Genomic DNA, 57,481 nt, shown 5'->3' with positions numbered 1-57,481 from the left:
CGCCGCGCATGCCCGGGAACGCCACTTCTTCCACCCGGCCCCAATCCTTATTGATCAGGTTGCCGATGTTCATGATGTCCAGCGACAGCTCGGCCTTGTGGCCCTGCCAGAAGCCCGGCAGTTCCTGGGAGACGTGCAGGTCGAACTGGTTCACCCAACCGCCGCGGGCGGCGTTGCGCTGGGCGACCTGGCCCAGGTGGCTGCGCAGGTACTCGTTGCCGTTGACGTAGTTCCAGAACGCGGCTTCTTCGGCCGGGTTGCGGAAGATCACGTCGCCCACGCCCTTGGGGATGTACAGCAGGTCGTTGAAGCGGCCGTCGCCGTTGGCGTCGTTGTCGAACGCGTAGCTGTACGGACGGCCCGAGCGGCCTTCGTACACCAGCGAGACGATGGTGTTGTTGTCGCCGAAGAACGCGTGCTTCCACTGCACGTTCGCGGTGAAGCGGTCGCGGATCTCGTAGCTGGAACGCGCGGCGACTTCTTCGTTGGCCTGGAACACGCCGACGTTGCCCAGGTTGGAGCTGGAGGTCGAGCTGGTCAGCGGGCTGACTTCGGTGGCGTGGGTGAAGGTGTACGCAACGCCCCAGGCCCAGTCGCTGTTGTTGAACGGCTTGTTCAACGACACGGTCAGCTGCTCGCTGCCGCCCTTGCTGGTGTTGCGGGCGATGATCGCGTCGTTGTAGAAGCCCGAACGCAACGCGCGTGCGTTGGTGCCGCTGTTGGCGCAAGCCGCGCCGCCGGCCAGACCGGTTTCGCGCAAGCAGGCGTTGCCGTCGCGGTTCCAGCTGTTCGGGTTCAGGCCGTTGGGATCCCAATAGATGTTGCGGCCGTCCTGACCGACGCGGGTCACGCCGCCGAGGTTGAGCTGCTGGTAGTACAGGCCGTCGTTGACCTGGGTGACCACGCCCTCGACCGCCGCGACGATGCCGTACCACGGCAGTTCGGTATCGAACGCCAGGTTGGCCTTCCACACCGACGGCAGGCTCAGGTCCTTCTCGATGAAGTCGACCGACTGGGTCGCGCCGGCGCGAACGCCCGCGGCATTGACCAGGCCCAACTGAGCGGCCGGATCCGGGCTGAAGTTGGTGATGCCGTTGGTGTAGACGTAGTCGGTGTACGACACGCCGTTGTTGGAGTACGGGTTAGCCAGCCACACCGTCGGCGAGCCGCCCTTGAACAGGCCGATACCGCCGCGCAGCTGGGTCGGGCGCTCGGCGTCGAAGGTGTAGTTGAAGCCGAAGCGCGGCTGCCACAGATCGCTGCCGTCGATGGTGTTGCTGTTGTTGCTGCCGAACAGGTTCGACGCGGCCGCGTTGTAGATCGGACGGTCGTCGACCATCGCGCGGTCGTAGCGCACGCCGAAGGTCAGGCTCAGCTTGTCGGTCGCGGCCCAGGTGTCCTGCACGAACAGGCCCAGGTTCTTCTGGGTGAAGCCGGCGGCCATGTTGTCGACGTCGCCGCCCTGCGGCGCGAACAGCTGGTAACGGCTGGAACGGCCGGCGCGGTAGTCGGCGATCGAGTTGAAGGTGTACACGCCGTTGATGCGGCGGCCGAACAGGTTGTAGACCTCGTTGGACTCGTAGTCGGCGCCGAACTTGACGGTGTGGTCGCCCAGGAACAGGTTACCGGCGAAGAAACCGTTCCAGGTCTTGGTTTCCAGGATGTTGGCGTGGGTGTTCTCTTCGGTGCCGAAGTTCAGGGTGTTGTTGCCCACGCGCACGCCGATCTGCGGCAGATCGAACTGCGGGTTGCGCACCGCCGAGTAGTCGCGGTACGAGACCTTGGCTTCGGTGGAGAAGTTGTCGGTCCAGTCGCTGAACAGCTGCGCGGTGTAGGTCTTGAACTCGAAGTCCTGCACGTAGTGGTACGAGCTCAGCGCCAGGGTGTTGGTGCCGAAGCCCTGCAGGAACGCGGTGCTCTGCTTGCTCTGCGCGTAACGGAAGTTGGCGCGGTGCTTGTCGTTGATGTTCCAGTCGAACTTGATGCCGTATTCCTCGCTCTTGGTGTCGAGCGAAGGCAGCGCCAGACCACCCGGATCGAAGCCCCACTTGGACTTGGAGATGTCGATGATCTCGGCGATCTGTTCGTTGGTGATGTTGACGATGTTGTTGGCGCCCGAGCCCGGAGGACCGAAGCTGGAGTTGCCGGTGAACACTTCCTTGCCGGTGTACTTCTCGTAGTTGGCGAAGAAGAACAGCTTGTCCTTGACCAGCGGGCCGCCGAAGGTGCCGCCGTAGGTGCTTTCGCTGTCGAACAGCTTCGGACGCACGTCGTTCTGGTTCTTGCCCGACCAGTCGTTGTCGCGGTAGATGCCGTAGACCGAACCGTGGAATTCGTTGGTGCCCGACTTGGTGACGGCGTTGATCACGCCGCCGGTGCCGCCGGCGATGGTGACGTCGTAGTTGGCCACGTCGATGGAGACTTCGTCGATCACGTCCATCGAGAACGGCTGCTTCGGCGTCGGCAGGCCGTTGCCGCCCAGGCCGAAGGAGTCGTTGGTGCTGATGCCGTCGACGCGGATCACGTTGTAACGCGGGTTCTGGCCGCCGACCGAGATCTCATTGCGCGACTTGTCGGTCTGCACAACGCGCGGATCGAGGCGGACGAAGTCCTGCAGGTTGCGGTTGACGGTCGGCATCGACTCCAGCTGTTCGCGGGTGACGATCGAGCCGGCGCCCATCTTGTTGGAGGAGAACACTTCCGAACCCAGGCCGGCCACGGCCTGGACCGAGTCCAGGGTGGTGACCGAGTTGTTCAGGGCCACGTCGACTTCGTTGACCTTGTCCAGGTTCAGGTAAACGCCATCCTGACTCGCGGTGCCGGCGCCTTCCTTGTTGATGACGACGGTGTACGGGCCGCCCACGCGCAGACCGCGCGCGTTGTAACGGCCGTCGGCGCCGGTGGTGGCGCGGCTGACGGTGCCCGACTCGGTGTGGGTGATCGTCACTTCGGCGTTCGGCACCGGCTGGCCGTCGCTGCCGAGCACGCGGCCGGCGATGCCGGCGGAGGTGCTCTGCGCGAATACCGGAGCGGTGGCGAGTACTGCGAGCAAGCCAAGCGTGAGCTTGGACATGCGGACGCGGTTCGGATGAGTCATTACAGTGGCCTCAGGAGGTGGAATGCGTGGCGAGTTATCGGCAGGCGCGGCTTCGCGCCGCTGCCTTGCACGAGGTTTTTTGGAATGGCTAGCCCCTGACCCGCGCGACCTGTGGCCGGCCGGGTTAACAGCAGTTTAACAGGCTAGGCAGGCTGTGTGACAGAGACGTGACCGACATCAAGCCTTGTCACACGGTGATGGCGTCCACAGGTGAACCGGCACGCAGCGCAAAGTTGTATAAGCGGGCGCGCGGGAGGTGCCAGTTAGGTGCCGCCAGCGTATGGCGGCGATGCAGATTCAGGGTTTGCCGCCCTAAACGACGAGGCCCGCCGGATCGGCAGGCCTCAGTTCGCGCCTCAGCGATTACCAGCCGTCAGGGCGGTCCCGGCAAATAAGCCCCCAGGCCGTCCAGGATCATCTGCACCGAAATCGCCACCAGCAACATGCCCATCAGGCGCTCGATCGCGATCAAGGCGCGCCGGCCCAGCAGCTTGTACAGAACGGTGGCCGAGAACAGGATCGCCGCGGTGGCGCCCCAGGCGATCATCAGCGCCAGGCTCCAGTCGCCCAGGCGCGAGGGGTCGTTGCTGCCCATCAGCATGACCGCGGCCATGCCCGAGGGACCGGCGACCAAGGGGATCGCCATCGGCACGATGAACGGCTCGCCGTCGGGGATCTCGCCCATCAGCCCTTCCGGCGGCGGGAAGATCATCCGGATGCCGATCAGGAACAAGACGATGCCGCCGGCGATCGAGACCGATTCCTGGCGCAGATGCATCAGCTCCAGGGCGTATTTGCCGCCCCACAGGAACAGCATCAGCACGCCCAGCGCGATCAGCAGCTCGCGCGCCAGCACGATCCGCTGGCGCTTGGGCGGCAGCCCGCGCAACAGGCTCAGGAACACCGGGATGTTGCCCAGCGGGTCGAGGATGATGAACAACAGCAGCGCGGCCGAAGCGATGGTCATGGCGACGCGGCCTTACAGGCTCGGAGCCCAGACCTGGCCGCGGTGCGCCGCGCCCTCGGCCGAGAGCAGACTCACGCAGGCCGGGGCATAAGCGCCCGGTTCGCGCGCGGAGCGGTCGTTTTCTTCGACATAGGCGCGCGAACGCAGCGGCGTGCGCATCGGCCCGGGGCGCAGGCCGGCGACCCGGATCGAGGAATTGGCCAACTCGGCATGCAGCATGCCGACCAGCGCGGCCAGACCGTGCTGGGCAGCGCCGTACCCGCCCCAATAGGCCTGTCCGACCCGCTGCGGGTCGTCCAGGGCGAACACCAGGGCGGCGTCGGCGGACTTGGCCAGCAGCGGCAGGCAGGCCTGCGACAGCCACCACGGCGCGGTCAGATTGACGTGCACGGCGCGCGCGAACGCGGCCGGATCGGTCTGCGCCAGCGGGGTCAGGCCGGGGAAATCGGCGGCGCAATGCAGCACGCCGTCCAGACGGCCGAGCTCGCTTTCGATCCGCGCGGCCATCTCGGCGTAGTCGTCGGGCTGGGCGCCTTCCAGGTCCAGCGGATACAACAGCGGTTCCGGGCCCAGCGGCAGCAGCGCGTCGTAGACCCGGTTCAACTTGGGCACTTTGCGGCCCAGCAACACCACCGTGGCGCCGGCGCTGGCGCAGGCCTGGGCCGCGGCCGCGCCCAGGCCGCCGTTGGCGCCGGTGACCAGCACCACGCGCTCGGCCAACGCCCGCGGCGCGCCGTCGGATGCGGCATTCGGGCTGGCGGTAGCGGAACTCACTGCGATTGGGTCTCGCTGATCATGCGCGCCAGTTCACCGGACTCGAACAGCTCCAGGGTGATGTCGCAACCGCCGATCAACTCGCCGTGGATGAACAACTGCGGGAACGTCGGCCAGTTCGAATAACGCGGCAAATTGGCGCGGATTTCCGGATCTTCCAGCACGTTGACGGTGTGCAGCGCGGTCGCGCCGGCGGACTTGAGCGCCTGCACGGCGCGGCTGGAAAAGCCGCACATCGGAAACTGCGCGGTGCCCTTCATGAAAAGCACGATCGGATGGGCTTCGACTTCGGCCTGAATCCGTTCCATCACGGACATGGGTACTGCTCCTGCGAAGGTTTGTTGCCGACTTTGACGGTTCGGTAAGCAAACGTGGGGATAGAATATGAATTGTAAGCCTTCATGGCGCCGCCGACGCGTCCCGGCCCGGAACTCCATCGTCCCGGGGGCGGAACGCCGGCCGCGGCGTCCTCCGCTAGCCAGCCCCCCTTGAATCTTTAGGAGCCCGCCAATGGCCATCGAATTGCCTGCCCTGCCCTACGACCGCACCGCGCTGGAACCCACCATCTCCGGCGAGACCATCGACTTCCACTACGGCAAGCACCACAAGGCCTACGTCGACAATCTCAACAAGATGATCGAAGGCACCGAGTTCGCCTCGCTGTCGCTGGAAGAGATCATCAAGAAGTCGCAGGGCGGCATGTTCAACAACGCCGCGCAGATCTGGAACCACACCTTCTACTGGAACTGCCTGTCGCCCAAGGGCGGCGGCGAGCCGACCGGCAAGCTGGCCGAACTCATCAACAAGGCCTTCGGCGATTTCGCCAAGTTCAAGGAAGAGTTCACCAAGACCGCCATCGGCACCTTCGGCTCGGGCTGGGCTTGGCTGGTGCAGCGCCCGGACGGCTCGGTCGCCCTGGTCAGCACCCCCAACGCCGCCACCCCGCTGACCGGCGAAGACACCGCGCTGCTGACCTGCGACGTGTGGGAACACGCCTACTACATCGACTACCGCAACGCCCGTCCGAAGTACGTCGAGGCGTTCTGGAACCTGGTCAACTGGGACTTCGTGGCTTCGAACCTGAAGTAAGCCGCGGCCTCATCGCGATACCGAAACGGCCGGGGAAACCCGGCCGTTTTATTTTGGCCATGGCGCACGGCTCAGCGGCGATCGCAGCCGGCCGTCTGGCCGCAGCGCGACGGGCCGCCCGCCACCCCGCTGGCGCCGGAAAGCGCGGACGCGCGGAAGTCGCAACCGCGCGGGCCGCCGCGCTCCCAGCGGTACACCATGCCCCAGCGGCCCGTCAGCCATTCGCAACTGGCCGTATCGCCGATGCGGACCGCGTCGTACACCAGTCCGCCCACGCCGATTCTGATGTCCTGATCGCGAGCGACGTCGCGCACGACCACCTCGTAACTGGTCGATTTACCGCGATGAACCCTCTTGTCGATTACCGGCCCCTGGTAATGAGCTGGCCGCTGCGGGCCGGTGATGTTCGCCCATCCGATGACGTGCAGCGACACCAGCATCGCGCCCATCACCGAAAACACGAACGCATTGCCGATCAATTTCGGCCAGGTGGTCCTGCGCTCGCGGCGCAACCAGGCGCCATACCGCCGCAGATAAGCAGCGGCCAGGACGAAGGCCAGCGCCGTCAAGCCCAGCCAGACGCGCCCGGCGATCTTCCATTGCGCCGACGCGCCCGATCCTGCGCAGGAACAATCGCCGCCGATGCCGCACATCAAGTCGACCAGCAGCATCCAGACCAGCGCGCCCAGGAACAACAACAAGGCGATGATGTACAGGCCGTCCGGACGCAATAACCAGGCCGGTTTATGCCTCGCGCGGCGCCGGCGGCGTGTGGGGGCGATGATCATGGGACTGATGCATTCCTTGCATTCGACTGCACACGAAAACAAAAGGCAGCGCGGTACCACTCAGCGCTATCACGCCAAACGAAGCCTGCGCTGGTTTCGACGCCCGCCACGATCCGGCGGGCGACGAATTCAGTCCGCGCCGGTCACGCCAACCGCGCGATCACCGGCTCGACCTGCGCACGCCGATCGAGCGCATCGCCGACCCGGCCCAAGGCATCGGCCAATTCCTGCGGCGAATCCGCGCGCAATGTCGCATGCCCCACTTTGCGACCGTCGCGCGGCTGCTTGCCGTAGTCGTGCCAATGCCCGCCGGCTTCGCTCAACACCGCGCCTGCTTCGGGCATCGCGCCGATCCAGTTGAGCATGCAGGCGTGGCCGAGCATGCGGGTATCGCCCAGCGGCAGGCCGAGCACGGCGCGCAGGTGATTCTGGAATTGCGAGGTCTCGGCGCCTTCGATGGTCCAGTGGCCGGAGTTGTGCACGCGCGGGGCTAGTTCGTTGGCCAGCAGCACGCCGTCGCGGCAGAACAGTTCCAGCGCGAACACGCCGACGTAATCCAGGGCGTCGGCGAGTTTGCGCGCGTGCGCGATCGCGGTCGCGGCCAGCGCCTCATCGGCGCGCGCGGGCGCCAGGCTCGCCGACAGCACGCCGTCGACATGCCAGTTTTCGGTCAGCGGCCAGGCGCGGAATTCGCCGTCGCGGCCGCGCACGGCGACCACCGACAGTTCGCGCTCGAAGGCGACGAAGCCTTCCAGGATCAGGCCGACCTTCTCCGCCTGCGCGCCGAGCGCGGCCCAGGCCGCATCGGCGTCGGCCGGGGTCTTGATCCGGAACTGGCCCTTGCCGTCGTAACCCAGGCGGCGGGTCTTGAGGATGCAGGGCGTGCCGATCTTGGCCAATGCGGCGTCGAGCGACTCACGGGTGCTGATCGCGGCGAAATCCGGCACCGGGATGCCGAGGTCGACGAACAGGGTCTTCTCGGCCAGGCGGTCCTGCGCCACCGACAGCGCGCGCGGGCTCGGGAACACCGGACGGCGCTCGGCCAGCCAATGCGCCGATTCGGCCGGGACGTTTTCGAAATCGAAGGTGGCCACGTCGATGTTGGACGCGAATTCGTCGAGCGCGGCCTGATCGGTGTAGTCGCCGACCACCATCGGCGCGAACTGGCCGGCGCAGGCGTCTTCGGCGCTGTCCAGCACCAAAAAGCGCAAGCCCAGCGGCGCGCCGGACAATGCGAGCATGCGGGCCAGCTGCCCGCCTCCGAGAATGCCGACAGTGGTCATTGGCGCGGGTCGTCGTTGGCCAGCACGTCGTCGGTCTGGCGGGCGCGGAACGCGCTCAGCGCCGCGCCGATGGCGGGATGCTCGGGCGACAGCAAGGCCGCGGCGAACAGCGCGGCATTGGCCGCGCCGGCGTTGCCGATGGCGAAAGTGGCGACCGGGATGCCGGCCGGCATCTGCACGATCGACAGCAGCGAGTCCATGCCGTTGAGCGCCTTGGACTGCACCGGCACGCCGAGCACCGGCACCGCGGTCTTGGCCGCCAGCATGCCCGGCAAATGCGCCGCGCCGCCGGCGCCGGCGATGATCGCGCGCAGACCGCGCGAGGCGGCCGTGTCGGCGTATTCGAACAACACATCCGGGGTGCGATGCGCCGAGACCACCCGCACCTCATGCGGAACGCCCAGCGCTTCGAGCTTGGCGGCGGCGTGCTGCATGGTCTCCCAGTCCGAGCGCGAGCCCATGACGATGCCGACCAGCGGCTGCGGAGCGGAAGTGGAGGCGGAACTCTGGGCTGGGGACATGGGACGTGCCTTGGCGCAAAGACGTATTCTAACGCCCTGTCCCGTCGTACCGGCACCGCACCGTATGGATCGCAAATTGCTCGACCTGCTCGTCTGCCCCACCACCCGCCAACCGCTGCTGCCGCTGGACGGCCGCGGCCTGCAGGCGCTGAATGCCGCGATCGCCGCCGGCGGCGTGGTCCGCGGCAGCGGCGACGCCCAGTCCCAGCCGCTGCGCGAGGCGCTGATCACCCGCGACCGCAAGATCGTCTACATCGTCGACGACGGCATTGCGCTGCTGGATTCGGAAAACGCCCTGGCCACCGCCCAGATCGACGGTTTCCCGGGCGCATGAACACCGCCGACGCGCGCGAGCTGACCCCGCCGCCGCAGGCCGAGATCGAGGCCGACGTCGCCGACGCCCTGGCCGAGGATCTGGGCAGCGGCGACGTCACCGCCGAGTTGCTGCCGGACGCGGCCGATATCGCCTACCTGCTGTGCAAGGAAGACGCGGTGGTGTGCGGGCGGCCGTGGTTCGAGGCCTGCCATCGCGCGCTGGACCCGATGGTCCGGATCGACTGGCGGGTGGCCGAGGGCCAATCCGTCGCCAAGGGCACGGTCCTGGCCACCTTGCAGGGCCGCGCCCGCGCCCTGGTCAGCGCCGAGCGCGCCTCGTTGAACTTCATGCAGACCCTGTCGGCGGTGGCCACGGTCACCTCGCAGTACGTCGCCGCCGTCGCCGGCACCGGCGCCAAGATCCTCGACACCCGCAAGACCCTGCCCGGGCTGCGCCTGGCGCAGAAGTACGCGGTCCGGGTCGGCGGCGGGGTCAATCACCGCATCGGTTTGTACGACGCGGTGATGCTCAAGGAAAACCACATCCGCGCGGCCGGCTCGATCGCCGCGGCGATCGGCGCGGCGCGGGCCAAACATCCGGCGCTGCCGCTGATCGTCGAGGTCGAGACCCTCGACCAACTGCGCGAGGCGCTGAGCCACGGCTGCGACCGCATCCTGATCGACGACTTCTCCGCCGACGACCGCCGCGCCGCGGTGGCGATCGCGCACGCATCGCCGTTCGACGGGCGGATCCCGCTGGAGGTGTCGGGCGGCGTGGACTTCACCACCCTGCGCGGCATCGCCGAAGACGGCGTGGACTGCATCTCGATCGGCGCGCTGACCAAACATGTGCGCGCCATCGACCTTTCGCTGAAACTCGGCCCGCCGCCGGCCGCCGCGGCCGGTTGAGGCCTTGCGTTCGCCGCCGGCCGTCTCCAGAACCCTGCCATGCCTACTTTGGAGCCAGGAGTGAGCGCAGAGGAGTGAGGAGCGAGTAAAGGCAAAAATCCCCGGTCGGCGATGCTTTTACTCGCTCCTCACTCCTCTGCGCTCACTCCTCGTCTAAATGCCATGCCTACCTTGATCCTACTGATGATTTTCGGCGCCGCCGCGTTCTCGTTCTGGAGCGCGGGGCGCGCCGCCGCCGAACGCGCCGAGGTGGTCGGCCGCAATGCCTGCGCGAAAGCCGGGGTGCAGTGGCTGGATCAGAGCGTGCACGCGATCGGGTTGCGGGTGATTCGCCGGGAAAGCGGGTGGCTCGGGTTCGAGCGGACGTTTCGGTTCGATTATTCGATCGATGGCGAGGATCGGCACATTGGCCGGTTGATTTTGCGTGGGGATAAGTTGGTTGCGTTTAGCGGGCCGGTGTCGAGAGAGCCGACGCAGTTGCACTGAGCCGCTTTTGCTCTTGCTCCCTCTCCCGCTTGCGGCGCCCGAAGGGTGTGCAAGGCTGAGAGGGCTGGGGTGAGGGCATGCGTGGCCTGGCCTGCGAAGGAGCGTAACTGTCGCGCGCCCTCATCCGCCCTCCGGGCACCTTCTCCCGCTAGGCGGGAGAAGGGAGAGCAACGACTTACTTGACGATGCGCAAATGCCCGCCGCGACGCGGCGAGGGCGTCGGCGGCTGCGGGCCGTCGTCGTCGCCTTCCGACGCGGGGTCGCTGGGCACGGCGCTGAGCATCGGCGGCGACACCGACTCGGCGTCGTCCAGATCCTCATCCAACCCGTCTTCGCCCAGGTTCACGTCTTCCGGCAAGGCCATGCCCTGCCCGGTTTCGCGCGCGTAGATCGCCAGCACCGCGCCGACCGGCACCGACACCGGATGGCTGACGCCGCCGAAGCGGGCGCTGAAACGGATGAAGTCGTTGCCCATTTCCAGATGCGAGACCGCGCGCGCGGCGACGTTGAGCACGATCTTGCCGTCCTTGACCGCGTGCGCCGGCACCTGCACCGCCGGACGGGTGGCATCGACCAGCAGGTGCGGGGTCATGCCGTTGTCGGCGATCCACTCGTACAGCGCCCGCAACAGGTAGGGGCGGTGGCTGGTCATCGGTGCGCTGCTTTCGGTCATGCGCGCATTTTAACGCTAAAGCGCCGGCCGGCAGGCGGTCGGAAACCGCTTCGTTGCACGTCCCGCCCGCGGCGAAGGCTCGGTTCGCCGACGCTCGGCGCGCCCGTCGCGGCGACCGCGCGGCCGGCTCGCCGCGCGCATGCGAGCCGAGGGGATTTCGGCGGAATCGGGCTGCCGAATCGGCGCCTTAAGCCGGCATCTCGCGCAGCTTGCGCTCTTGGTCGGTCAGGCTGCGGGTGAAGCCGGGGTTGCGGAAGATCCGGTTGCCGTAATCCTCGATCGCCTTGCCGTCCTTCGGCAGCGGCACGTCCAGCGACGGCAGGCGCCAGATGATCGGCGCCATGGCGCAGTCGGCCAGGCTCATTTCCGGGTTGAGGAAGAACTTGCTGGCCTTGAACAGCGGCACCGACGCGGTCAGCAGTTCCTTGAGCCGCTTGCGTGCGGCCTCGGCCTGGACCTTGTTGCCCATCTGGATGGCCTGCACCTGCGGCACCCAGTCGTGCTCCAGGCGCAGCATCGCCAAGCGCAGGCGGGCGCGCGAGAGCGGATCGACCGGCATCAGCGGCGGATGCGGGTAGCGCTCGTCCAGGTATTCGCTGACCACGCTGGCGGCGTACAGCACCAGGTCGCGTTCGACCAGGGTCGGCACCGAGTGGTAGGGGTTGAGATCGACGAGGTCTTCGGGCGGATTCTGCGGGTCGACCGGGATCAGATCGTAGGTGACGCCCTTGGCCGCCAGAACCAGCCTGACGCGGTGGCACAGCACGCAATCGGTGGACGAAAACAGAGTCAGGGCATTACGCATACGGGGGCTCGCCGCCATCATCGACCTCTCCAGCGACCGGAATCCGCCAGTCGCAAGACGCCCTCCACCCTCTGTGGAAGGTCGTCACGGCCCCGAGCCTGTACCCGTCCAGCTTTGCTGAAGCTGTCGGCTCGCTAGACCGACAACCCTAGCGGAAAACCCGCGCCGATGGCGCGGGTTTTCCAGTCGGACGACATCAATGCTCCACGTCGCGCCAGTACTCGGTCTTCAACAGATACGCGATGAAGGTGAACAACGCCAGGAACAGGATCACCCAAACGCCGAGACTCTGACGCTTGAGGGCGGCCGGCTCGCCGGCGTACTCGAGGAAGGTGGTGATATCGCGGGTCGCGGTCTTGAAGCCTTCGGCGTCGAGCTTGCCGGGCTGGGTCACGCTGAGCCCGTGCACCGGACGCTCGCCGGTGGCCTTGTCCGGCTCGCCGAACTCGGCGTGCTGCAGGCCCTGCAGCTCCCACAGCGGGTTGGGCATGGAGGCGTTCGGGAACAGCTTGTTGTTCCAGCCCAGCGGACGCGACTCATCCAGGTAGAACTGGTTGAGGTAGGTGTAGACCCAGTCGCTGCCGCGCACGCGGGTGATCAGGCTCAGGTCCGGCGGCATCTTGCCGAACCACTGATTGGCGTGTTCCGGGGTCAGGTTGACCTGGATCTGCTCGCCGAACTTGGCGCCGGTGAAGTTGAGGTTGTTCATCACCTCGTCTTCGGTCAGGCCCAGGTCCTCGGCCATGCGCGAGTAGCGCAGGTACTTGAGCGAGTGGCAGCCCGAGCAGTAGTTCATGTACAGCTGGGCGCCGCGCTGCAGCGAGGCGCGATCGTTCAGATCGGTGCCCGACTGCAACAGCGCGCCGCCGCCGGAAGCGTAGGCGGTGACCGACACGAGCAGGCCGGCGGCGAAAGTGGCGAGCTTCTTCACGATGCGGGTTTTCCCGAGAGGCTGGCTGTTCTTAGTCATGCATCGTCACCCGGGCAGGCACCGGCTTGGTCTTGTCGATCTTGGTCCACAGCGGCATGGTGATGAAGAAGGCGAAGTACAGGAAGGTCAGCACACGGCCGATGATGGTTTCGACCGGGTCGGTACCCGGGCCGGCGCCGATCTTGCCCAGCCAGATGAAGCACACCGCCAGCATCATCAGCATGAACTTGCTGATCACGCCGCGGTACCGCACCGACTTGACCTTGCAGCGGTCCAGCCACGGCACCAGGAACAGGATCGCGATCGCCGCGAACATCACCAGCACGCCCGACAGCTTGTGCGGGATCACCCGCAACATCGCGTAGTACGGGGTGTAGTACCAGACCGGCTTGATGTGCTCAGGCGTCACCAGGCGGTTGGCCTCGGTGAAGTTGTCGTGTTCCAGGAACCAGCCGCCCATCGCCGGAGCGAAGAAGATGATGAAGGCGGCCAGGATCAGGAAGAAACCGACGCCGACCAGGTCCTTGACCGTGTAGTACGGGTGGAACGGAATGCCGTCGGCGGGCTTGTTCGGATCCCAGCGGTTGCCCTTCGGGCCGTACTTGATGTCCACGCCGTCGGGGTTGTTGGAACCGACTTCGTGCAGCGCGCCCAGGTGCAGCACCACCAGCAGCAACAGCACCAGCGGCAGCGCGATCACGTGCAGGGCGAAGAAGCGGTTGAGGGTGGCGTCGCCAGGCAGGTAGTCGCCCATGATCCACTCGGTCAGGCCGTTGCCGATCACCGGGATGGCGCCGAACAGCGAGATGATGACCTTGGCGCCCCAGAACGACATCTGGCCCCACGGCAGCACGTAGCCCATGAAGGCTTCGGCCATCAGCACCAGATAGATCAGCATGCCCAGGATCCACACCAGCTCGCGCGGCTTCTGGTACGAGCCGTACAGCAGGCCGCGGAACATGTGCAGGTAGACGACGATGAAGAACAGCGATGCGCCGGTGGAGTGCATGTAGCGGATCAGCCAGCCCCACTCCACGTCGCGCATGATGTATTCGACCGACGAGAACGCTTCGGCCGCGGACGGCTTGAAGTGCATCGTCAGGAAGATGCCGGTGACGATCTGGTTGACCAGCACCAGCAGCGCGAGCGAGCCGAAGTAGTACCAGAGGTTGAAGTTCTTCGGCGCGTAGTACTCGGTCATGTGCTTGCGATAGACCGGCATCATGCCGGGCGCGCGAGCGGTGACCCAATCGAAGACGTTGTTGGCGGTACGAGTCAGGATGTTGGCCATGGCTTATGCCCCCTTCGCCGGATCGACGCCGATCACGATCGTGTTGTCGTTCTCGTAGTGGTGCGGAGGCACCAGCAGGTTGGTCGGCGCGGGCACGCCCTGGAACACGCGGCCGGCCATGTCGAAGCGCGACTTGTGGCAGGGGCAGAAGTAGCCGCCCTTCCATTCCGGATCGAACGGTTCGGGGCGGATTTCCGCCTTCATTTCCGGCGAGCAGCCCAGGTGGGTGCACAGGCCGACCAGCACCGAGATGTTCGGCTTGATCGAACGCAGCTCGCCGTGGATGTAGGCGGGCTGCTGGTCCTTGTTTTCGGACTTGGGATCGCGCAGGTGGCCGTCCAGGGTCGGCAACGCCTTGAGGATGGCCTCCGAGCGCTTGACGATCCAGATCGGCTGACCGCGCCACTCCAGAACCAGACGCTGGCCTTCGGCCAGGGCGCTGATGTCGGCGGTCACCGGAGCGCCGGCGAGCTTGGCGCGCGCGCTGGGATTCCAGGACTTGATGAAGGGCACCGCTGCAAAGCCGGCTCCGACCGCGCCGACCACTGCCGTGGTCGCGGTCAGGAACCGACGTCGGCCCGTGTTAATAGGATCGTGGACCCCTTGGTTGGCCATCCGGCACTCCGCGAAAGCTGCAATTCGAAGTTAACGCCGCACTACCCGGAACCATTGGCTAACCAAACACAACCACTGGCGAAAGGCTGGCGGCTCAAAAGACGGGGAAGTGTAGCGGAACCGTTAAGGGCGCGACAATCCGCGCTATTGCAAATTGCCGACACGGTGCGCCCGGGGCGCGGCCCTCGCCCACCGCAAGCCTTGTTTTGCCGGCTTCGGCGCGGCCGCAGCGGCGGCTTAGGGCTTGGGAGGTGGGAAAGAAGGACGCTGTGAGCCCGTCGACCGCCGGCCCGACCTTCGGGATTGCGCCGATTCCCCGCCCCCGGCAAGACAACGCTGTCGCCAGCGCGAACCGCTGCAGATCAGGCCAAGGCCCGACCGCCGGCGTTCAACGCGCCACCACCGCCGAGCGGTAGCGCTGCGCCAACACCGCCACGCGCTGCACGTAGCGCTGGGTTTCCGAATACGGCGGCACGCCGCGGTACTTGTCGACCGCGCCCTCGCCGGCGTTATAGCCGGCCGCGGCCAGGGTCAGATCGCCGTTGAAACGCTTGAGCAGCCAGGCCAGATACTGCACCCCGCCCTGGATGTTCTGATTGGCGTCGAAGGCGTTGCCGACGCCGAACCGCCGCGCCGTCGCCGGCATCAGCTGCATCAGCCCCTGCGCGCCCACCCGCGACAGCGCGTTGGGGTTGTAGGCCGATTCGGCGTGGATGATCGCGCGCACGATCGCCTCCTCGACCCCGTGCTGGCGCGCCGCCGCGGCGATCTCGGCCGAGTACGCCGCCGTGTTCAGCCGCAGGGTGCCGAAGTTGACCCCGGGCTGGGCCATGCAGGCGAAGCAGGTCTCGATGAAGCTGTAGCGGATGGTGCGCACCGCGGTGGCGCTGGCCAGGCCCTTGGGGCGCTTGCTGGTGTAGTGGCGAACGCCGTCCTGGACATACGAATAAACCTGCCCTTGCACCAGCCGGGTCGGCGCGGGCTGGCGGATCGGCGCGCCCGCGGCCACCGGCGCGGGCGCCGCGGCCGAGGTTTCGACCGGCGCGCCGGCCGCGGGCAGGGTCGGCTTCAAACCGCCCGCCGCCATCGCCGCGGCCGCACCATTAAAGGTGGCCGGCGGATTGTTGTGGATCGAGGCCGGCACCCCGGCGACATCGGTGCGGGCGGTCAGCGCGCCCACCGCCGGTGCCGGCGGCGCGTACGAGACCGGGGTCGGATTGCGCATCCGCTTGGCCGCCGCGGTGTACTGGCTGGCGACCACGCACTTGGCGCCCTTGACCTTCTTGCTGACGTAGCTGCGCTCGCCGCTGGCGGTCTCGCACTTCCAAACGGTGCCCGCCACCGCCGGCGCCAACGCCAGCAGGCAGACGATCCCCAGAATCAGTGCGCTCCCCCTCATCGGCGGGAGTGTCCCCCGCCCGGCCGGCGCTGCCAAGTCCTTGATCCGGAAACGTGACCGCGGCCGCGGCTTGGAACGACCGGCGGCTATACTGGGGCGAGGAGTGAGCTGAGAGGAGTGAGGAGTGAGTAAAAGCGGAAGGCGCGTGCCTTTGCTCACTCCTCACTCCTCTCAGCTCACTCCTCGCCCCCCCCTAGCCACTCCGGCGCGGATTAACCACCGCCCCTCCCGGACCCGGACCGCCATGACCGACCTGCACCCTCTGCCCACGGCACCCGCCGCGGGCGCCGCCCAGCCGTCCCGGCCCGGCGCCAAGAAGCTGTTCATCGAGACCCACGGTTGCCAGATGAACGAGTACGACTCGGCCAAGATGGCCGACGTGCTCGCCGCCAGCGACGGTCTGGAACTCACCAACGACGCGGCCGAGGCCGACGTCATCCTGATCAACACCTGCTCGATCCGCGAGAAGGCCCAGGAAAAGGTGTTCAGCCAGCTCGGCCGCTGGAAACAGCACAAGCAGGGCGACCGCCCGGTCATCATCGGCGTCGGCGGCTGCGTCGCTTCGCAGGAAGGCGCGGCCATCGTCAAGCGCGCGCCCTACGTCGATCTGGTGTTCGGCCCGCAGACCCTGCACCGCCTGCCCGAGCTGATCCGGGCCAAGCGCGAAACCGGCCAGCCACAGGTCGACATCAGCTTTCCGGAGATCGAAAAGTTCGACCGCCTGCCCGAGCCGCGCGCCGAAGGCCCCAGCGCGTTCGTCTCGATCATGGAAGGCTGCAGCAAGTACTGCTCGTTCTGCGTGGTGCCCTACACCCGCGGCGAAGAAGTCAGCCGGCCGTTCGAGGACGTGCTGGTGGAAGTGGCGCAGCTGGCCGCGCAAGGCGTGCGCGAGGTCAATCTGCTCGGCCAGAACGTCAACGCCTACCGCGGGCCGTACGGCGAGGACGGCGAAGTCGCCGACCTGGGCCTGCTGATCCGCACCATCGCCGAGATCGACGGCGTCGACCGGATCCGCTTCACCACCTCGCACCCGCTGGAATTCAGCGACTCGCTGGTGGAGGCCTACCGCGACGTGCCGCAGTTGGCCAACTATCTGCACCTGCCGGTCCAGGCCGGCAGCGACCGGATCCTGGCGGCGATGAAGCGCGGCTACACCGCGCTGGAATTCAAGCAGAAGATCCGCAAGCTGCGCGCGGTGCGTCCGGACATTTCGATCTCCTCGGACTTCATCGTCGGCTTCCCCGGCGAGACCGAGGCGGATTTCGAGAAGACCATGAAGCTGATCGAGGACGTCGGCTTCGACCAATCGTTCTCGTTCATCTATTCGCGCCGCCCCGGCACCCCGGCCGCCGACCTGGAAGACAGCGTCAGCGACGCCGAAAAGCATGCGCGCCTGTCGCGTTTGCAGGCGACCATCAACGCCAACTCCATGCGCATCTCCCAGGCCATGGTCGGCAGCGTCCAGCGGGTGCTGGTCGAGGGCCCCTCGCGCAAGGATCCCAACGAACTCACCGGCAAGACCGAGAACATGCGTTCGGTGAATTTCCCCGCGCCGCAGCGCCTGATCGGCCAGTTCGTCGAGGTGACCATCACCGAGGCGCTGTCCAATTCCTTGCGCGGACGGGTCTTGCTGAGCGACGATCGGGCCGTCTCCTGACTTTTCGAAACAAGGAACCCCGCATGGATCGCGACTTCCTCATCCGCGAAATCGGCCCCGACGAATTCGAGCGCGTGTGGCCGATTTTCCGCGAAGTGCTCGCGCGCGGCGAGAGTTACAACTACCCGGCCGATCTATCGATGCAGCGCGCGCGGACGATGTGGACCTCGCCGCCGTACCGCACCTTCATCGCCGAAGCCGACACCGGCGAGACCCTGGGCTGCTACAAACTCGGCCCCAACCAGCCCGGCCGCGGCGACCACGTCGCCAACGCCAGCTACATGGTCGCCGAGCGCGCCTGGGGGCAAGGCGTGGGCTCGGTCATGTGCGACCACTCGCTGGCCCAGGCGCGCAAGGCCGGGTTCGTGGCGATGCAGTTCAACTACGTGGTCAGCAGCAACGCCGCGGCGGTGCATCTGTGGCAGAAGCACGGGTTCGACATCGTCGGCCGGGTGCCTGGGGCGTTCCGGCATGTCAGCCTGGGGCTGGTGGATGTGTTGGTGATGCATCGGATGCTTTGAGCAGCGAGGTTCCGGTCCCTGCTTCAATTCGAAGCCGAAGCCAGCAACAGCGTACCCCCCCTACCGTCATTCCCGCGAACGCGGGAATCCAGTGCCTTTCGTGCGAGAACGTTTGAAGTCGCTGGATTCCCGCGTTCGCGGGAATGACGATCTGGATGGATGACGCTGAAGTCTCTGGATTCCCGCCTTCGCGGGAATGACGTTCTGGAGCGATGGCGCTGAAGGCTTGAGGCTCAGGCTTTTGCTTCTGCCTTGAGCGCGTGCGACAAGAAGCCGCACACCTACCTACCGTCATTCCCGCGAAGGCGGGAATCCAGTGCCTTTCGTGCGAGAACGCTTGAAGTCGCTGGATTCCCGCTTTCGCGGGAATGACGACCTGGATGCATGGCGCTGAAGTCTCTGGATTCCCGCCTTCGCGGGAATGACGTTCTGGAGAGATCCCGCTGAAGGCCCCAACAGCCCGCCAGGGCGCTGGGCGCCCCGGCATTCGCGCACCCGCGAGCCATCGGCCCGCAAGCGCCCGCACTCACCCCATGAACCCCAAATCCCGCCGCGGATTGAAGTTCGGCAGATTCGGGAAGATCAAATCCAGCTCCGAATCGCCCACCCCGAACCACTTGGCCAAGGTCGCCGCGTACAAATCCACCGGCGTGGTCGGAATGATCTGACCCCAGCCCGCGTCGTCGTCGCCGCCGTTGATCAAGGTCGGCATCGTGCCGTAGAACCGGCCGCCGCGGACCGCGCCGCCGACGATGAGGTGATGCCCGCCCCAACCGTGATCGGAACCGTCGCCGTTGGACGACAAGGTGCGGCCGAAATCCGAGGCGGTGAACGAGGTGACCTTGTCGGCCACGCCCAACTCGGCGGTGGCGGCATGGAACGCGGTCATCGCCTGCGACACCCGCGCCAGCAACCCCGGCTGGTCGTTGAGCAAGCCGTCGTGATGGTCGAATCCGCCCATCGACACGAAGAACACCTGCCGCTTCAGCCCCAGCACCTGGCGCACCTTGATCAGCCTCGCCACCATCTTCAACTGGGTGCCCAGGTCCGAATCCGGGAACGCAGTCTGCAACGGCCCGGAAGATTCCAGCGCGGTGGCCACCGCCGAGGCGTTCTCGCGCGCGCGGCGGAACGCGCCGGCATAGCTGCGTCCGAACACGTGCTGCTGCGCGCCGGGCGCCATCAGCTCCAGGAAGGCGCGGCGGCTGTCGGCATCCCATTCGAAACGGCTGAACTCGCGCGGGCCGTCGTTGCCGATCACGTACTGGCTGGACTGGCTCGCGCGCTGCAACACGCTCTCGGTGTTCAACGACACCGACATCGGAATGAAAGCGTCGGGATTGGCGTCGCGCAGCAGGTCGGCGATGTGTCCGGCCCAACCGTAGCCGCGCCCCACGCCGGTGCGCGAGACCTGCCAGTACTGTTGCTGATCGTTGTGCGAGAACAATTGCGGCGGCAGCTCGACTCGCTGGTTGATGTAGTCGGTCTTGCTGGTCGGCCGGATCAAGGTGCCGACGTTGCCCAGCACCGCCGCCTGCCCGCTGTTGAACAGGCCTTGCAACCCGCCCATGCCGATCAAGTCCTCACTGGTGGTGCAGGCCTGAAAACCATAGTCGGCGCCGTCCGAAGCGCCGCCGCCGGGTTGCGCGATCAACGGCAGCAAGTTGCTTTGCTCCACCGCCAAGGTCGCGCGCGCCCTGCGGTATTGCTGATAGTGTCCGTCGTCGCGCGGCACGATCATGTTCAGCGAATCGTTGCCGCCGAACAGGAACACGCAGACCAGGGCCTTGTAGTCGTCGAAGCGCTGCGGCCCGTAGGCGTTGGCGGCCGCTTCGACCATGCGCAGATTGCCGAGCGCGGTATACAGCCCGGCGCCGCCGAGCGCGGCGCAGATCGAGTTAGTCAGGAATTGCCGACGTTTCATGAGTGTTCTCTCCGTATTCCTGCTTACTTCTGCACGATGTATTCGGGCGAATTGATGATGATGTACAGCGCCTCCTGCACCCGCAGCCGCTTGGCCGCGGTGGAGTTGGCGGCCATGCCGCTCAACCGCTGGGTCAGCACTTGCTTCATCTGATCGGTCATCTGCCCGGACAGGAACAATGCGTCGTAACGCGCGATCAACGCGGGAATGTTGTTGGCCAGCGCCACCTCCGCGCTGAGGTCGATCACGACGTCGTCGTCGGCGACTCCCTCGGGATTGCCGACGTAGGAATCGAAGATCTTGCGCATCAGATAACTTTCGTTGGCCGGCATCATGTAGTCGGTCGCCAACTGCAGCTCCGGCGCCACCAGCCCCAGGTTCTGCGGCTCGCCGCCGGGCGTGTAGCGCGGGCTGTAGAAGTTGAACACCGACGGCGCGTACATCGGCACCTGGCCGAGGTAGTTGTCGACGCTCCAGAACTCCTGGGTGTGCCCGCTCTTGGACTTGCCCTTGAGCGCGCGCCACAGATGGGTCAGACGCAGCAACGGTTCGCGCACCTTGCCGAAATGCGCCGGCTGCGCGGCCGGATCGCGCGCTTCGGGATCGAGCAGGATCGCGGTCACCACCGCGCGCAAATCGCCGCGCACGCCCTGGCCGTTGTTGTTGAACGCCGCCGCGACGCGGCCGACGTAGGCCGGCGTGGGATTGCTGGTCACCAGCCGCTGAATCAACTGCTTGCCGATGAACGGGCCGACATTGGGATGGTTGAAGATATTGTCCATCGCCGCGGCCATATCGCTGGCGCCGGTGCCGCCGCGGGCGAGCTTGCCGGCCGGCAGGGTCACGCCCGGATACATCAGCAGTTGCTTGTCTTGCGCCGAGGCGTGATACGCCGCGTGGTTCTCCATCGGCGACACCCAGGCCGGCGAGGTGATGTCGTAGAAATAGCAGTCGAACGAACCTTCGGCCTTGCAGCCCTTGAAGGTCCAGCCGGTGAACACGTGGGCGAAACCGCGCACGGTTTCCTGGCCGTAGGTCGGGATCGGCTGCTGCGCGGCGTCGAGCAGCGGCGTGCCGTCCTGATTGAGCTGGACCAGGCCGACGCTGAACAACTGCATCACTTCGCGCGCGAAATTTTCGTCGGGACGGATGTTGTTGACCGGATCGGGCTTGCGGTTCTGCAGCATCGACAGATACATGCCCATCACCGGGTGCAGGGTCACGTCCTGCAGCAAGGTGCGGTAGTTGCCGAAGGCGTCGCGGGCCAAGGTATCGTAGTAGTGGGTCGTGCCGTAGGTCGCGTGATAGAGCGGATCGTTGGTGGCGTCGGACACCACCATGATCTGGCTGAGCGCGAACGCCACCCGCTGACGCAGTTGGTCGCGGTGCACGGTGGTCGGCTTGATCGGGTCCTTGCCGCCGATGGCGTTGACGAACCACGCATCCAGTCGCCAATCGCGGCTGTAATCGTCGGGTTTGCGCGCGACCGCGTTCTTCAGAAAGGTCAGCTGCGAAGACACCGGGTAGCCGACCTGTTCGTTGATCCAGGCGGTGTAACCGATCTGCTTGAGCCGATCGATGTCTTCGCGGGTCGGACCGAACGTGGCCTGGGTCAGGAAACGCGCGGCCTCGCCGTCGGTGGCGGGAATGTCGGCGACCCGCGCCACAGGCGCGGCGCCGATGCTGCGATCGGCGCGCAGTTGCAACGGATCCGGCGCGCCCGGATACGGGCCGCCGTACTCCGGCGTCGGCGTGACGCTGCGTATGGCGATAAAGATTCCAAGCACTAACAACAGGCGCGGCGATGCGCCCATCCACGCTGCGCGTAGAAGTGTCGATTTCATTGCGGGCCCCCGAGGCTGGCTGTTCAGGGGGCGATGCTAGGGTCGGCTCAGGTCGCGAAGTTTGATTGACGACACGTTTTCAATTGGAAACACAACTAAATCCGGATTGACAATCACGGAATCACGCGCCGGTGACAATCGTCATCGGCGCCGCGTGATCGCGATTGCGCAGCGTTCGCTCGGACGCCGTCGATTCGCTGCTTTCAGTGAGAACGCGGCGGCGCGACGCTCGCCTCAGGCAATCGCACCGGTACGCCATCGACATAGGTATCGAGCACCGACAGCGCCGACAGTTGCAGCGGGTCCAGCGCCAACGGGTCTTGCCGCAACACCACGAAGTCCGCGCGCTTGCCGCGCGCCAGGCTGCCGACTTCGTTTTCGGCGAAGCCGGCATACGCCGCGTCCAGGGTGAAGCCGCGCAGCGCTTCGAACGCGGTGAGTTTTTCTTCCGGATGCCAGCCGCCGGCCGGCTTGCCTTCGCTGTCGCTGCGGGTGGTCGCGGCATACAAACCCAGCCGCGGATCGGCCGATTCGACCGGGAAGTCCGAACCCAGCGCCAGGCGCGCGCCGCTGTCGCGCAACTGCCGCCAGGCGTAGGCGCCGTTGATCCGCCACTCGCCCAGGCGCTGCTCGGCCCAGGGCATGTCGCTGGTGGCGTGGGTCGGCTGCATCGAAGCGATCACGCCCAACCCCGCCAGCCGCGGCAGGTCTTGCGGCGCCAGGATCTGCGCGTGCTCGATCCGCCAGCGGTGGTCGCGCTTGGCCGCGTCGGCACCGAGCGCCTTGGCGTACAGATCCAGCACCTCGCGATTGCCGCGATCGCCGATGGCATGGGTGGCGACCTGCACGCCGCAGCGTTCGGCCTTGGCGATCGCCTTGCCCATCGCTTCGGGCGACATCCGCATCAGACCGCGGTTGCCGCGCTCGTCGCTGTAGTCCTTCAGCAACGCGGCGCCGCGGCTGCCGAGCGCGCCGTCGGCGTACAGCTTGACCGTGCGCATCTTCAGCCGCCCGGACGGGTGCTGATACAAACCGGCGCTGCACAGCGATTCCAGGGCGTCGCCGTCGCCGGCGGCGAAGGCGGTGATCCGCAACGGCAGTTCGCCGCGATCGGCCAGGCGCTGGTACGCGCGCAGGGTGTTCAAATCGACGCCGGCATCGTGCACGCCGGTCAGGCCGTACTTGACCGCGGCGCGCATGCCCAGGGTCAGGGCTTGTTCGACCGCGGCCGGATCCAGCGGCGGGCGCGCGTGTTCGATCAGAATCATCGCATCGTCGATGAACACGCCGAGCGCGCGGCCCTTATCGTCGCGAACGATGCGGCCGCCATCGGGCTGCCATTGCCCGCTCAGCTCGCGCCCGGCCGCGCGCATCGCCGCGGTGTTGGCCCAACCGGCATGGCCGTCGACGCGCAGCAGCCAGACCGGGCGATCCGGGAATTCGGCGTCGAGATCGGCGGCTTCCGGGAAACGCGGGTCCAGCCAATCGTTCTGGTCCCAACCGTGGCCGATCAGCCACTGCCCCGCCGGCAACTTGCCCGCGTAATCGCGCAGGCGCTGCAGTGCTTCGGCTTTGCTGCGGGCGCCGGTGAGATCGACCTGCAGCTGATTGACGCCCAGTTCGAACACATGCGCATGCGCGTCGATCAGGCCCGGGACGATGGTCGCCTCGCCCAGATCGATGTGCTTGGCGGTGGGATACAAGTGCAGCAGATCCAGGCGGCTGCCGAGTGCGACGATCTTGCCGGTGTCGTCGAACACCAGGCCTTGCGCGCGCGGTTGCGCCGGATCGAAGGTGTGCACGCGCGCGGCGGTCACGACGGTCTGCTTCTGCGCCGATGCGCCGCCGCACGCCAAGGTCAAGATCAGAGCCAACGCCGACCACCGCCGCGATACCCGCATTCCCGTTCTCCCTGGCCGGACTGCGATGTCCGAAAGTGGCGAATGTGCGAGAAGACCCACGCGCGCGCAAGTGCGGCGGCCGCGACGGCGATGCTCAATCCAGACGTTTGCTGAAGCGCGACACCGCCAGGGTCATCATCACCGCGATGAAACCGACCAGATACGCCACGTCGTGCCACAGCTCCCACAAGCTGGCCCCGCGCAGCATCACCCCGCGGATCAAGCGCAGGAAGTGGGTCATCGGCAGCACTTCGGCCAGCCATTGCGCCGCCACCGGCATGCCGGCGTAGGGGAACATGAAGCCGGACAGCAGGATCGACGGCAGCAGAATGAACACGGTCATCTGCATGGCCTGGAACTGCGAGGCCGCCTTGGTCGAAATCATCAGGCCCAGGGCCAGATTGGCCAGGATCAACAGCACCGCGGCGGTGTAGACGTCGAGCACGCTGCCCTTGATCGGCACATCGAACAACCACAGCCCCAGCAGCAGCACCACGCTGGTCTGGATCAGGCCGATCAAGGCATACGGCAGCACCTTGCCGATCATCAGCTCGGTGCGGCTCACCGGGGTGGTGATCAGCAGTTCCATGTTGCCGCGCTCGCGTTCGCGCACGATCGCCACCGAGGTGAACATCACCATGGTCATGGTCAGGATCACCCCGATCAGGCCCGGCACGATGTTCACCGGCGAGCGCCGCTGCGGGTTGTAGAACGCGACCACGCCGATCGGCGCGGTCTTGCGCGGCGCGGCCACCGAGCTGTCGATCGGCAATTGCGCCAGTTGCGCGGCGGCGCTTTGCACCACCGTGTCGCTGCCGTCGACCATGACCTGGGCGACTTCGCGGCCGTCGATGCGGCGGCGCTCGAAATCCGGCGGAAAGTTGACGCCGACGCTGATCTCGCCGCGGCGCAGCATCTCGACCAGTTGCTGCGGGGTATCGGCCTGGGCCACCGGCCGGATCACCCCGGTGGCGACCATGTCCATCGCCAGCGCGCGCGAGGCGGCGGTGCCGGACTGATCGGCGATGGCCGCGGTCAGGCCGCGCGGATTGAGATTGATCGCATAGCCGAACAGCACCAGTTGCCCGACCGGGATCATCACGATCATCGCCAGGGTGATGCGGTCGCGGCGCAGTTGCCGCACTTCCTTGAGCACGATCGCCCACAGCCGTTGCAGTCTCATGCGCCTGCCTCCGCGACCGGCGTGGGCCGTTCGCGCCCGCGCGTGGCCGATACGAACACGTCTTCCAGATTCGGTTTGGACTTGCGCACGTCCGCGTCCAGGCCGGCGTCGCGCAAGGCTTGCTGGATGCCGCGCTCGGCGCCGTCGGCGTCGGCCAGCAACACCCGCAGGCTGTTGCCGATCTGGGCGACGCTGAGCACGCCGTCTAGCGACACCAGCGCGCGCTGCGCCTTGCGCGGCTGCGCCGCCAACACCTCGACCGCGCGACCGGCCAAGGCATCGGTGAGTTCGGCCGGCGTTCCGTCGGCGACCAACACGCCGCGGTCCAGGATCGCCAGGCGGTGGCAGCGTTCGGCTTCGTCCATGTAATGGGTGGACACCAGCAAGGTGGTGCCGCCGTCGGCGAGTTCGAACAACTTCTCCCAGAAATCGCGGCGCGACTCCGGATCGACCGCGCTGGTCGGTTCGTCCAGGAACAACAACTCGGGTTGATGGATCACCGCGCCGGCCAGCGCCAGGCGCTGCTTTTGCCCGCCGCTCATGGTGCCGGCCAGTTGTTTCTGGCGGTCGCCGAAGTGGTATTGCTCGATCAGCTCATCGATGCGCTGGCGTGCGCGGGCCTTGGGGATTTCCTGCACCGCGGCCAGGAATTCCAGGTTTTCGCGCACGCTGAGGTCTTCGAACAGCGAGAATTTCTGGGTCATGTAACCGATCCGCCGGCGCAGTTGTTCGGCCTGCTCGGGGATGTCCAGGCCCAGCACTTCGATCTGGCCCTCGGTCGGCGTGAGCAAGCCGCACAGCATGCGGATGGTGGTGGACTTGCCGGAACCATTCGGCCCCAGGAAGCCGTACACGCAGGCGCGCGGCACGGTCAGATCGACCCGGTCGACCGCGCGCAGTGCGCCGAATTGCTTGCTCATACCGCGCGCTTTGATCGCCGGTGCCGAGCCGGCATCCGCCGACGCTGCCGCAGCGGCGCTCATGGCGCGAACTCGGCCCGCACCGGCAGACCGGCCGGCAGATCGGCGGCTTTGGCGTCGGTCAGTTCGACTTCGGCCAGATAGCTCAGGCGCGCGGCGTCTTCGCCGGTCAGCGCGTAGTACGGGGTGAAGCTGGGTTCGCTGCGGATCATGCGCACGCGTGCGCTCCAGGCTTGATCGCGGCCTTCGATGTAGACCGTCGCCTGCGTGCCCACGCGCACGTCCGCGCGCAAGGGCTCGGGCACGTACACGCGCGCATACGGCCGCGCGCCGACCAGCATCACCGCCAGCGGCGAGCCGATCGGCGCTTGATCGCCGAGCTTGTACGGCAGGCTGTCGACCACGCCGTCGCGCGGCGCCACCACATCGAGCTTGGCGAAACTCACCTGCTGCACCTGTGCCTGCGCTTGCGCGGCGGCGAGCGCGGCGCGGCCCTGGGCGACCTGTTCGCGGCGGGTGCCGTGTTCTAGTTCCAGCAACGCCGCTTGCGCGGCGCGCACTTGCGCCTGGGCGTTGCCGGCGGCGGCGCGGGCGCGGTCGACTTCAGCCGCGGCGATGAGTTGGCGCCGGCCCAGCGGTTGCACGCGCTCGTAGTAGGCGCCGGCATCGCGCTGCTGCGCCTGCGCGGCGGCGAGGTTGGCGCGCGCCTGGGCGATGGTTTCGCTGCGCGGGCCGGCTTCCAGTTCGGCCAACGCGTCGGCCGATTGGCGGGCCTGCGCTTGCGCGGCGTCCAGTTGCGAACGGCTGCGGTCGAGTTCCAATTGCAGCACGCGCGTGCCGGCCTTGATCCGCTGACCTTCGCGCACGTCGATGCGCACGATCTTTTCCGCGACCGGCGCGGGCAAGGCCACGCGGTCCCACTCCAAGGTGCCCAGCGCTTGCGGTTTGTCGGCGCCGCAGCCGCTCAGCAAGACCGCGCTGAGCGCGACCGCCCACTTCGCCGCGAGCCGCGCGCGGGCGCGCGCATCCGTCTTTCGATAGCCGCGATTCATGGCATCAACCCCCGATCGAGCAAGGCCAGCGCGTGGCGGCGCTGGGCATCCAAATCCAGATCCTCGGCGTCGAACATGAAACGCCAGATCGGCGCGCTGGCGGCCGGGAACAAGGTCAGGCCGATCAGGCTGACCATCAGCAGGCGCGGGTCCAGATCGGCGTTGATCCGACCCTCGGCCTGCGCTTGAGCGAAACGCTTGGCCAAGGCCTGCGGCAGCACCGGGCCGATCTTCTTGAACAAGATGCTCTCGCGCAGCGCGCCGCCTTCGCACAACACCTCGCGCACCCACAGCGAGGGCAGCCACGGATGCTCGGCGACGATCCGGCCGACCCCGGCGACGAAACCGCCGATCAGATCGAACACGTCGGCGTCCTGCCCCAGCACGCTTTCGCGCAGGCTCAGGAACACCGGCAGCAGGCGTTCGTTGCTGACCGCCTCCTGCAGTTGCTCCTTGTCGCCGAAGTAGTAATGCAGCAAGGCCGGGTTGACCCCGGCCTCGGCGGCGATGGCGCGCAGCGAGGTCGCGGCGATGCCCTGGCGGGCGTAGCAGACGATGGCGGCGTCGAGCAGACGCTCGCGCAGATCGGGCTTGTCGGCCGCGGCCGGCCGGCCCGGGGCGCGTTTGGGCGCCTGGGTTTTGCGCGGGCGGCCGCGTTGGGCGGGTTTGGGGGTGTCCATGCGGCATATTTAATTCAATGATTAATTAGTTCGCAAGGACGGGCCGACGGACGGTCGTATTGGCCCCGCCTGGAATGTCCCGCTTTAAGGGCTAACGGGATATCGGCTTGCCCCTTCAGCCCTCAACGCTCTCGCCCGAAGCCCCTGCAGGAGCTGCGCAAGCTGCGACCGCGGATTCGCGGCAATTGCGTAGGTGGCGCGGTGGCTGCATTGGCGCGGTCGCAGCTTGCGCAGCTCCTACAGGAGGTGAACCGATCGACGCCGAAGCGGATCAATCCAGGGCTTCAAGCACCGCGCCTGGATGACGCTGACGCCACAACGCCAAGGTCTCGGCGCAATGCGAGGGAATCACCCACGCGCCGGGATGGGTATCGCGGAATCGCGCCAGCCGGCGCAAGGTTTCGCGGTAGGCGCCGGCGTCGTCCATCGCCACGCGCTGGGTCAGCCACGGTAGTTCCTGCTGGCGATCGAGCTGCTCGCGCCGCCAGAACGCGTCGGCGGCGAGCAGCACGCGTTCGCCCGCGCGGGTGCGCAAGGCCAGGCCGATCTGGCCGCGCGCATGGCCGGGCAGTCCGATCACGTGCAGGCTGCCGTCGCCGAACAGGTCCCAACCTTCGCCAAGCGTGGCCAGATCGCCGTCGAGCGCGCGCCGGCCGTTGTCGTCGAGCAATTGCAGACGCGCGGCGAAATCCTCAGGCAGCAGTTCCTTCCAGATCTGCGCGTGCAGCAAGCCCAGCCAACCCGATTCGCTGATGTGCCGCCAGGCTTGCGCATGCGCGACGAAGCGCGCCTTCGCGAACTGAGCGAGCCCGCCGATATGGTCGGGATGGAAATGACTGACCACCACCATCCGCACGTCGTCGCCGGTCAGGCCGCGCTGGTGCAGCAGCGTCGCGGCATCGGTGTGCAGCGAAGAACAGGCGTGGATCGCGCGCCGATAGATCCAACGCAGCCCCGCGCGCATCGCATCGCGCGCGCGCGGGCCGTAGCCGCAATCGAACAGGATCGCGCCTTGCACCGGATGCTCGATCAGCGCCCAGCCCGCGGGAAAGCGCATGCGCGGGCCGGCCGGCAGGTTCAGGTGGCGCGGATCGGCGCAGCTGTGGCCGGACGCGCCCAGGCTCAGCGCGACCTCGCCGGTCATCGCCGCGTCTCCGCGCGCGCCAGTTCGCTCAAGGTTCGGTTGAGGGCGTCGTCCATGTTCACCCGCGGACGATAACCCAGTTCGTCGCGCGCCCGGGCGATGTCCAAGGTCATGTCCACGCTCAACAACTCGATGCCGTAACGCAGCAGCGGCGGTTCGGTATCGGGCTTGAAGCGGCGATAAAACCCTTCCACCGCGCCGGCCAAGGCGAGCGCGAGCGGCTTGGGCATGCGCTTGCGCGGACGCGGCAGGGCCAAGGCGTCGGCGAGGCGGTCGATCACGCTCCAGATCGCCACCGGCTCGCCGTTGCTGATGTTGTAGACGCGGCCGTTCAATCGCCACGAGGCCTCCATCGCCAGCACCACCGCGTCGACCACGTTGTCGATGTAAGTCAGATCCACCTTGCAGTCTTCCGCGCCGATCCGGCGCAAACGCCCGCTGCGCAAGGCCTGAGCCAGCCGCGGCAGGATCGCGCTGTCGCCGGGGCCGAAGATCGCGCGCGGACGCAACGCCAGCGCCGACACGCCGCCGGCGGCGCAACGCTCGAACACGCGGCGCTCGGCGATCAGCTTGGTCGCGGCGTAGTCGTTGACCGAGCGCGCCGGCAGCGGATGGTCTTCGCGGATGTTCAGATGCGGCGCGCCGTCGTGATAGATCCCGGGCGTGGAGATGTGCACCAGCCGCCGCACTTGCCGGGCGATGCAGGCCGCGATCACGTGATCGGTGGCGCGCACGTTGGCCTGGAAAAACGCCTCGGGCCGCCCCCACGGGCTGGACAGCGCGGCGCTGTGCACGACGATGTCGGCGCCGCGCAGGGCGCGGTGCACCGCGCCTTCATCGGTCAGGTCCACGGCCTGGAATTCGATGCCTTGCGCTTGCAGCGCGCGGCCGCGCTCGACATCGCGGCCGAGTCCGACCACCTGCATCCACGGCCGCGCCGCGAGCAGATGCCGGGCCAAGGCGCCGCCGAGAAAACCGGTCGCGCCGGTGATGACGATGCGTTGCGCGGTCATGCGGCGCGGCTCGCGAGGATGGGCGGGATCGCGGCTGCGGCGGGCGACACTCGCATTGCGGAAAACCTCGAAGCCATGGCCGCCACCGCGCTCAATACGTCATGGTCAGGCCGACGCCGGACAAACCCGCGCCGGTGCCGAGCAGAACGCCGGGATCGCCGCGGCGGATAGTGCCGTCGCGCACGCCCTGCTCCAGCGCCAGCGGAATCGAGGCGGCGATGCAGTTGCCGGTGTGCTCCAGCGTGCGCACCATCCGCGCCTGGGTAAAGCCGATCTGCTCGATCACGTCCAGGGCGGCGCGGCTGGCCTGATGCGGCGCGATCCAGCGCAGCGCGGCGCGCGCGGCCGCATCGTCCAGGCCGAGCGTGCGCATCACGTACGGCACCAGGCGGATGCCGCTGCGCAGCGCGGCCTGCCCCTGCATCGAAAACAAAGCGTCGGCGGGCGTGGTCGACGGACCGGTCGGCGGACGCCAGCTGCCGCCGCCACGCAAGGTGGTGATCTCCACGCCCTCGCCCATCGTCCGCCAGGCGATGCGGTGGATGCGGCTGGCGCTGTCGGCGGGCGCGCGTTCCAGCACCGCCGCTGCGGCGCCGTCGCCGAACAGGGTGCAGATTTCAGCGTTGTCGAAATCCAGACCGACCGAAGCGACCTCGCTGCTGACGATCAGCGCGCGCTCGATCCGGCCGTGATGGATGCGTTCGGCCGCCAGTTCCAGCGCGGCGACGAAACTCAGGCAGGTGGCATGCACCGACAAGGCCGGAATGCCGGAGCGGCCGAGGCCGAGTTCGCGCTGCAGCAACGGCCCGCCGTCGGGAATCGCGCGTTCGGCCGAACCTGAGGCGTTAAGGATCAGATCGACCGAATCCACCTCGATGCCGGCGCGCTCGCAGGCCATGCGCGCGGCTTGCGCGCCCATCCAGCTGGCGCGTTCGCGCTCGGGTTCGGCCCAATGCCGGAAAGCCACGCCGCTGTTGTGCAAGGACCAGCCCGCGGGCAGCCCGGCGCGCTGTTCGATCTCGGCGCTGGCGACGCGGCGCTGCGGCAGATAGCGGCCCAAGCCGGCGATGCGCACGCGCCAATCCAGATCGGGACCGGGGCCGTGCCTGCCCTGTGGGCGGAGCTCTTGATCGGCGTGCGGATGCGCCGTGTCCTTCGAGTCGGTATCCATGTACGGCGCCAGTATGGGCCAGCGCGGCGGATTTGCCGATATGCGCCGGTAATCCCGGAGCCGGCTCGGCTCGGCGCGACCTGATTCAATGGGGTATGGCTTGGCCGAGCGCCGCGCGCGCCGACGCTTTGACGTGGTCGCGGGAAAACGCCGGAGCCGGCGGCGCTTGCGCAAGCGCAGCGGCGTTGCGACCGCGGCCAAGCCCGCAACCCGGGCCGCGACGGCGCGACATCGACACTGGCGTCGCCCCGCCCGCATCGCCCATGCTGGCGCCATCGCTCGCCGCCGGCCCCGCTCCATCAATGCTCGCCACCGATGTACGCAACCGCACCGCATCCGACGCGTTGACCCGCACCGATAGCGTGGCGCTGTCGCGGCGCCTGGCCATCGTGCTGATCGCAACCGCGATCAACTCGGCGCTGTACCTGGGCATCAACGCCTATCCGCTGAGCGAACCGCGGCTGTTGCCGTATACCGCGCTGGACGACGCGTTGGGCCGGCACGCGTGGACGATCTGGCCGTATTGGCTGTTGCTGCTGGCCGGCCCGGCGCTGGTCCTGGCGATCCGCGAACGCCGCATTCTGCGGGCGACGCTGCGCGCCTACGCCGTCGCGATCGCGCTCAATATCGCGATCTGGCTGTTGTGGCCGACCCGGATCCAGCGCCCGCCGCTGCCGCAAGGGCTGGACCCGCTGACCGAGGCCGCCTGGCGTTGCTTGCACGCGCTGGACGGGGTCAACAACTGTTTTCCGTCGGGCCACATCACCATCCCGGCCATCGCCGCGGTCGGGTTCGGCGCGCAGTTTCCGCGGCGGCGGCCTTGGGTCTGGCCGGCGTTGATCGTGCTGGCGCCGAGCGTGATCACCACCGGCCAACACTATGTATGGGACATAGTCGGTGGCTTGGCGACTGCGACGCTCGGCCTCTTGCTCGCCGGTACGCCGCTGTGGCGAACTGAGCGCCCCTGAGCCCGATCCGATCCGCGCCGGAAACCTCGACCGAATCCGCTGCGCACCGAAGGAGCCGCGATGCCCGACACGCCCCCACCCGCCAACACGTCCGGCCTGTTTTCGCGTGGCGCGATCGGGTTCTGGTTCCTCGGCCTGGGTCTGCTCGGCTTGGTGCGCTCGTGGATGCGCGCGACCCGCCACGGCCCGTTCGAGGCCGATGCGATCACCTTGCTGTGGCTGATCGGCTCGATCCTGTTGACCCTCATGGGCGCGCTGCGGGTCTGGCGGGCCTGGCGCGAAGGCCGCCCGCCGCGCGGCTGAAGCGCGCTGTCGCCGGCCTTGCAACGGCGGCCGAAGCTTCGCTCGCAGCGAGGACCGCGCCGCGACCGCCCGCGCGGCTTTGCGAAAACCGCCCGACAGGCGCAAGCTGTGACGCCCCAGCACGCATTGCGTGCACAAATCCGCTTACGTTTCTCCCATGCCCGCCCGAACCGTCTCCGAATTCACCCTCGACCCCGCCGATAGCGAGCGCCTGGCCAATCTCAGCGGCCCCTTCGACGGCCATCTGCGCGTGATCGAGTTGCGCTTGGGCGTGGAAATCGCCAATCGCGGCAACGTCTTCCGCATCGACGGCCCCGCCGGCGCGGTCGGCCACGCGGAAAAACTGCTGCGCCGGCTGTGGAAAGACGCGGGCGAAGAAACCCTGAACGAGAACGCGATCCATCTGGCCTTGACCGAAATCGACGCCGAACAAGTGGTGCGCGAAGAGATCGAGCCGCAAGAAGTCGCGATCCGGGTCAAGCGCGGCACCATCCGCGGGCGCGGCGCCAATCAGGCCAAGTACCTGCACGCGATCGCCACCCACGACATCAATTTCGGCATCGGCCCAGCCGGTACCGGCAAGACCTTCCTGGCCGTGGCCAGCGCGGTCGAAGCGCTGAACGAATCGCGGGTGCAGCGGCTGATCCTGGTGCGCCCGGCGGTCGAGGCCGGCGAAAAACTCGGTTTCCTCCCCGGCGACCTGACCCAGAAAGTCGATCCGTACCTGCGCCCGCTGTACGACGCGCTGTACGAAATGCTGGGGGTGGAAAAAGTCGCCAAGCTGCTGGAACGCAACGTCATCGAGATCGCGCCGCTGGCGTACATGCGCGGGCGCACTCTCAACGACGCTTACGTGATCCTCGACGAAGCGCAGAACACCACCATCGAACAGATGAAGATGTTCCTGACCCGCATCGGCTACGGCAGCACCGCGGTGGTGACCGGCGACATGACCCAGGGCGATCTGCCCAGACACATCAAGTCCGGCCTGAAGGACGCACTTGAGGTGTTGCGCAACGTCGACGGAATCAGCTTCACCTTCTTCGAAGCCAAGGACGTGGTGCGCCATCCGTTGGTTGCGCGCATCGTCACCGCTTACGACGCGCGCGACGCGCAAAATGCCCAAAGCGGCCCGGCCGCTTGATCCGCGCAGCTTCCCTGCACCCGCAGATACCGGCCGTACCGATTCCCTACCCCCTTTCCCGGTCCCGCTCCCATGACTAAAGGTCCCGTCCGACTCGATGTCAGCATCAGCTACGCGACGCCGCGTAAGGGGCTGCCGGCGGCGAACAGCTTCCGCAAATGGGTCGCGGCCGCGCTCGCCGGCCGCATCCGCGAGGCGGATCTGGCCATCCGGATCGTCGGCACCAAGGAAGGCCGCGCGCTGAACCGCCATTACCGCGGCCGCGACTACGCCACCAACGTGCTCAGCTTTCCGGCCGAACTGCCTGAAGGTCTGCCCGAAGGCGTGAAGCTGCCGCTGCTGGGCGATCTGGTGATCTGCGCGCCGGTCGTCGCGCGCGAGGCGCGCGAACAGAAGAAGGGTCTCAACGATCATTACGCGCATCTGACTGTGCACGGCGTGCTGCACTTGCTCGGCTGGGACCACGAGGACGAACGCGAAGCCGAGTGCATGGAGCAGTTGGAGCGGGAAATTCTCGCAGCGCTGGGGATCGAAGACCCTTATCTGGAAGATTGATCGCGGCGCGCGGCCGCGGCCCATCCTGGCGACCGCGACAACGCTACCGCGAACAGGCGCCAGCGACTGGCGCGACGTCCCGACCGCGCCAGCCGCGAACGACTACAGGCAGTCGATGAGACTGTCGTAGATCGACTTCGCGCTCCCCGGCAGCGGCGCATACAGCGGACGCTCGCCGGCCATCGTAGTCAACAGCGCCTGCAAGCCCGTCCCGGGCGCCAACGCGATCCGGCAACGCCAGACCTTGGGCGTCACCGCGATCCGTCCGCTGGCCGCATCGACCTCTTCGTTGCTGGCGGCGAATACCCACAGACACTGCTTGAGCACGCCGCTGTTGCGTTCGACCGAGCACCGAAAACGCAAACCGTAGATGTTGCTGTAGTCGCCCTCGCAAAACGTGTCGCCGCAAATCTGGTCGAAGCCGTCGCGAAGCTTATGCACGCCGCCGTACCAGGCATCGTAATCGGCATCGCTGCGCAACAGGGTTTCGGCATCGACGTATTCACGCGCCGGGCGTTGCGCCCAGGACGGCGCCGCGGCGAATACGCAAACCACCGCCAAGACGGCGGCGAGCGCGAACGAACGGCGGCGGTTGAAGCGGGCAGCAAACATGGTCATCCTCCTTGATGGCGACTGGTTGATACCGTCACGGCGATGACGGCCCGACCATGCTGCCTACCATCCGCGCCGCATGCCATAAGACAAATCCCGAACGGCGGGTAGGAAACATCGACATCGCGCGGTGCCGGCGAAGAAACCAGCGCATACTCGATCTGCCTAAAATTCAAGCCGATCCGTGCATTGCGGCACAATGTCTACGCCCGGCGCGCGCGACGAAAATCCCTAGCGAACGCGCGCATTCGCGATCGTAAAACCACGGACCAACCCGACTTCCCGCGCAGCCCGCACAAGGCGAATCGCATACGCGCATCGCCACGCCACAGTTATTCCACCAACATTTCCGTCCACGACTTCAAGTCAACCGCTCATCGCCCGATTGCTGCGCGATGGCCGTACACGCGGAACAAATGGCCCATCGAAGGGAGACCTCGCATGCGGCCGAACCGACACTCCGGATTCACCATCATCGAGTTGATGGCGACCATCGCCATCGCCGCGATCCTGCTTACGCTCGCGTACCCCAGCTTCAGCGACGCGATGCAGTCCAACCGTGTCGCCTCGGCGACCAACAACCTCCTCGCCACGTTAGCGTACGCGCGCAGCGAATCGCTGCGTACTCGCTCTTTATCGACGGTCTGCTCGCGCACCGACGACGGCGAAAACTGCGGCGTTGGATGGACCAACGGAATACTGGTATGGACCGATGAAAACCGCAACAACGCGCTGGAAAAGGATGAAATACGCCGCATCCTTACCCCACCGCGCGGCATACAAATAGTCGGAATTGGATTCGGCTACGGCAAGCTATCGTTCGACGCACGCGGCCGCCTCAGCCATTGGTGGGCCACGCATACATTCGTAGTGACCCCGTTAGTCTGCAAAAAGGGAGCGCTCAACGTACGTACGATCACCATTGCCAAGTCCGGCCGCACCGACGTGCAACGGTCGGCGTGCTCATGAGCGCTTCCTCGCACCGTAGCCGTCCGGCCCCATCGTCCAGGCAACGCGGCCTGAGCCTGCTGGAAGTCCTGATCAGCCTGCTGGTCATGGCCGTAGGCCTGCTGGGACTGGCGATGCTGCAGGTCACCAATCTGCGCCTGACCCAGAGCGCCAACAATCGCACCGTAGCCAACAACCTGGCCTACGAGATGATGGACAACATCCGCTCGAACCGGCTCAACGCCGCGAACTACGCCGGCGATATCAGCGCGAACGGCGCCAAAACCGATGGCTGCGCCAAGCTCGACGGCAGCAACTCGGCCGTACAAAAACAAGAGTTCGCATGCCGCATGCTCGCCGCGCTGGGCGCCGACGCCAGCGCCAGCATCGGCGTGACTGTCGCCGGCAACATGAGCCGTGTCTCGATTCGGATTTCCTGGGCCGACTCCAACCGCTGGCGGAGCGACGGCGCATCCGCATCCATCACCGCGAGCAGCAACTTGTGAACCGAACCTCACCTCAAAACGGTCTTTCCCTGATCGAACTGATGATCGCCCTGGCGATATCGGTGCTGCTGTTGCTGGGATTGGTACAGGTGTTCTCCGCCTCGCGCGCCTCCTACATGCTGGCCCAGGGCATGGCACGCACGCAGGAGAACGGACGCTTCGCGATGGAATTCATCCAACGCGACGCGCGCATGGCGGGCCATTTCGGCTGCAAAAGCGACCAGAGCCTGTTCCTGTCGTCGATGCCGAGCTTGCGCTCGCTGTTCCTGAGCAACAGCGCGGACTACACCACGTTGCCGACGACCACCCACGGCCAGGCGCTTGCGTTCGACCAATCCATCGCCGGCTACGAAGCCAGCAACACCGCGCCCGGCAACACAATGGAATTGCAGGCAAAGCCTGCCGGCGGCGGCGCGTCGGACTGGCTGCCTGAGTTGAACCCGACCCTGCAGGTACCGGCCAGCGAAGCGCAGCCGGTCAAGAACAGCGACGTCCTCATCCTGCGCTTCCTCTCGCCCAACAGCGCCACGGTGTCGGCGTTCGAACCCGACACGACAACCACACCAGCGGGCTTCCGCTTGAGACTGCCCGTGGCAGAGTGGAACGCGCTCGGGCAAAACGCCACGCAGTACACCGCGACAAGTACGCCCCCCGGTCTGTTGGCGATCGCCGATTGCCGAATGGCCCTGCTGTTTCAGGCCGACAGCGTGTCCGTCGACGGCACCAATGCCGTAATCAACGTGAAAATAAACGGCCTCAATCAAAGCGGCCTCGACGCTCGCGACCAGTTCGATCCGGGCATGGGCCAGATTCGGCTGTATCGCGCCGAAAGCGTCGCCTATTACGTAGGCTTGAACCCGACCAACTCGTCTCCCACGCTGTATCGGTTGAGCTTCAACACCGATCCGGGCGGCACCGCGATCAGGCGGCAGGTCGACGAGATCGCACCCGGGGTAGAGAGCCTGCAGCTGCTGTGGGGCCGCGACGCCAGCGCGACCGCAGGCGCGTCCGCGAAGGCGCCGCCGAGCGGCTTGGTCGACTCCTACGTCACCGGCGCAAACGTTGGATCGACCGATGCCAGAGCCAACTGGCAACGCGTGGGCGCAGTGAAAGTCGGCCTGTTGATGAGAAGCCCGGACCCCGCCACCAGCACGGCACGCGCCGACGGCGTGTATGTGCTCGGCACCAAGGTCGCGGTACCGAACGATGGGCGTTACCGCTTCGTCTACGAAACCAACATCGCGTTGCGCAATCGCCTGTACGGAAATTGAGGGAACGGCATGACCCAGAACGCAAACCAGCGCCATCGCCGCCAGGGTAGAGCGGCAGTGCGCACGCAGCGCGGAGCGGCGCTGTTCGTGGCGTTGATCATGCTGATCCTGATGGCCCTGATCGGCGTCGCCGCGCTGCAGGTCACCGCGCTGGTGGAACGCATGTCCTTCAACTACAGCGCCAGTCAGCTCGCCTTCGAGAACGCCGAAGCGCGCGCGCGCGGCAGGGAGGCCGACCTGGACCGGCAGTTCAAGAGCAACGGCACCGAACTCATCCAGGTCGACACCTCGTATTGCCAGCAGGCGTTCTCCGCGGACACATGGGCCGAGGGCAAGAACTTCGTTTCGCCTCCGTCGGAGAAGCTGTCGAGCTACACCCGCCGAATCGACCAATGCATCAGCGGTTACAGCTCGATCAAGCTCGGCGAGGCCGAGAACAAGAGTCCGAGCCCGGTATTCCAGATCACCGCCTATGCCACCGACAAAAGCGGCACCGCGAATTCGGACGCGGTCATCGACACCATCTTCATTCCGTGAGACTCGCCATGGCCTGGATTGGACATCGTTACCTGTTCGCCGCGCTGGCGGCCGCGATCGGCATCGGCGTGGCGGCCCATTGGTTGCGCAGCGACGCCGCGCAGGGCGACGGCACGCTGGCGCAGGCGCCATTGAGCAACACGCCCAAGGTCGATCCGGCCTTCATCATGGCGATCGACGACTCCGGCTCGATGAGTTTCGAGCGCACGCTGGTCGGAGGCGGTCCGGATACCCGCATCGGGTGGGATGCGAATTCCAGCCAGCCGAGCTTCTTCAACAGCGACGGGTCGTTCTACGACATCAGCCGAAGCTGCGCCGGAACCGACGAGAACACTTGCTACGTCTATGCGTTCCATCCACGCGGTCTGGTCTCGCCCGTGTTCGGCATCGGCCGGGTGATGCCGCCGCTGGAATCGCTGGGCTTCTTCCGTTCGCCGGCCTACAACCTGGCGTATTTCAATCCCGCGGTCACCTACCGCCCCTGGGCCAAGGCCGATGGTACGCGCCGGGAAAACGCCAATCCCAAGCAGGCCCGGGTCGACCCACGCATCAATGCGGCGGTGACGTACGCCTACGATTTGACCGATATCAGCCTGAGCATGGACAGGGCGACCGCCAACGGAAAGCCGGATGAATTTTTCCAGTTCCAGAAAGGCATGAGGCTGCCGCAGAACTTCCCGTACTACAGCAACGACGATTGCGGCGTCGGCCTGGAAATCGGCAAGGAAAGCACGCTCAAGACCAATATCGTGCTGCCCCGGCCCTGCCTGATCGCCATCCCCTTCTTCCACGCCACTTTTTACCTCAAGCCCGACCCGTCCAATCCCACCCAGCCCCAGGCGGGTCAGCTGCCGGCGGGCTACGGCTACAAGACGCCCACGCTCGCCGCCAACGCCGCCGGCCCCGGCAGGGCTTTGCTGAAATACGAAATCAAGTCAGGCAACTTCGACAGCACGGCGCAGTACGACGCGGCCATCCAGAATTTCGCCAACTGGTTCCAATACCGACGCACCCGCGCCCAGGCGATGATCGGCGCGTTGACCGACGCCTTTTCCGAAGTGGAGCGGCTGCGCGCCGGCTATCTTCAGTTCGAGGACGTCAAGAACAACAGCAATACCGTCATCCGCGACGTGTCTTCGGACGCCGATCGGGCGGCGTTGTTCGCCTCGTTCGAACGGCTGTGGCCGACACAGAACGCGACGATAAACCGCGACGCCGCCAAGCACATCGGCGAACAGTTCAAGAAATCCGAAGTCGGCGCGATCAAGTCCGCCTGCCAGAAGAACATCGGCCTGCTGTTCACCGACGGCTACACCACTCCGGTGAACTCGATCTACGACGGGGGACCGACCGGCTTCAACAACGCCGATGGCGACCTGGGCCCGCCGTTCGCCGACGGCTTCTCCAACACCCTGGCGGACATCGCAACCAGCTACTACCAGGGCAGCAATACGCCGTTGTCCACGGACTTCAAGCAGGGCCTGGTCCCGATCCCCGAAGAGTGCAGCAAGCCGAATCCGGACAAGCGCCTGGATTGCCAGAAGAACCTGCATGTGAATTTCTACGCCATCTCGCTGGGCGCCAACGGCGTGGCCTACCAGGAAGGCGCGCCGGCGGTCGCCGATCCGTACTCGGTCAACTACTATCTCTGGGGCAACCAGGATCCGCGCACCGTCGACGACGGCACCGTCATCGACGAACTGTGGCATGCGACGATCAACACCCGCGGCCGCTACATCAACGCCAAGAGCCCCGAGACCATCGCCGCGGCCCTGCGCGAGGTGCTGACCTATTCCAGCAGCACGTCCTCGCCTTCCAGCGCGATCGGCTCGACCGGCCCGCGCATCGGAAGCAACACGCTGGCGGTGCAGCCGAGCTATTTCGTCGCCAACAACGGAACCGACTGGTACGGAAAACTGGCGGCCCACAGCGTGAGCTACGACGCCGCCACGTCGCAGGCGGTGCTGACGCCGAAATGGAACGCGGAAACGCTGCTGGAGAACAGCCATGCTTCACGGTCCATCTATTTGAGCTGGCCGCCCTCCAACGGCGGCACCAAGCCGGCCACCTACCCCTTCGTCGCCGCCTCGTTCGGATCAGTCCCGAAGCCCGCGTTCGATGCCCTGTGCGTGGATCCGTTGAAGGTGGGAAGCTGCAACGGACAATGGGACAAACTCAACAACCCGAGCGTAGCGCAGATGATCGACTACCTGCGCGGCAGCCGCGCCGACGAGGGCGACGCCCTTGCCGGCCAGGTCAAGCTCCGCAAGCGCGGCAGCCTGCTCGGCGACATCGTCAATTCCGACGTACTGCTCACCACGCCGGCGGACGACTACGGTTATCGCGATCTGGTCGAAGGCGGCGTGGCCGACAAGCTCGACTACGCCTCATACCTGAAGCAGAAGATCGCCTCGCGCAAGACCATGGTCTACGTTGGCGCCAACGACGGCATGTTCCACGCCTTCCACGGCGATACCGGGGCCGAACTGTTCGGCTATATTCCGGTCACCTCGCTGGGGCACATGGCCAACCTGCTGTTCCCGTACGACCCGGCCCGCAGCTCGCAGTTGTTCCAGCACCGTTATTTCGTCGATGGCGCGGCAGTGGCGTCGGACGTCTACAGCGGCGGCTGGAAAACGGCGGTGGTGGCTTCCACCGGCGCCGGCGGCAAGAGCGTGTTCGCCCTGGATGTCACCAACGCCAGCGCCATTCCATCGGTGATGTGGGAGCTGACCTCGGCCACCACCAAGCTCGATGCCAACACCAACACCGCCATCGGCAACCGCATGGGCAACGTGCTCGGCCGTCCGGTCATCGTGCCGGTGCAAAGCCCGAGCGGCCCGCGCTGGAAGGCGATCTTCGGCAATGGCTACGGCAGCGCTTCGGGCAAGGGCGCGTTGATGATGGTCGACATGGACGGCAGCAGCGTCGTATCGATTCCGGTCGATGGCGCTGGCGCGGCCGGCAGCAACGGCCTTGGCAATATCGCTGTGCTCGACCGATGGCGGCCGGACGCCAAGGGCACCGGCTATATCCCTGGCCGCGACGGCATCGCCGATACCGCCTATGCCGGCGATCAGCGCGGCAACCTGTGGAAATTCGATCTGCGCAACAACACCGTGGCGTTTGCGGGCAAGCCGCTGTTCGTCGCCAGCGACAAGAACGGCGTGCGCCAGCCGATCACCGGCGGCCTGGAAGTCAGCCAGGCCGGGACCGGCGTCATGGTGATGTTCGGCACCGGCAGTTATGTGTTCAATGAAGATGCCGGCGATACTTCGGTACAAAGCGTTTACGGCATTCTCGATCGCGACGTTCCGGTGTCCGGGCGGTCGGAACTGCAGCCGCAGTACATCACCTCGGCCGACGGCGGCGCTCGCATCGGCACCCAGAACGTAGGCTCGATCGTCAAAAAGGGCTGGTATCTGGACCTGGGCGTGGATGCGGCGAAGAACGGCGCCACGACCGCCCTCGGCGAACGCGCGATCGGCTATCCGATCCTGCAGAACGGCGTGCTGTTCTTCCTGACCTACACCCCCAAGGCGTCGCAGGACAAGAACAGTTGCGCCTCCGGCGGCGTCAATCTCGTCTATGGCCTGGATGCGCTCAGCGGCGGCGCGCGCATGCAGGACATCAACATCAATTCGGTCGACGGCGCCAAGCCCAAGGGGGGAACCGCGGGGCTGGATGTCGGCACGGCCAACGCGGGTGCGCTGAAAGTCGTCACCAGCTTCGTAACCGCCGCATCCGGGCCGAGCGCATCCGCTTCGCCTACCGACTCGGCACAGACATCGCGCTGCTCGGCGGTCATACGCGTGGCCGGCGGCACCGACACCTGGTACATGCCACGGCCGTGCGGGCGTCAATCCTGGCGGCAAATCCGATGAGAACTTCGATCATGTCCCCTCGCCCCCGCGCGCGTGCGAACAGAGGTTTCACCTTGATGGAGCTGATGATCGCCCTGACGATCGTCAGCATCCTGGTCGGCATCGCGGTGCCGATCTATTCCGACGCCCAGCGCAAATCCCGGCGCGGGCAGGCCAAGGCCGATCTGGTCGAGGCGGCGCAGATGATGGAACGCTATTACTCGCTCAACAACAAATACAGCGATTCCACTCTCAAGGACATCTACGGCTACGCGCAATCGCCGCGCACCGGCGCGGCGCACTATGCCCTGGAGCTGAGCGCGGACGCCAAATCGTTCAAGATCACGGCCACGCCGTCGGCCGCCAGCGGACAAGCCAAGGACAAGTGCGGCACGCTCAGCCTCGATTCCAAGGGCGAGAAGACCGCCTCCGGCGTGAACTGCTGGGATTGAAAACGCCCGCACCGCCGCGGCGCGGGCGATCGCCGGCGGACCTGCATGGATCGCGGCGGCCGCGCGCCGGCCATGCCAGCGGCGGCGTTTTCCGATCGCGTTCGCGGCGAATTCCGACGGCGCCGGCCTGAGCATGCGCCTATCCTGGCGGCAAACCAGGATAGGGACATCCGATGAAGCATCACCAAGGTTTCAGCTCGCTCGAACTGCTGTGTTCGCTCGCCGTGCTCGCGCTGCTTGTTGCGCTTGCGGTAACCCAAACAGGCGAGGCGCTGGAGCGCGCGCGCATCGGACGCGTGTTGTCGACGCTGACCGAGAGCATCCTCGTCTCCAATCGCGCCGCGGTCGGCTCGGGCGCGACGAGCGTGCTTTGCCCGGTCGGCGCCGACGGTCTGTGCAACGACGCCTCCGATTGGAGCGGCGGCTGGATCGCGTTCGCCGACCACGATCACGACCGGGCGCTAAGTGACGGCGACGCCGTGATCGGCCGCTATCCCGCGCCGGGCGGCGGCCTGCGGATCTACAGCAACCAAGGGCGGCCGCGCCTGGTGCTGCATCCGCAAGGCGACAGCGCCGGCTCCAACCTCACCTTCACCTTGTGCGGGCCGCATGGATCCGCATCCAGGGCAGTGATCTCCAACGGCACGGCTTTGCGCGGCGAACGGGTCGTCGGAGCCCTGCCACCCCAGTGCCAGCGAAGCTGAACGGGGGTTTGCTCTCGGCGTTCCGCGACCATCCGCCCGTGCGAGGTTGCCGCGACGCCGTCGCGCCGCTCGCTCCAGCCTGCCGGCGGGACGGCTCTATCGCCACCGCATCCGGGTTAGACTGCCCGCCTCGCCCTTCCCCCAAAGGGCGCAGTCTTAGAATCGAATGTCCGAGGACGACAGTAGTACCCAAACGTCGGAACACCCCGAGAAACGGCGTTCCTGGCTCGACCGCATCAGCTCCGCGCTGTCGGGCGAACCCAGCTCCCGCGAAGACCTGGTCGAGTTGCTGCGCGATGCGCAATCCGACGGTCTGATCGCCGCCGATACCTTGCGCATGATGGAGGGCGCCATCGCGGTGTCCGACCTGACCGTCGGCGATGTGATGATTCCGCGCTCGCAGATGGTCGCGCTGCCGGCCGATGCCAAGTTTCTCGACCTGATGAAGATGGTGGTCGAGTCGGGCCACTCGCGCTTCCCCGTCCATGGCGACGACAAGGACGAGATCCTCGGCATTTTGTTGGCCAAGGATCTGCTGCGCGGCGTGGTCGCCGACAACGGCCCGGGCAGCATCCACGAGTTGTTGCGGCCGGCGGTGCTGATCCCCGAATCCAAGCGCCTGGATGTGCTGCTGCGCGAGTTCCGCCAGTCGCGCAATCACATGGCGATCGTGATCGACGAGCACGGCGGCGTCGCCGGATTGCTGACCATCGAGGACGTGCTGGAACAGATCGTCGGCGAGATCGACGATGAGCACGACGAGGCCGAGAACACCGATGCCTTGATCGCGGCGCAGGCCGACGGTCAGTACGTGGTGGATGCGTTGACGCCGATCGACGATTTCAACGAGCGCTTCGGCGCGGATTTCGACGACGACGAGTACGACACCATCGGCGGTCTGGTCACCGCGGCGATCGGGCATCTGCCCGAGGCCGGCGAGGAGTTGACCCTGGACCGGTTCGTGTTCCGGGTCGCCAGCGCCGATGCGCGGCGGGTGCATGCGTTTCATGTCGGGGTCTTGGGTAGCGCTTGAGGTTTCGGGCTGGTCTCATCCGGCCCTTCGCTGCCCTCATCCGCCCCTTCGGGGCACCTTCTCCCGTAAACGGGAGAAGGGAAGAGCTTAGCCCCGACCACGGCCGTCACGGCTGTTTACAATGACCGCCACCCGCCCCGTCGGATCCGGCCACCCGTGACCTCTTCTTTCCGCTTCGTCCGGCTCTACGCCCTGGCTGTCCTGCTGCTGATCCAATCCCTGGCCCACGCCAGCACGGAACCGACCGCCGATAAGACTTCCACGGCGGCTCCGACAGAAGCCGCCGCGGCCATGCAGACGCCATCGCCGGCCGCAGCCACCACTCCCAAAAACCCGCGCATCGGCATGGTCACCATGCAACCGGGCCAGGAATTCTGGTCGCGCTTCGGCCACGACGCGCTGGTGGTGCTGGACCAGGACACCGGCCAGGCGACTTCGTACAACTTCGGCTACTTCGACCCGAGCGAGCCCGATTTCATCCAGCGCTTCATCCGCAACGACATGCGCTATCGCCTGCTGGCGGTGCCGTTCGATCAGGACATGGCCCAATACGGCTACGAAGGCCGCGGCGTGTCGGTGCAGTGGCTGGACCTGACGCAGGCGCAAGCCGCCCAGTTGGCCGAGGCCCTGCGGGTCAATGCCCTGCCCGAGAACGCCTACTACCGTTATCAGTACTTCGACGACAACTGCGCCACCCGCGTGCGCGACGCCATCGACCGCACCCTGGGCGGCGCGCTGCGGCGCCAGAGCGAAGGCCGTTCGCACGGCAACACCCTGCGCAGCGAGGCGCTGCGGCTGTCCAAGCCCGATCTGTGGATGTGGGCCTCGCTCGACATCCTGCTGGGGCCGGAGTCGGACAAGCCGGTGCCGGTGTGGGCCGAGTCGTATGTGCCCAACCGCCTGGCCGCGGCCTTGCGCGAGGTCAAGACCGACCAAGGCCGGCCGCTGGTGCAGGCCGAGCGCGAGTTGCTGCCGCACCGGATCAGCCCGGACCCGGAAGCCACGCCGCTGCCGTGGTGGCCGTGGGCGCTGGCCGGACTGGCGTTGGCCGCGGCGCTGGCCTGGATCGGCGACCGCAGCCCGCGCGTGCTGGCGATCGCGGCGTTGCCGCTGTGGGGCCTGCTCGGCGTGATCGGCGTGCTGTTGGCCTATGTGTGGTTCGGCACCGGCCACAGCTACGGCTGGGCCAACCGCAATCTGCTGCTGTTCAACCCGCTGTGCCTGCTGCTGTGGTTCGGCGGCTGGCGCGCGTTGCGCGGGCGCGAGACCGGGCCGGTGTTCGTGTGGCTGACCGGGCTGGTGGCGTTGGGCGCGCTGGCGGCGTTGTTCCTGTATTGGCTGCCGGTGTATCCGCAGCGCAACGCGCATTGGATCGCGCTGTGGCTGCCGGTCCACGTGGGTCTGTGGTTCGGCTTCCGCAAAGCCGCCCGACTGCGCCTGGCCTGAGCGCTTGCCCCTGCGCGCGCGCGGGGGCAGGATTCGGCCATGAACGATCCTTCCCTACCCCAATGCGTCATCAATTGCGCGGCCTACGGCCGCGACGGCACCCGCCGCGACATCACCCTGGACCAGATCAGCGACGTGCTCGCGGTCGAGGACGGCAGTTTCGTCTGGGTCGGCCTGTACGAGCCCGACGAGGGCATCCTGGACAAACTGCAGGAAGAGTTCTGCCTGCACGATCTGGCGGTCGAGGACGCGCACAACGCGCACCAGCGGCCGAAGATCGAGGCTTACGGCAACTCGCTGTTCATCGCCATCCACACCGCGCAGAAGATCGACAACCGGATCCGCTTCGGCGAAACCCATATGTTCGTCGGGCCGCGTTATCTGGTGACCGTGCGTCACGGCGCCTCGATCAGCTACAAGGCCGCGCGCGCGCGCATGGAGCGCGAGAAGGATCTGCTCGAACACGGCCCGGGTGCAGGTCTGTACGCGGTGCTCGACAGCGTGGTCGACAACTTCATGCCGATCGTCGAGGGCTTCACCCAGGAGCTCAACGAACTGGAAAAGGACATCTTCGCCGAAGACTTCCACACCGAGACGGTGCGCGAGCTGTACGACCTCAAGCGCGAGCTGACCCGGCTGCGCATGGCGGTGTCGCCGTTGCAGGACATCCTCGGCCAACTCGCGCGCTCGCGCGGCGGCCTGATCGACGAAGAGATCCAACTGTATTTCCGCGACGTGCTCGATCACGCCGTGCGCATCAACGAAACCACCGACACCTTGCGCGAAATGCTGACCACCGCGGCCAGCGTGAACCTGTCGCTGGTGACCGTGCGTCAGGGCGAAACGGTCAAGCGCCTGGGCGCGTGGGCGGCGCTGCTGGCCGCGCCGACCTTGATCGCCAGTTGGTACGGGATGAACTTCGTGCACATGCCGGAGTTGCCGGGGCAATGGAGTTATGCGGTGTTGATCGGCGTGGTGATTACCGCGTGCGTGGTGTTGTACATCGGGTTCAAGCGGGCTAAGTGGCTTTAGCGATCGGCCTGTTGCAGGAGTTGCGCTCGCGACCTCGCGTTTACGCCGCACGCCGGATTTCGCGGTCGCAGCTTGCGCAGCTCCTACAGCGGCTGCGGCCGGGATCGTGGTTGCGTATCCGACTGTAGGAGCTGCGCGAGCTGCGACCGCGAAACCGCAGCGGCGAGGCATGCGCGGTTCGACGGTCAGTCACCACGCCCCCGTGCTCCCGAGGTCGTATCGCCCACGGCCCGCGGCGGCGGCCCCCTAAGACCAAAGTATCAACCCGTTTTCCGCCGGTTTGCCGCGCTGCGCATTGACCCGCCCGGCCGCAGGGGCGACGCTTCCGGTGGTCAAAACCGGGAGGGTCGTCATGAAAGGTGGTCTGGGCAAACTGGGCTGGGCGGCCCTCGCAGTACTCGGGGCGTTCTGCCTCGGCACGATCGCGCTGCGGCGCGGCGAGCACATCAACGCGTTGTGGATCGTGGTCGCGGCGGTGTCGATCTATCTGGTCGCGTACCGCTACTACTCCCTGTTCATCGCCAACAAGGTGATGCAGCTCGATCCGACCCGGGCCACGCCCGCGGTCATCAACAACGACGGTCTGGACTATGTGCCGACCAATAAACACGTGCTGTTCGGCCACCACTTCGCCGCGATCGCCGGCGCCGGTCCGCTGGTCGGCCCGGTGCTGGCCGCGCAGATGGGCTATCTGCCCGGTCTGCTGTGGCTGATCGTCGGCGTGGTGCTGGCCGGGGCGGTCCAGGATTTCATGGTCCTGTTCGTCTCCAGCCGCCGCAACGGCCGTTCGCTCGGCGATCTGGTGCGCGAGGAAATGGGCCGCGTGCCCGGCACCATCGCGTTGTTCGGCGCGTTCCTGATCATGATCATCATCCTGGCGGTGCTGGCGATGATCGTGGTCAAGGCGCTGGCGGAAAGCCCCTGGGGCATGTTCACGGTGATGGCGACCCTGCCGATCGCGGTGCTGATGGGCGTGTACATGCGCTACATCCGCCCGGGCAAGATCGGCGAGATTTCGGTGGTCGGCCTGATCCTGCTGCTGGCGGCGATCTGGTACGGCGGCGTGATCGCGGCCGACCCGGTGTGGGGCCCGCGCTTCACCTTCACCGGCACCCAGATCACCTGGATGCTGATCGGCTACGGCTTCGTCGCCGCGGTACTGCCGGTGTGGCTGGTGCTGGCGCCGCGCGATTACCTGTCCACTTTCCTGAAGATCGGCACCATCATCGCGCTGGCGATCGGCATCGTCATCGTCATGCCCGATCTGCGCATGCCGGCGCTGACCCAATTCACCGACGGCACCGGCCCGGTGTGGAAGGGCGGGCTGTTCCCGTTCTTGTTCATCACCATCGCCTGCGGCGCGGTCTCGGGCTTCCACGCGCTGATTTCCTCGGGCACCACGCCCAAGCTGCTGGCCAATGAATCGCACATGCGCTACATCGGCTACGGCGGCATGTTGATGGAATCCTTCGTCGCGATCATGGCGCTGGTGGCGGCCTCGGTGATCGATCCGGGCGTGTACTTCGCCATGAACAGCCCGGCCGCGCTGGTCGGCACAGACGTGCACGCGGTGGCGCAGACGATTTCCAGTTGGGGCTTCGCGGTCACACCGGAGGTGTTGGAGACCACCGCCAAGGACATCGGCGAACACACCATCCTGGCCCGCGCCGGCGGCGCGCCGACGCTCGCGGTGGGCATCGCCCAGATCCTGCACAACGTGTTGCCGGGCGAGAACACGATGGCGTTCTGGTATCACTTCGCGATTCTGTTCGAGGCCTTGTTCATCCTGACCGCGGTCGATGCGGGCACCCGCGCCGGCCGTTTCATGCTGCAGGACTTGCTCGGCAGCTTCGTGCCGTCGCTGCGCCGCACCGAAGCCTGGGGACCGAACCTGATCGCCACCGCCGGTTGCGTCGCGCTGTGGGGTTACTTCCTGTACCAGGGCGTGATCGATCCGTTGGGCGGCATCAACACCTTGTGGCCGTTGTTCGGCATCGCCAACCAGATGCTCGCCGGCATCGCGCTGATGCTGTGCACGGTGGCGTTGTTCAAGATGAAGCGCGACCGCTATGCGTGGGTCACCATCGTCCCGGCGGCGTGGCTGCTGATCTGCACCAGCACCGCCGGTTTCATCAAGATCTTCGACAGCAACCCGGCGGTGGGCTTCCTGGCGCAGGCGCACAAGTACAGCGCGGCCATCGCCAAGGGCGAGGTGGTGGCGCCGGCCAAGAGCATCGATCAGATGCAGCAGATCATGGTCAACAGCTACGTCAACACCGGGCTGACGGCGTTGTTCCTGTTCGTGGTGTTCAGCGTGCTGATCTATTCGATCGGCGCGGTGATGAAGGCGCGCGCGAATCCGCAACGCAGCGACCGCGAATCGCCGTACGTGGCGTTGACCCCCAGCCAAATGGCGGACCTGTGACATGGGCACCGAACTCGTACCCGCCAGCCAGTATCAGCTCTACAAACGCACCTGGCGCCGCCTGGTGCAGACCGCGCGGCTGTGTTGCGGGGTGCCGGACTACGACAACTACGTCCGGCATCTGATGGAGAAGCATCCGGAGCGGCCGATTCCGGATTACGCGACGTTCTTCCGCCAGCGCCAGCAGGCGCGGTATGGCGGCGGGCGGATCGGGTGTTGTTGACACCGGCGTAACCGCTCGCCGCAAACCAAAAGGGCCGCCCGAAGGCGGCCCTTTTCTTATCTGGTTCGGGCGAAGACGGACCGCAACACTGCGCCGCTCCTACAGTCGGGCTTCAGGCCGGCGATGCGCCTGCAAGAGAACGCAAGGTGATGCCGACGACGTACGCCAGGCCCGTTCCGGTGGCGTAGCCCAAGGTACCGAGCAACGCCCCCACCGGCGCCAGCGACGGATGGAACGCCGACGCCACCACCGGCGCCGAAGCCGGCCCGCCGATGTTGCTTTGCGAGCCGATCGCGAAATAGAAGAACGGCACCCGCAGCAAGCGGCCGACGCCCCACAGGATCAGGATGTGCACGATGATCCAGATCAGCCCCAGCGCGAACAGCCACGGCTTGTCGAGCAAGGCCAGGATGTCCATCTGCAGGCCGATGCAGGCGATCAGGAAATACAGCAGCAGGCTGCCGATCTTCGACGCGCCCGCGCCTTCCAGCTCGCGCGCGCGGGTGAAGCTCAGCGCCAGTCCGGCGAAAGTCGATACCGCCACCACCCAGAAGAACGGCTCGTGCAGGCTCACCGTGCGCGCCCACGACACGTTGGCGGCGAACCACGCCGACACCGGACCGGCGATCGCGTGGGCCAGTCCGACCACGCCGAAAGCGATGCCGACGATCATCGCCAGATCGCTGAGGCTGGCCACGCGCTGGTGCTGGGCCTGGAATTTTTCGATCCGTTGCTTGAGCTCCTCGATCCCGCGGGTGTCGGCGCCGCTGCGTTCGTCGATCTGCTTGGCGCGGCTGGCGAGGAAGATCAACGCCGCCATCCACACGTAACCGACGCCGACATCGACCACCGCGAACTGGCCGAAGGTGGTCGCATCGACCTGGAAGATCTCCTTCATCGCCAGCATGTTGGCGCCGCCGCCGATCCAGCTGCCGGCCAGCGCAGCCATGCCGCCCCAGGTGTCGCCGGCCACGGTTTCCGGATGGAACGCGCGCATCGCCACGAACGCGACGATGGCGCCGAGCATCACGCTGAGCGAGGAGACCGCGTACATCAGCAACAGTTTCGGGCCGAGCTTGAGCACGCCCTTGAGGTCGATGGTCAAGGTCAGCAGCACCAGCGCCGCCGGCAGCAGCACGCGGCTGGCGACGGGGTTGTAGAGCTTGGTGTTCTGCCCGTCGACCAGGCCGACGGTGTTGTAGATGCCGGGCAGAAAATAGCACAGCAGCAGCGCCGGCACGAAGGTGTAGAACTTCTTCCAGAACCCGGTCTGCTTCGACGAGGTCCAGAACACCAGACCGAGGGTGGCGGCGATCAGGCCGAGGACGACGATGTCGTTGCTGATGAGCGCCGTGCGGGCGGTGTCGGGCATGCGGGGTTCCACTGGGCGAAGGCGTTCTCGCTTTTACTGTGATCGGCGCGCGTGGGCAAGGGCCGGCGGTGTGGGGGCGCGGGTTCAGGTGCGAAGCCGTCGTCTGCCTGTCGCGAGGTCGCGCGCGGCGCGGCTGCCTTTCAGCGCGCGCGGAGAAAGACGCCCCCTTTGAAAAAGGGGGCTGCGCGTTGCGTGGTTCGAAGCCGAGGTTGCAGTCGGCGCGTGGGGGATTTGCTTGGGGTGCTGCAGAAGCAAATCCCCCCTAGCCCCCCTTTTTCAAAGGGGGGAACAGCACGGGCATGGCTATTCCATCGCGCGCAGAAAAATACGCCCCCTTTGAAAAAGGGGGCTGCGCGTTGCGTGGTTCGAAGCCGAGGTTGCAGTCGGCGCGTGGGGGATTTGCTCGGGGTGCTGCAAAAGCAAATCCCCCCTAGCCCCCCTTTTTCAAAGGGGGGAACAGCACGGGCATGGCTATTCAATCGCGCGCGGAGAAAGACGCCCCCTTTGAAAAAGGGGGCTGCGCGTTGCGTTGTGCGAAGCCGAGGCTGCAATCGGCGCGCGGGGGATTTGCTCGGGGTGCTGCAAAAGCAAATCCCCCCTAGCCCCCTTTTTCAAAGAGGGGAACGGCATGGGGCGTTTTCTGAGGGGGAAACAAAACGGGCGCGGTCTTCGACCGCGCCCGCTTCGATCGCAACAGCCCGCTTACTGGCCGATATGCTGCTTCAACCACCCATTGACCGTGTCGTGCCACAGCACGCTGTTCTGCGGCTTGAGCACCCAATGGTTCTCATCGGGGAAGTACAGGAACTTCGACTCGATGCCCTGACGCTGCAACGCCGTAAACACGCCCAACCCCTGCTCGACCGGAATGCGGAAGTCCTGCTGGCCATGAATCACCAGCATCGGCACCTTCCAATCCTTGACGTGATTGACCGGGTTGAACTTCTCGTAGTTGGCCGGCTTGTCGTACGGCGTGCCGCCCTGCTCCCACTCGGTGAACCACAGTTCTTCGGTGGCGTAACCCATCATCCGCTGGTCGAACACGCCGTCGTGGCTGACCAGGCACTTCCACGGCTGCTGCCAGTTGCCGGCGATCCAGTTGACCATGAAGCCGCCGTACGACGCGCCCAGCGCGCAGGCCTTGTCGCCGTTGAGGAAGGAATACTTCTTCTGCGCCGCGGCCCAACCCTTCTGCAAATCTTCCAGCGGGCGGTCGCCCCAGTGCTGGCTGATCGCGTCGGTGAAGGCCTGGCCGTAACCGGTGGAGCCGTGGAAGTCGATCATCACCACCGCGTAGCCCTGACCGGCATAGGTCTGCGGGTTCCAGCGATAGCTCCAGCCGTTGCCGAAGCTGCCCTGCGGGCCGCCGTGGATCAGGAACGCGACCGGATAGGTCTTGCCTTCCTGATAGTTCCACGGCTTGACCACATAGCCGTGCACGGTGTCGCCGTTCCAGCCCTTGAAGTCGAACTGTTCGAAGTCGCCGAAACGCACGTTGGGCAGCAGCTCGCCCGCGCTCGGGGTGATCGCGCGCTCGGGCGCGCCGTCCAGGCCGCCGACGAAGATCTGGTCGCCGCTCTTGAGCGTGTTGCGGGTGAAGGCGAAGGTCTTGCCGGCGAGCGTCGGCGAATTGATGGTGCCGTCGGCGATCAGGCGGGTGGCCTTGCCGCTGGCGATGTCGACGCCGAACAACGGCTGCTGGCCGAGGTCTTCGGTGGTGGTGTAGATGGTCTTGCCGTCGGCCGACAACACGATGTTGGACGCCGAACGGTCCCAGGCCGGAGCGATTTCGCGCGCCTTGCCGCTGGCCAGGTCGAGCTCCATCAGGCCGAAGCGGTCGGCCTCGAAGCCCGGACGCTTCATCGCCCGGTAGTACAGGGTCTTGCCGTCCGCGCCGAACACCGCGCCGGTGTCCCAGGCGGGATTGGCGGCGGTCAGGTTCTTGGCCGCGCCGCCGTCGGCGCCGACCAGATACAGGTCGAAGTTGGTCGACCACGGTTCCTGGGCGTCGGCCTTGCGCGCGCTGAACACCAGCGACTGGCCGTCGGGCGACCAGGTGTATTCGCTGCTGTCGCCGAACGGACGCGAGGGCACGTCGCCGATCACCTCACCGCTGACCAGCTTGGCGGTGGATGCGGTCTTGCCCGCGGCCGGCAGTTCGGTCACGAACAAACGGTTCAAGCGGCCGTCGTTCCACGCGTCCCAGTGGCGCACGAACATGCGGTCGAACACCTTGCCGGTGGCCTTGTTCTTCTCGGCCGCATCGAGCTTCTTCTTGCTGCAAGCCAGGTCCGCCGCGCACTCGGCATACGCCTCGGCGTTGAACGCGATGCGCTTGCCGTTGGGCGAAATCTGGAAGCCGCCGACGTCGCCGTCGAACGCGGTGATCTGCTTGGGGGTGCCGCCGCTCAGCGGCAGCGCATACAGCTGCGAGCTGCCGCCCTTGCTGCTGAGGAAGTACACGGTCTTGCCGTCGGGCGAAAACGCCGGCGAATTGACGTTCCAGCCTTCCGGGGTGAAACGCTGCGGCGGCGCTGCGTCGCGGGCGAACAGATCCTCGATCCACAACGAGGTCGACGACTTGTTGGCGGCGAAATCGACCGCGCGCTTGGCGAACACCAGCTTGCGCCCGTCCGGCGACAGCGTCGGCGAGGAGAAGCGGTCCATGCTGGCCAGATCGCGGATCTGCAATCCCTGCGGCGCGGGCGGCGAAAGCGAGAACGCCGGCGCGGACGCGCAGGCCAGAATCAGGGCCACCGGCAGGAGTTTGTGGCGGGGTGTCATGGTCGAACCTCGTGCGTTAGATGTTGCGTTGAGCCCGGCGCGTTGAAGCACTGCGCGCGGACGCGCCAATGCGAAAGACCGATACGGCCAAAGCGAACGGCCCGGCATCGCTGCCGGGCCGTCGCCGAAAACTTAAGCTTGCGGCGTCGAAGCGCCCTTGGTGCTGCGGTAGAACACCGCCACCACCACCGCCAACACCGCCAGACCGACCAGCGGGCCGAAGTGGAAGTTCTCCGGCAGCGCCAGCACGTTGCGATTGCTGGTGATCACGATCGGGAAGGCGATGGCGATACCCATCAGCGCCTCGCCGGTGATCAGGCCGGCGGCGAACAAGGTGCCCGGACGGTGCACGCGGTCGCTTTCCTCTTCGCTGCTGTTCGCGGTCAAGCCGCGACGGCGGCCGACGATGTGCGAGAGCAGACCGCCGAGGAAGATCGGCACCATCAGTTCCAGCGGCAGGTAGATGCCGATCGCCGCGGCCAGCACCGGCACCCGGAACTTGGCCTTGCGCGACTTCAGCCATTCGTCGAAGGCGATGATGACCGCGCCGATGCCGGCGCCGATGCCGATCATCGTCCACGGCAGTTCGCCGCCGAACAACCCCTTGGCCACCGAGGCCATCAAGGTGGCCTGCGGAGCGGCCAGCGAGTTGGGATGCTCCGGCGTCGGCGCGCCGATGCCGTAAGCGGCGGCGAGCAGGTTCAGCACCGGCGCCATGATCAGCGCGCAGGAGAACGCGCCGATGCCCAGCATCAGCTGCTGCTTCCACGGCGTGGCGCCGACGATGTAACCGGCCTTGAGGTCTTGCAGGTTGTCGCCGCCGACCGCCGCCGCGCAGCACACCACCGCGCCGATCATGATCGCGGCGACCGCGCCGATGGGCGAGTCGCGGCCCAGCATCAGCACCAGCACCGCCGAGGCGAACAGGATGGTGGAGATGGTGATGCCCGAGACCGGGTTGTTGGACGAACCGATCAGGCCGGCCAGGTACGCCGACACCGACACGAACAGGAAGCCGGCGACGATCATGATGATGGTCATCGGCACGCTGACGAACCAGTTGCCGACGATGGCCTGGTACAGCAGCAGCAACGGCAGCACGAAGCCGACCAACGCGACCAGCATCCACTTCATCGGCAGGTCGCGGTCGGTCTCGGCGACTTCGCCGACCGACGCGCTCTTGCGCGCCGCGGCCAGGCCGCTCTTGACGCCCGACAGCAGCGACTTGCGCAGCGAGAACAGCGTCCACACGCCGCCGATCAACATCGTGCCGACGCCGAGGTAACGCACCTTGGCCGACCAGATCGCGCCGCCGATGTCGGCCGCGCCGGCGCCGGCGATCTTCGCCGCCAGTCCCGGATCGGAGTCGAGGAAGAACATGTGGTAGATCGGAATCGCGAACTGCCACGACAGGATCGAACCGGACACCACCACGATGCCGACGTTGAGGCCGACGATGTAGCCCACGCCGATCAGCGCCGGCGACAGGTTGGTGCCCATGTAGCCCAGGTACTTGCCCATGAAGCCGGAGATCACCGCGTTGTCGGGGATCAGCTTCATGCCGCTTTCGGCGGCGACCTTGAGCACCGCGCCGATACCCGCGGCCAGGCCGAGGATCTTCATGCCCGGGCCCGGGTTCTCGCCGGCCTTGAGCACTTCGGCCGCGGCCTTGCCTTCGGGGAACGGCAGCGGGTCTTCGACGATCATCGAACGGCGCAGCGGCACCGAGAACAGCACGCCGAGCAGGCCGCCGAGGCCGGCGATGGCCAGCACCCACGAGTAACGGAAGTCTTGCCAGTAGCCCAGGATCACCAGCGCGGGGATGGTGAAGATCACGCCGGCGGCGATCGAGGAGCCGGCCGAGGCGCCGGTCTGGACGATGTTGTTCTCCAGGATGGTGCCGCCGCCGAGCAGGCGCAGCACGGCCATGGAGATCACCGCGGCCGGGATCGCGGTGGCGATGGTCAGGCCGGCGAACAGGCCCAGGTAAGCGTTGGCGGCGGCCAGGATCACCGCCAGAACGACGGAGAGCAGGACGGCGCGGAAGGTCAATTGGGGCTGCTTGGCGGCTGAGGCCATCGGCGTCTCCATCGCGGTTGATCGGGCGTGCGGCGGCGTATGCGGGTCGCGGCCGGACGGGGCTGGCGGCGAGGCAATCCGCCGATGATCGCATCCGTCGCGCCCACATGTAAAAGTGCAGTGCGGCAAAAAGCGGGATTGGGCAAATCAGCCGAGGAGGCTGACGGGGGCTGAATTTCCAAGGGATTAGGGGAAAACGCAGTTGGCCTGCCCTCACCCCAGCCCTCTCCCGCAAGCGGGAGAGGGAGCCCAAGCGCGAGCCCTTCTCCCGCTTGCGGCGCCCGCAGGGTGTGCAAGGCTGAGAAGGTGGCCGACAGGCCGGATGAGGGCCGCCCCCACCCCCGCGCCCTATACTCCCGCCTCCCGGCCCATCCCAGGGACCGAAGAGAATCCGCACGTGCCCGCAGTCAGCACCGCACCGCTCCCGGCCGCCGCGCCGCCCGAGGACGACTTCCTCGGCCACCCCAAGGGCCTGTACGTCTGCTTCTTCACCGAAATGTGGGAGCGCTTCTCCTTCTACGGGATGAAGGCGCTGCTGCTGTTGTACCTGCTCAAGTACCACCTGTTCGGCGACGACGCCGGCTACGACCTGATCGGCGCGTACGGCGGCCTGGTCTACGCGGTGCCGGTGATCGGCGGCCTGATCGCCGACCGCTATCTGGGCATGCGCAAGGCGGTGGTGCTGGGCGCGGTGCTGCTGGTGCTGGGCCATCTGGGCATGGCCTACGAGGGCCACGCCGCGCAGATGGTCAACGGCAAGGTGGTGCGCGACGAAGTCGCCATGCAGGTGTTCTACCTGTCGTTGGCGCTGATCATCGCCGGCGTCGGTTTCCTCAAGCCCAACATCTCCACCATCGTCGGCAAGCTCTACGCGATAGACGATCCGCGCCGCGACTCGGGCTTCACCCTGTTCTATGCCGGCATCAACGTCGGCGCGCTGTTCTCCTCGCTGATCTGCGCCTTCCTCGGCGAGACCTACGGCTGGAAGTACGGCTTCGGCGCCGCCGGCATCGGCATGGTCGCCGGCCTGGCGACGTTCCTGTGGGGCCAGCGCTACCTGCGCGGCCACGCCGAACCCGCCGATCCGGCCAGCCTGCGCGAGAAGGTCAACGGCCTCTCGCGCGAGGCCTGGATTTACCTGGGCAGCGCCGGCGGCGTGCTGGTGCTGTGGGGCACGATCCAGTTCGCCTCCAAGGTCACCCTGCAACTGGGCGATATCAGCTTCACCGCCGCGCTCGGGATCATGCTGGCGACGCTGCTGGTGTTCCTGATCTGGTTCTTCGGCTTCATCGCCCGCCAGTGCAGCAAACAGCAGCGCGAGCAGATGCTGGCGCTGGTGGTGCTGATCCTGGCGGTGCTGATCTTCTTCACCCTGTACGAGCAGACCTACGGCTCGTGGGTGACCTTCAACGACCGGCTGATGACCAAGGACATGTTCGGCGTGGCCGTCGGCGCCGACTACAAGCCGCCGCTGCCGTGGTCGCTGTTCTCGATGGCCGCCAGCCCGCTGCTGATGGTCGCCGCGCTGATGGCCAGCGATCGCGGCCGCGCCGGTCTGGCCAATGGCCTGGTCGCGCTGCTGGTACTGGGCCTGGCCGCGGCCACCGCCCACGACGTGGTGCTGGTGCCGCAGACCGCCGGTTCGCTGACCTACCTGGGGCCGTTCTTCCTGGTGGTGCTGGCGCCGCTGTTCTCGTGGCTGTGGCCGTGGCTGGCGCGGCGCGGGCGCAACCCGAGCAAGCCGGTGACGATGTCCTGGGGCCTGATTCTGGCCGGGCTTTCGTTCCTGCCGCTGGTCGCGGCGGCCAAGGTGTCCGGCGGCGGCGAGATGGCCAGCGTGTGGTATCTGGTGCTGGCTTACTTCGTGCTCGAAGTCGGCGAGATGTGCCTGTCGCCGCTGGGCATGTCGGCGGTGACGCAGTTGTCGGTGGCGCGCGTGGTCGGGCTGATGATGGGCGCGTTCTGGCTGTCGACCGCGTTCTCGGAAGTGTTGGCGGCGCAGTTGGCCAAGATCGCCTCGGTCGAAATCCCCGAAGGCGGCGCGATCGACATGGCCGCCGCTTCGCTCAAGTACGGCGAATTGTTCTCGATGCTGACTTGGCTCGGGATCGGCTCGGGCGTGGTGTTCTTGTTGCTGTCGCCGTGGTTGAAGCGGTGGATGCACGGGGTGAAGTGAGCGCATTGGCTCGGTCTGAAACGAACAACGGCGCCGTGCAGGCGCCGTTGTTCGTTTTGGGGTGGCGATTTCGAAGCGATCTGGACAGTTCGCGG

General features: G+C 66.6%; 50 protein-coding genes (1 of these 50 cut by a window edge). 23 read left to right on the top strand and 27 right to left on the bottom strand.

All coding sequences use genetic code 11. The features are described 5' to 3' along the window. The 4 genes from V7787_RS16245 to grxD all read right to left on the bottom strand — a co-directional run. A protein-coding gene (locus V7787_RS16245; protein WP_336088638.1) for a TonB-dependent receptor crosses the window boundary here: on the bottom strand, positions 1–3,073 show its 5' portion. Its footprint begins 137 nt before the window's first position; 3,073 of the gene's 3,210 nt are visible here — the first part of the coding sequence; it begins with the start codon at positions 3,071–3,073; its stop codon lies beyond the left edge, outside the window. 397 nt (positions 3,074–3,470) lie between these two features. After that, positions 3,471–4,064 carry a YhgN family NAAT transporter gene (locus tag V7787_RS16240; RefSeq protein WP_336088637.1) on the bottom strand — a complete coding sequence of 198 codons (594 nt, stop codon included), beginning with the start codon at positions 4,062–4,064 and terminating at the stop codon, positions 3,471–3,473. A 12-nt stretch (positions 4,065–4,076) separates the two neighbouring features. After that, positions 4,077–4,838 (bottom strand): SDR family NAD(P)-dependent oxidoreductase, encoded by a 762-nt coding sequence (locus V7787_RS16235; RefSeq protein ID WP_336088636.1) that lies wholly within the window; start codon positions 4,836–4,838, stop codon positions 4,077–4,079. Further along, positions 4,835–5,155 carry a Grx4 family monothiol glutaredoxin gene (gene grxD / locus V7787_RS16230; protein ID WP_336088635.1) on the bottom strand — a complete coding sequence of 107 codons (321 nt, stop codon included), beginning with the start codon at positions 5,153–5,155 and terminating at the stop codon, positions 4,835–4,837. Before grxD ends, V7787_RS16235 begins: the two co-directional genes overlap by 4 nt. 193 nt (positions 5,156–5,348) lie before the next feature. On the opposite strand from grxD, the gene V7787_RS16225 reads away from it, so the two are divergent. After that, a complete protein-coding gene (locus V7787_RS16225) occupies positions 5,349–5,927 on the top strand; it encodes a superoxide dismutase (protein WP_336088634.1) in 579 nt (192 codons plus the stop codon). 71 nt (positions 5,928–5,998) lie between these two features. Here V7787_RS16225 and V7787_RS16220 read toward each other — a convergent pair whose 3' ends face one another. The 3 genes from V7787_RS16220 to purE form a co-directional block, all read right to left on the bottom strand. After that, on the bottom strand, positions 5,999–6,715 hold the full coding sequence (locus V7787_RS16220; RefSeq protein WP_336088633.1) for a hypothetical protein: 717 nt from the start codon (positions 6,713–6,715) through the stop codon (positions 5,999–6,001). A gap of 143 nt (positions 6,716–6,858) precedes the next feature. After that, complete coding sequence (locus V7787_RS16215; RefSeq protein ID WP_336088632.1) at positions 6,859–7,998, bottom strand: 5-(carboxyamino)imidazole ribonucleotide synthase; 1,140 nt, start codon at positions 7,996–7,998, stop codon at positions 6,859–6,861. Then, positions 7,995–8,519 (bottom strand): 5-(carboxyamino)imidazole ribonucleotide mutase, encoded by a 525-nt coding sequence (gene purE / locus V7787_RS16210; RefSeq protein WP_336088631.1) that lies wholly within the window; start codon positions 8,517–8,519, stop codon positions 7,995–7,997. The genes V7787_RS16215 and purE overlap by 4 nt, the downstream gene beginning before the upstream one ends. Before the next feature lie 64 nt (positions 8,520–8,583). Here purE and V7787_RS16205 point away from each other — a divergent pair, with 64 nt between their 5' ends. The 3 genes from V7787_RS16205 (at position 8,584) to V7787_RS16195 (ending at position 10,229) form a co-directional block, all read left to right on the top strand. Then, positions 8,584–8,853, top strand: a complete 270-nt coding sequence (locus V7787_RS16205; RefSeq protein WP_336088630.1) for a Trm112 family protein — start codon at positions 8,584–8,586, stop codon at positions 8,851–8,853. Then, positions 8,850–9,743, top strand: coding sequence for a carboxylating nicotinate-nucleotide diphosphorylase (nadC, locus tag V7787_RS16200; protein ID WP_336088629.1), 894 nt, complete (start codon positions 8,850–8,852; stop codon positions 9,741–9,743). The genes V7787_RS16205 and nadC overlap by 4 nt, the downstream gene beginning before the upstream one ends. A 162-nt stretch (positions 9,744–9,905) precedes the next feature. Continuing rightward, positions 9,906–10,229 carry a DUF3301 domain-containing protein gene (locus V7787_RS16195; RefSeq protein ID WP_336088628.1) on the top strand — a complete coding sequence of 108 codons (324 nt, stop codon included), beginning with the start codon at positions 9,906–9,908 and terminating at the stop codon, positions 10,227–10,229. Between the two features lie 175 nt (positions 10,230–10,404). On the opposite strand, the gene V7787_RS16190 is transcribed toward V7787_RS16195, so the two are convergent. The 6 genes from V7787_RS16190 to V7787_RS16165 all read right to left on the bottom strand — a co-directional run bounded on the left by V7787_RS16190 (position 10,405) and on the right by V7787_RS16165 (position 15,943). Next, positions 10,405–10,881 carry a ClpXP protease specificity-enhancing factor gene (locus V7787_RS16190; protein WP_336088674.1) on the bottom strand — a complete coding sequence of 159 codons (477 nt, stop codon included), beginning with the start codon at positions 10,879–10,881 and terminating at the stop codon, positions 10,405–10,407. A gap of 208 nt (positions 10,882–11,089) precedes the next feature. Then, positions 11,090–11,707, bottom strand: coding sequence for a glutathione S-transferase N-terminal domain-containing protein (locus V7787_RS16185; protein WP_336088627.1), 618 nt, complete (start codon positions 11,705–11,707; stop codon positions 11,090–11,092). 196 nt (positions 11,708–11,903) lie between these two features. After that, positions 11,904–12,677, bottom strand: a complete 774-nt coding sequence (locus V7787_RS16180) for a cytochrome c1 (RefSeq protein WP_336088626.1) — start codon at positions 12,675–12,677, stop codon at positions 11,904–11,906. After that, the gene (locus V7787_RS16175; RefSeq protein WP_442965315.1) at positions 12,670–13,929 is read right to left on the bottom strand and encodes a cytochrome b; all 1,260 of its coding nucleotides are present in this window, start codon (positions 13,927–13,929) and stop codon (positions 12,670–12,672) included. The genes V7787_RS16180 and V7787_RS16175 overlap by 8 nt, the downstream gene beginning before the upstream one ends. A gap of 3 nt (positions 13,930–13,932) precedes the next feature. Continuing rightward, positions 13,933–14,544: a ubiquinol-cytochrome c reductase iron-sulfur subunit gene (gene petA / locus V7787_RS16170; protein WP_336088625.1), complete on the bottom strand. Its 612-nt coding sequence runs from the start codon at positions 14,542–14,544 to the stop codon at positions 13,933–13,935. Positions 14,545–14,932: 388 nt separating this feature from the next. Then, a complete protein-coding gene (locus V7787_RS16165; RefSeq protein WP_336088624.1) occupies positions 14,933–15,943 on the bottom strand; it encodes a lytic transglycosylase domain-containing protein in 1,011 nt (336 codons plus the stop codon). A 244-nt stretch (positions 15,944–16,187) separates the two neighbouring features. On the opposite strand from V7787_RS16165, the gene miaB reads away from it, so the two are divergent. Both miaB and V7787_RS16155 read left to right on the top strand, forming a co-directional pair. Then, entirely contained in the window at positions 16,188–17,600 is a 1,413-nt protein-coding gene (miaB, locus tag V7787_RS16160; RefSeq protein WP_336088623.1) for a tRNA (N6-isopentenyl adenosine(37)-C2)-methylthiotransferase MiaB, read from the top strand. 23 nt (positions 17,601–17,623) lie between these two features. Next, the gene (locus tag V7787_RS16155) at positions 17,624–18,121 is read left to right on the top strand and encodes a GNAT family N-acetyltransferase (protein WP_336088622.1); all 498 of its coding nucleotides are present in this window, start codon (positions 17,624–17,626) and stop codon (positions 18,119–18,121) included. 526 nt (positions 18,122–18,647) lie between these two features. Here the strand turns inward: V7787_RS16155 and V7787_RS16150 are convergent. The 10 genes from V7787_RS16150 to V7787_RS16105 all read right to left on the bottom strand — a co-directional run bounded on the left by V7787_RS16150 (position 18,648) and on the right by V7787_RS16105 (position 30,953). Beyond that, positions 18,648–20,045 carry a DUF1501 domain-containing protein gene (locus tag V7787_RS16150; RefSeq protein WP_336088621.1) on the bottom strand — a complete coding sequence of 466 codons (1,398 nt, stop codon included), beginning with the start codon at positions 20,043–20,045 and terminating at the stop codon, positions 18,648–18,650. A gap of 23 nt (positions 20,046–20,068) precedes the next feature. Further along, positions 20,069–21,889, bottom strand: coding sequence for a DUF1800 domain-containing protein (locus V7787_RS16145; protein ID WP_336088620.1), 1,821 nt, complete (start codon positions 21,887–21,889; stop codon positions 20,069–20,071). Positions 21,890–22,092: 203 nt separating this feature from the next. Continuing rightward, entirely contained in the window at positions 22,093–23,763 is a 1,671-nt protein-coding gene (locus V7787_RS16140; protein WP_336088619.1) for an amidohydrolase, read from the bottom strand. 121 nt (positions 23,764–23,884) lie between these two features. Continuing rightward, positions 23,885–24,973, bottom strand: a complete 1,089-nt coding sequence (locus V7787_RS16135; protein WP_336088618.1) for an ABC transporter permease — start codon at positions 24,971–24,973, stop codon at positions 23,885–23,887. Continuing rightward, the gene (locus tag V7787_RS16130; protein WP_336088617.1) at positions 24,970–25,893 is read right to left on the bottom strand and encodes an ABC transporter ATP-binding protein; all 924 of its coding nucleotides are present in this window, start codon (positions 25,891–25,893) and stop codon (positions 24,970–24,972) included. The genes V7787_RS16135 and V7787_RS16130 overlap by 4 nt, the downstream gene beginning before the upstream one ends. 59 nt (positions 25,894–25,952) lie before the next feature. Next, the gene (locus V7787_RS16125; protein WP_336088616.1) at positions 25,953–26,945 is read right to left on the bottom strand and encodes an HlyD family secretion protein; all 993 of its coding nucleotides are present in this window, start codon (positions 26,943–26,945) and stop codon (positions 25,953–25,955) included. Further along, complete coding sequence (locus V7787_RS16120; RefSeq protein WP_336088615.1) at positions 26,942–27,625, bottom strand: TetR/AcrR family transcriptional regulator; 684 nt, start codon at positions 27,623–27,625, stop codon at positions 26,942–26,944. Before V7787_RS16120 ends, V7787_RS16125 begins: the two co-directional genes overlap by 4 nt. A 271-nt stretch (positions 27,626–27,896) precedes the next feature. Continuing rightward, positions 27,897–28,769, bottom strand: a complete 873-nt coding sequence (locus V7787_RS16115) for an MBL fold metallo-hydrolase (protein ID WP_336088614.1) — start codon at positions 28,767–28,769, stop codon at positions 27,897–27,899. Continuing rightward, positions 28,766–29,782 carry an NAD-dependent epimerase/dehydratase family protein gene (locus tag V7787_RS16110; protein ID WP_336088613.1) on the bottom strand — a complete coding sequence of 339 codons (1,017 nt, stop codon included), beginning with the start codon at positions 29,780–29,782 and terminating at the stop codon, positions 28,766–28,768. Before V7787_RS16110 ends, V7787_RS16115 begins: the two co-directional genes overlap by 4 nt. A gap of 91 nt (positions 29,783–29,873) precedes the next feature. Further along, positions 29,874–30,953 carry a 3-oxoacyl-[acyl-carrier-protein] synthase III C-terminal domain-containing protein gene (locus tag V7787_RS16105; RefSeq protein ID WP_336088612.1) on the bottom strand — a complete coding sequence of 360 codons (1,080 nt, stop codon included), beginning with the start codon at positions 30,951–30,953 and terminating at the stop codon, positions 29,874–29,876. A gap of 302 nt (positions 30,954–31,255) precedes the next feature. Between V7787_RS16105 and V7787_RS16100 the strand changes: the two genes are divergently transcribed. From V7787_RS16100 to ybeY, 4 genes are all read left to right on the top strand, one after another. Further along, on the top strand, positions 31,256–31,921 hold the full coding sequence (locus V7787_RS16100; RefSeq protein WP_336088611.1) for a phosphatase PAP2 family protein: 666 nt from the start codon (positions 31,256–31,258) through the stop codon (positions 31,919–31,921). Positions 31,922–31,981: 60 nt separating this feature from the next. After that, positions 31,982–32,224, top strand: a complete 243-nt coding sequence (locus V7787_RS16095) for a hypothetical protein (protein WP_336088610.1) — start codon at positions 31,982–31,984, stop codon at positions 32,222–32,224. Between the two features lie 157 nt (positions 32,225–32,381). Beyond that, a complete protein-coding gene (locus V7787_RS16090) occupies positions 32,382–33,368 on the top strand; it encodes a PhoH family protein (RefSeq protein ID WP_336088609.1) in 987 nt (328 codons plus the stop codon). Between the two features lie 72 nt (positions 33,369–33,440). Then, positions 33,441–33,923: an rRNA maturation RNase YbeY gene (ybeY, locus tag V7787_RS16085; protein ID WP_336088608.1), complete on the top strand. Its 483-nt coding sequence runs from the start codon at positions 33,441–33,443 to the stop codon at positions 33,921–33,923. Positions 33,924–34,025: 102 nt separating this feature from the next. Here ybeY and V7787_RS16080 read toward each other — a convergent pair whose 3' ends face one another. Then, positions 34,026–34,535 carry a hypothetical protein gene (locus tag V7787_RS16080; RefSeq protein WP_336088607.1) on the bottom strand — a complete coding sequence of 170 codons (510 nt, stop codon included), beginning with the start codon at positions 34,533–34,535 and terminating at the stop codon, positions 34,026–34,028. A 441-nt stretch (positions 34,536–34,976) separates the two neighbouring features. Between V7787_RS16080 and V7787_RS16075 the strand changes: the two genes are divergently transcribed. The 12 genes from V7787_RS16075 (at position 34,977) to V7787_RS16020 (ending at position 48,975) form a co-directional block, all read left to right on the top strand. Continuing rightward, positions 34,977–35,504, top strand: coding sequence for a GspH/FimT family pseudopilin (locus tag V7787_RS16075; RefSeq protein ID WP_336088606.1), 528 nt, complete (start codon positions 34,977–34,979; stop codon positions 35,502–35,504). After that, positions 35,501–35,989, top strand: coding sequence for a type IV pilus modification protein PilV (pilV, locus tag V7787_RS16070; RefSeq protein ID WP_336088605.1), 489 nt, complete (start codon positions 35,501–35,503; stop codon positions 35,987–35,989). The genes V7787_RS16075 and pilV overlap by 4 nt, the downstream gene beginning before the upstream one ends. After that, a complete protein-coding gene (locus V7787_RS16065; protein ID WP_336088672.1) occupies positions 35,986–37,260 on the top strand; it encodes a PilW family protein in 1,275 nt (424 codons plus the stop codon). The genes pilV and V7787_RS16065 overlap by 4 nt, the downstream gene beginning before the upstream one ends. A 9-nt stretch (positions 37,261–37,269) precedes the next feature. Continuing rightward, positions 37,270–37,797, top strand: a complete 528-nt coding sequence (locus tag V7787_RS16060; RefSeq protein ID WP_336088604.1) for a pilus assembly PilX family protein — start codon at positions 37,270–37,272, stop codon at positions 37,795–37,797. A gap of 8 nt (positions 37,798–37,805) precedes the next feature. Beyond that, positions 37,806–41,681, top strand: a complete 3,876-nt coding sequence (locus tag V7787_RS16055) for a pilus assembly protein (protein WP_336088603.1) — start codon at positions 37,806–37,808, stop codon at positions 41,679–41,681. A gap of 11 nt (positions 41,682–41,692) precedes the next feature. Then, positions 41,693–42,112, top strand: a complete 420-nt coding sequence (locus tag V7787_RS16050; protein ID WP_336088602.1) for a type IV pilin protein — start codon at positions 41,693–41,695, stop codon at positions 42,110–42,112. Positions 42,113–42,285: 173 nt separating this feature from the next. Then, a complete protein-coding gene (locus tag V7787_RS16045; RefSeq protein WP_336088601.1) occupies positions 42,286–42,816 on the top strand; it encodes a GspH/FimT family protein in 531 nt (176 codons plus the stop codon). A 166-nt stretch (positions 42,817–42,982) separates the two neighbouring features. Beyond that, the gene (locus V7787_RS16040) at positions 42,983–43,849 is read left to right on the top strand and encodes an HlyC/CorC family transporter (RefSeq protein ID WP_336088600.1); all 867 of its coding nucleotides are present in this window, start codon (positions 42,983–42,985) and stop codon (positions 43,847–43,849) included. A 156-nt stretch (positions 43,850–44,005) separates the two neighbouring features. Further along, entirely contained in the window at positions 44,006–45,295 is a 1,290-nt protein-coding gene (locus V7787_RS16035) for a lipoprotein N-acyltransferase Lnb domain-containing protein (RefSeq protein WP_336088599.1), read from the top strand. Positions 45,296–45,334: 39 nt separating this feature from the next. Then, entirely contained in the window at positions 45,335–46,327 is a 993-nt protein-coding gene (locus V7787_RS16030; protein WP_336088598.1) for a magnesium and cobalt transport protein CorA, read from the top strand. A 352-nt stretch (positions 46,328–46,679) separates the two neighbouring features. Then, positions 46,680–48,752, top strand: a complete 2,073-nt coding sequence (locus V7787_RS16025) for a carbon starvation CstA family protein (protein WP_336088597.1) — start codon at positions 46,680–46,682, stop codon at positions 48,750–48,752. Between the two features lies 1 nt (position 48,753). Next, the gene (locus V7787_RS16020; RefSeq protein ID WP_336088596.1) at positions 48,754–48,975 is read left to right on the top strand and encodes a YbdD/YjiX family protein; all 222 of its coding nucleotides are present in this window, start codon (positions 48,754–48,756) and stop codon (positions 48,973–48,975) included. Between the two features lie 112 nt (positions 48,976–49,087). Here the strand turns inward: V7787_RS16020 and V7787_RS16015 are convergent, their stop codons facing one another. From V7787_RS16015 to V7787_RS16005, 3 genes are all read right to left on the bottom strand, one after another. After that, entirely contained in the window at positions 49,088–50,347 is a 1,260-nt protein-coding gene (locus V7787_RS16015; protein WP_336088595.1) for a DUF819 family protein, read from the bottom strand. Positions 50,348–51,049: 702 nt separating this feature from the next. Further along, entirely contained in the window at positions 51,050–53,131 is a 2,082-nt protein-coding gene (locus V7787_RS16010; protein ID WP_336088594.1) for a S9 family peptidase, read from the bottom strand. Between the two features lie 132 nt (positions 53,132–53,263). Next, positions 53,264–55,210: an OPT family oligopeptide transporter gene (locus V7787_RS16005; RefSeq protein ID WP_336088593.1), complete on the bottom strand. Its 1,947-nt coding sequence runs from the start codon at positions 55,208–55,210 to the stop codon at positions 53,264–53,266. A gap of 397 nt (positions 55,211–55,607) precedes the next feature. Between V7787_RS16005 and V7787_RS16000 the strand changes: the two genes are divergently transcribed. After that, positions 55,608–57,386, top strand: coding sequence for a peptide MFS transporter (locus V7787_RS16000; RefSeq protein ID WP_336088592.1), 1,779 nt, complete (start codon positions 55,608–55,610; stop codon positions 57,384–57,386). Positions 57,387–57,481: the final 95 nt, after the last annotated feature.

Source organism: Pseudomonas sp. CGJS7 (assembly GCF_036961695.1).
Note: the sequence above shows the minus strand (reverse complement) of the source record. Positions and strands in the feature narration are given on the sequence as shown.

What these genes read in the sequence shown, in the direction of transcription:
- V7787_RS16240 (WP_336088637.1), bottom strand. Translation starts at nt 4,064, where the DNA reads ATGACCATCGCTTCGGCCGCGCTGCTGTTGTTCATCATCCTCGACCCG.
- grxD (WP_336088635.1), bottom strand. Translation starts at nt 5,155, where the DNA reads ATGTCCGTGATGGAACGGATTCAGGCCGAAGTCGAAGCCCATCCGATC.
- V7787_RS16225 (WP_336088634.1), top strand. Translation starts at nt 5,349, where the DNA reads ATGGCCATCGAATTGCCTGCCCTGCCCTACGACCGCACCGCGCTGGAA.
- V7787_RS16220 (WP_336088633.1), bottom strand. Translation starts at nt 6,715, where the DNA reads ATGATCATCGCCCCCACACGCCGCCGGCGCCGCGCGAGGCATAAACCG.
- V7787_RS16215 (WP_336088632.1), bottom strand. Translation starts at nt 7,998, where the DNA reads ATGACCACTGTCGGCATTCTCGGAGGCGGGCAGCTGGCCCGCATGCTC.
- purE (WP_336088631.1), bottom strand. Translation starts at nt 8,519, where the DNA reads ATGTCCCCAGCCCAGAGTTCCGCCTCCACTTCCGCTCCGCAGCCGCTG.
- V7787_RS16205 (WP_336088630.1), top strand. Translation starts at nt 8,584, where the DNA reads ATGGATCGCAAATTGCTCGACCTGCTCGTCTGCCCCACCACCCGCCAA.
- nadC (WP_336088629.1), top strand. Translation starts at nt 8,850, where the DNA reads ATGAACACCGCCGACGCGCGCGAGCTGACCCCGCCGCCGCAGGCCGAG.
- V7787_RS16195 (WP_336088628.1), top strand. Translation starts at nt 9,906, where the DNA reads ATGCCTACCTTGATCCTACTGATGATTTTCGGCGCCGCCGCGTTCTCG.
- V7787_RS16190 (WP_336088674.1), bottom strand. Translation starts at nt 10,881, where the DNA reads ATGACCAGCCACCGCCCCTACCTGTTGCGGGCGCTGTACGAGTGGATC.
- V7787_RS16185 (WP_336088627.1), bottom strand. Translation starts at nt 11,707, where the DNA reads ATGCGTAATGCCCTGACTCTGTTTTCGTCCACCGATTGCGTGCTGTGC.
- V7787_RS16180 (WP_336088626.1), bottom strand. Translation starts at nt 12,677, where the DNA reads ATGACTAAGAACAGCCAGCCTCTCGGGAAAACCCGCATCGTGAAGAAG.
- V7787_RS16175 (WP_442965315.1), bottom strand. Translation starts at nt 13,929, where the DNA reads ATGGCCAACATCCTGACTCGTACCGCCAACAACGTCTTCGATTGGGTC.
- petA (WP_336088625.1), bottom strand. Translation starts at nt 14,544, where the DNA reads ATGGCCAACCAAGGGGTCCACGATCCTATTAACACGGGCCGACGTCGG.
- V7787_RS16165 (WP_336088624.1), bottom strand. Translation starts at nt 15,943, where the DNA reads ATGAGGGGGAGCGCACTGATTCTGGGGATCGTCTGCCTGCTGGCGTTG.
- miaB (WP_336088623.1), top strand. Translation starts at nt 16,188, where the DNA reads ATGACCGACCTGCACCCTCTGCCCACGGCACCCGCCGCGGGCGCCGCC.
- V7787_RS16155 (WP_336088622.1), top strand. Translation starts at nt 17,624, where the DNA reads ATGGATCGCGACTTCCTCATCCGCGAAATCGGCCCCGACGAATTCGAG.
- V7787_RS16150 (WP_336088621.1), bottom strand. Translation starts at nt 20,045, where the DNA reads ATGAAACGTCGGCAATTCCTGACTAACTCGATCTGCGCCGCGCTCGGC.
- V7787_RS16145 (WP_336088620.1), bottom strand. Translation starts at nt 21,889, where the DNA reads ATGAAATCGACACTTCTACGCGCAGCGTGGATGGGCGCATCGCCGCGC.
- V7787_RS16135 (WP_336088618.1), bottom strand. Translation starts at nt 24,973, where the DNA reads ATGAGACTGCAACGGCTGTGGGCGATCGTGCTCAAGGAAGTGCGGCAA.
- V7787_RS16130 (WP_336088617.1), bottom strand. Translation starts at nt 25,893, where the DNA reads ATGAGCAAGCAATTCGGCGCACTGCGCGCGGTCGACCGGGTCGATCTG.
- V7787_RS16125 (WP_336088616.1), bottom strand. Translation starts at nt 26,945, where the DNA reads ATGAATCGCGGCTATCGAAAGACGGATGCGCGCGCCCGCGCGCGGCTC.
- V7787_RS16120 (WP_336088615.1), bottom strand. Translation starts at nt 27,625, where the DNA reads ATGGACACCCCCAAACCCGCCCAACGCGGCCGCCCGCGCAAAACCCAG.
- V7787_RS16115 (WP_336088614.1), bottom strand. Translation starts at nt 28,769, where the DNA reads ATGACCGGCGAGGTCGCGCTGAGCCTGGGCGCGTCCGGCCACAGCTGC.
- V7787_RS16110 (WP_336088613.1), bottom strand. Translation starts at nt 29,782, where the DNA reads ATGACCGCGCAACGCATCGTCATCACCGGCGCGACCGGTTTTCTCGGC.
- V7787_RS16105 (WP_336088612.1), bottom strand. Translation starts at nt 30,953, where the DNA reads ATGGATACCGACTCGAAGGACACGGCGCATCCGCACGCCGATCAAGAG.
- V7787_RS16100 (WP_336088611.1), top strand. Translation starts at nt 31,256, where the DNA reads ATGCTCGCCACCGATGTACGCAACCGCACCGCATCCGACGCGTTGACC.
- V7787_RS16095 (WP_336088610.1), top strand. Translation starts at nt 31,982, where the DNA reads ATGCCCGACACGCCCCCACCCGCCAACACGTCCGGCCTGTTTTCGCGT.
- V7787_RS16090 (WP_336088609.1), top strand. Translation starts at nt 32,382, where the DNA reads ATGCCCGCCCGAACCGTCTCCGAATTCACCCTCGACCCCGCCGATAGC.
- ybeY (WP_336088608.1), top strand. Translation starts at nt 33,441, where the DNA reads ATGACTAAAGGTCCCGTCCGACTCGATGTCAGCATCAGCTACGCGACG.
- V7787_RS16080 (WP_336088607.1), bottom strand. Translation starts at nt 34,535, where the DNA reads ATGTTTGCTGCCCGCTTCAACCGCCGCCGTTCGTTCGCGCTCGCCGCC.
- V7787_RS16075 (WP_336088606.1), top strand. Translation starts at nt 34,977, where the DNA reads ATGCGGCCGAACCGACACTCCGGATTCACCATCATCGAGTTGATGGCG.
- pilV (WP_336088605.1), top strand. Translation starts at nt 35,501, where the DNA reads ATGAGCGCTTCCTCGCACCGTAGCCGTCCGGCCCCATCGTCCAGGCAA.
- V7787_RS16060 (WP_336088604.1), top strand. Translation starts at nt 37,270, where the DNA reads ATGACCCAGAACGCAAACCAGCGCCATCGCCGCCAGGGTAGAGCGGCA.
- V7787_RS16055 (WP_336088603.1), top strand. Translation starts at nt 37,806, where the DNA reads ATGGCCTGGATTGGACATCGTTACCTGTTCGCCGCGCTGGCGGCCGCG.
- V7787_RS16050 (WP_336088602.1), top strand. Translation starts at nt 41,693, where the DNA reads ATGTCCCCTCGCCCCCGCGCGCGTGCGAACAGAGGTTTCACCTTGATG.
- V7787_RS16045 (WP_336088601.1), top strand. Translation starts at nt 42,286, where the DNA reads ATGAAGCATCACCAAGGTTTCAGCTCGCTCGAACTGCTGTGTTCGCTC.
- V7787_RS16040 (WP_336088600.1), top strand. Translation starts at nt 42,983, where the DNA reads ATGTCCGAGGACGACAGTAGTACCCAAACGTCGGAACACCCCGAGAAA.
- V7787_RS16030 (WP_336088598.1), top strand. Translation starts at nt 45,335, where the DNA reads ATGAACGATCCTTCCCTACCCCAATGCGTCATCAATTGCGCGGCCTAC.
- V7787_RS16025 (WP_336088597.1), top strand. Translation starts at nt 46,680, where the DNA reads ATGAAAGGTGGTCTGGGCAAACTGGGCTGGGCGGCCCTCGCAGTACTC.
- V7787_RS16020 (WP_336088596.1), top strand. Translation starts at nt 48,754, where the DNA reads ATGGGCACCGAACTCGTACCCGCCAGCCAGTATCAGCTCTACAAACGC.
- V7787_RS16015 (WP_336088595.1), bottom strand. Translation starts at nt 50,347, where the DNA reads ATGCCCGACACCGCCCGCACGGCGCTCATCAGCAACGACATCGTCGTC.
- V7787_RS16010 (WP_336088594.1), bottom strand. Translation starts at nt 53,131, where the DNA reads ATGACACCCCGCCACAAACTCCTGCCGGTGGCCCTGATTCTGGCCTGC.
- V7787_RS16005 (WP_336088593.1), bottom strand. Translation starts at nt 55,210, where the DNA reads ATGGCCTCAGCCGCCAAGCAGCCCCAATTGACCTTCCGCGCCGTCCTG.